We start from the raw sequence: 57671 nt of genomic DNA on the forward strand, positions 1-57671 counted from the left end.
TCCGCGCTCCCCGAGGCGGGTGAGGCGGGGCGCAATCTACATATTCCAGAGCTCCACGCAAGTCCTTTCGACACTTTCCCTGACTTAATTTCAGAAGGAACTCACAAGTCACTTAGACAACTACATTTTCACACCCAAACTTTTCTCGAAACACAATGCGGATTCGAAGAGACATTTAAGAGATCTTAACATTTATCGCCCCATTTCACCCCTAAACTCCAATAATCCTACTCACTTTGCTACTTCAAGCGGTGGATGAGCACTAATAAAATTCAATGCGGAATCAACATCATCGGTACAGTGCAGATACTCTGCATAACTACGCCCCTGCGCCAACTGCTCCAAGCACGGGAATAACATTGTTTCCTTAGTATACCTATCGACTCCCAGAAAAACCATCGGGCTAATTTCATCAAAGGTCACATAGTGGTTCTGTGTTGCATCCATAAAAATCTCCTGAGTTGTCCCCGCGCTTCCTGGCGCAAAAACAACCCCATGTGTCGCGACAGCTAATAGACCATCCTCCCTAATACTATTAGAGAAGTACTTCGCTATGTGTTTACTAAATAGATTGCTCGGCTCATGCCCATAAAACCAAGTCGGTACAGCTAAGCTTGTACCTCCATTGGGATACCTTTCTAGAACCTCTCTAGCAGCGAGCATGTATCCTGGTGATTCAAAGTGTGGAGCTTTCGCTAACACATCCAGCACCCATTCTAGATCCTCGTCTGAAACATCTACCAACCAGGCTCCGAGATTCGCCGCCTCCATAGTCCCAGGCCCACCTCCTGACGCCACAAAGTACCCAGCGCGCGAGAGATCTCGGGCCAGCTTCACTACCTTCTTATAATAGGGATCATCACGCGCTGTGCTATGCCCGCCCATAATACCAACAACTTTCTTTTTCCCTCCGGGCTCATTCCGCCCACCTAGCAAATCCCTCACACCATCATCGATAGCATGATCGTGCAGACGCTGAGCAAGAGACTCTAATATGTCAGCTTTACTTCGACCCCTTTTCACAAAGTGATCATAAATGCGCTTATCGACACTTCGATCTTCTTGCTCACTCCAGCCCTCCATCAGTTCCTCTCTTGAATACAGCCTATTCCTATAGGGGTTGTATGGGATCGACGGGAAATTAGGAAATATAACAGCACCTTTACTCATTAGAAACTCAACAGGCACCTCCTTTGGAAAATGACACCCTAGGAATATTGCTCCGTTGAAATCCAATCGCGTCCAATCGATCTCAACTTCACGAAAATCCAAACCTTGGACAACAGCACAATGTAACTGCCCTTTTTGCCTGATAAATGCCTCTATACTATCTAATTCTCTAACAACTGCGCATCGCATACATCCACTATAGTCTATAGTCTCAGCCTCTCAACGACAATCGCCCTCAACTTGACTAGCTCCCTCCCAGCCATCACACCTCCTTAAATCAAATACCAGCTAAGGCCTCGCCCCCCTCTATAAAAAAAGAAAACGAGGCTCAAGCCCCTACTGGGACCAATGGGTTTACAGCCCTTGTGACATTTACTATCGTGCCTCTTCACGCTCCACTTAGGACTATAGAGATTTACGCTATGAATGTGGCAGCTGCAGCTTCGGATCTTAGAGAATAAGTTCACTCTTGCCGAAGCGGCTTAGCACTGCTTTTATCCGCCTCACAAATCACTTTTTATCATGGCTGAAAGAGAAAACACCGACCCACAGAAGATGGAGAAAATTGTCTCCCTCTGTAAAAGCAAAGGCTTCATCTACCAATCCGCAGAACTCTACGGCGGACTCAATGGTTGCTGGGACTACGGCCCACTCGGAGCCGAACTGAAACGTAATCTAAAAGACTTCTGGTGGCGTAAAAACGTCCAAGAACGCGATGACATCCTCGGCATGGATGGCTCCATACTCAACCACCATGCTGCACTTACAGCATCTGGTCACGTTGGAGGATTTTCCGATCCAATGTGTGACTGCCTTCTATCCAAGGCTCGACTCCGCGCCGACCAGATTGAACCACAGACAGGTACCGCCTTCCACTACACTGGTGCAAGCCATGCCGAATCCGACTGGTCCGTGGAAAAACCGTTTTCTGTGCTTATCGATCCGACTGCGAATCAAGATGAGGCCAAAGCGCGTAAGACAGCTAAACAGTATTACGCCCAATTTCTCAGTGACAAACAAATCGCACCGAAAAAGCTAGAGCTTGTAGGCGAGACAACAACTGAAGAAGTAGACACTACCAGCTACAACCCAGAGAACGGCTCACTCCTTACTGAGCCACGTGAGTTCAACCTCATGTTCCAAACAAAAATGGGTGCATCTTCTGACGATAATGATCCAAACGCCGTTGCCTATCTTCGTCCAGAGACAGCTCAGACTATTTTCGTTCAATACAAAAACGTACTCGATTCATCACGTGTAAAGCTTCCCTTTGGCATCGCCCAGATAGGTAAAGCATTCCGCAACGAAATCAATCCACGTAACTTCACATTCCGTTCCCGTGAATTTGAACAGATGGAAATCGAGTTTTTCTGCCGCCCTGAAGACGGACTTCGCCTCACTGAAGAATGGCTAGAGACTCGCCTTTCTTTCTATGAGGAAATTGGCGTCCCCCGCACAAAGCTTCACGTACTCGACGTCCCAGATGGCGAGCGCGCGCACTATTCTGCGAAGACATATGACATCGAATACGAATTCCCATTCGGCATCCAGGAGCTAGAAGGCGTAGCTTACAGAGGCGCATACGACCTCTCTAAACACCAAGAACACTCAGGTAAAACCATCGAGTACTTCGATGAAGAAACTAAAGAGCGTTTCATTCCGCATGTCGTTGAACCCTCAGCCGGTTGTGACCGCACCATACTCGCGCTCATCTGTGAAGCATACGATGTTGAAGACCTCACTAAAGAGGGCGGCAAGAAAGACGAACGCACAGTCATGCGCTTTAAGCCATGTATAGCACCTATCAAGGCTGCTATTTTACCACTTCTTAAGAATAAACCTGAGCTCGTCGCAAAAGCGAAGGAAGTCCAAAAGCTTCTTCAGCCATTCATGAATGTATTCTATGATGAAGCTGCTGCCATCGGACGCCGCTACCGTCGCCAAGACGAAATCGGCACGCCGTTCTGTATTGCTATCGATTTTGAAACACTCGGTGAAGCTGGACCAAACGGTGAAGACTACACGGACACGATCACCGTTCGCCACCGTGACACCATGGAACAAGAACGCGTCGCTATTACCGACCTTCTCCCATGGTTACTCGAACGCATTCGCTAAACAAACTTACCTACACACTGAAATAAAAAAGCGCAGGGTTTAGGCCCTGCGCTTTTTTTGTGTAAATATTTTCACTAAAAAAAGATTTCCCCACACAAAACAAAGCATCAAAGTTAACTATCATGAATGAGCAAAAAATCATTGTCGGCTGCGCTGAATGGCTATCCCTCCCATCACTCCACGTTCCCGCCATCAAAGCACGTGTCGACTCAGGCGCTAAGACCTCATCACTTCACGCTTTCAATATTCAAGGCTTTAAACGTAATGGGGAAAGCTGGGTTCACTTCGAGGTTCACCCTATTCAGAAAAACCGCAAGACCACGATCCGTTGTGAAGCTAAAGTCGCGGATAGACGCATTGTTAAGTCCTCTAACGGGGAACGTGAGAAACGTCACGTAATCCTCACAACCATGGAGCTTGCTGGAAAAACAAGCACTATTGAAGTCACCCTAACAAATCGCGATAACATGGGTTACCGCATGTTGTTAGGACGCGAGGCTATGCAAGGTCGTATTCTCGTAGACCCCTCTGAAGAGCTCTGCCACGGCGAGCTTAGCAAGGACGACATCACCAACCTTTACGGTGTTCCTGAGAAAAAAAGCGAAGGCCTCAATATTGGAATCTTGGCATCTAATCCAGATTTATACAGTAATCAGCGCATCATGGAAGCAGGTGAAGAACGCGGCCACAACATGCACTTTCTTAACATCAAGCATTGCTACCTAAAAATGGAGGCCGAGCACCCAGAAGTACTTTCTCGCGGTGGCCACAGTCTCAACATGCTCGACGCGGTTATTCCCCGTATCCGACCAAGTATTACCTTCTACGGCTGCGCTCTAACCCGCCACTTTGAAAGCATAGGAAAGTTTGCCTTGAATACTTCTGACTCTATTAGCCAGTCGAGAGACAAGCTCTTCTCAATGCAGCTCATGCTTAAACACGGGCTAGACATCCCCACTTCAGGATTTGCTCACTCCCCCATGGACACAAACGACCTCATTGACATGGTCGGAGGCGCTCCATTGATCGTGAAGCTCCTAGAAGGAACTCAGGGACGAGGCGTGGTCCTTGCCGAGACTAAAAAAGCAGCTGAGTCTGTTATCAATGCCTTTAAAGCCCTTAATGCCAACTTACTAGTTCAAGAGTTCGTTAAAGAAGCACAAGGGAAAGACCTTCGCTGTTTTGTCATCGACGGCAAAATTGTTGCCTCTATCGAGCGCACCGCTGCTGCTGGGGAATTCCGTGCCAATATCCACCAAGGTGGACAGGCTAGTATTGTGAAAATCAGCCCAGAAGAAAGAACCCTAGCCATTAAAGCAGCCAAAGCGTTTGGCCTCCAAGTAGCTGGTGTTGACATCATCCGTTCACGTAAGGGGCCTCTCCTACTAGAGGTCAATTCCTCACCAGGACTCGAAGGTATAGAAACCGCAACAGGAAAAGATATCGCAGGCTTGATGATCTGCGCTATCGAGAAAAAACTTGGCTGGAAACCTCAACCAAAAGAAGAGAGCCCCGAGTAAACAGGCCTACTTGAGCACAGTATCAATCCCCATCGCACTCTTCCGAGCAAACTTGGGAATTCTGTGCTCATAATGTTTATGAAAGAGCCGATAGACATAGCCTAACAGGTGAATCGTCACCAGGTGATCTAACAACCTGTAGCCTCGTTTCTTTCTTAAAAATACCCGCTTCACTAGAGCGATCCTCTGACTACTCACGTCTAGACGTTTAAAGCTCGTCTTCACGCGGTATCGAGCTCGCTCAGAACGCGGGTATTTTGCTTTGTACTCAGCCTTTGCGGCCAGAACACGCGCCTTTACTTCTTCAGTGTAAGGCGCAAAAATGTACTCGCGAGCGAGCGCGATCAAACGATATGAGTCGTGCATAAAGCGCACATCATCGACACTCCAGCCCAGCTTTTCTGCGAGCGTCTCCATCTCGGCAAAATTCTCCAACACGGCATAACCATCTTGGATGGCTTTCTGCTCATCCTCGACAAAATGCTTCATCACCTTCTTGATTGGATGCTGAAAAAAAATACAATCCCAATAGACATGTAAAAGCGGCGGAATACGCACTCTCCGAAAAAACCATTTCTGCCGAGCGAACTCCTCCACATAGAGTCCCTTCATAACCACCTCATTCGATAGTTCGAGGAAACGCCTCACGGAATCGAGCTTAATCGTTCCATAAAATTTCGCGAGCGACGCATCGACTGAACGACCGTACTGCAGCACCTGCACAGCCACTGCGCTATTCAGCTCCACCCAGTACGATCCTTCACCGATATAAGACCTTCTGGAAAAAGCATGCCAGCCCCCCGTCTGCACCCAGACACTCATCCCAACTAGGTTATTCGCCTTTTCCAACTCCTTAGCATAGGCCTCAACATCCCAGCCTATGAAACTCGGGTACTCTCCCGCGCCCTCGTATTCACGCCGCGCCTGAAACTCGATCACCTTCTGTACCGATGTCTCGAAAAAGGCCTGATTCAGAGGAAGGTACCTGAAGAAATCACTTTCACCGTACTTGAGCGATAGAATAAAATGCTCGCTATCTATTCCACTCAACAAGCCCCGCACACGCTTCCTGTGCCAAATCAAATCTCCTACCGGGTACGCACCCACAGTCCAAGTGCGACAAACTAACATTTTTTCATGGTACTCAAAGCATTCTAATAAATCCTTCAACATCACATTCGCCTGTTTCGCAGTTTGAATGAACAGCGAGTTGTTAATATCCCCTTTGACATCTTTTCCATCACCCTCCCCTAGACGTAGCACCACTCCATCGACCTCGGGAAAATCGAGGATAAATTGGACTAACAAGCTTTTGAAATACTTAGCAGTCTCTACGCGGTCACCATGAAGCTTCTCCACAAGAGCCCCAGTCATCGGCACGACATCACTCGTCATCAACACCTTTAAGCCTGCACCTTTGATAATCCGTATGATCTCCCGCATCTCTGCCGAAAGTCGGGCCACGCGCTTACGCAGACTATCAGAATAGCTCTCATGCTGAGTAAGGTGCGCCACATCATCCAGAGTCACAGTATTATACCCATGCGCTCTCACTCGCTGGACAAACTCAGACATTTCACCCCGAACAGCACTCCAGTAAGCATCAGCCTCTTCGCCACCCAAAGGCAACTCAGCTAAAGGAATCTTGGACCAATTGATACGTCGCTTATTATAACCACGAAAAAAAGGACCAATGCCATCCACAATCACCCATTCGTATTTACCTGTTTCACTCATCACACGTTCTAACAAGCAGTATACAACACATACATCCTAAGTGAACCAAGGATGACTGCATGACAGAGTCGACACTTATCTAATATATACTCTCTAACGACTAAAGGCCTCTAGAGCCACACCCACTTTATCCTTTCTCCTCCAGCCTTTTTCCTCTCTACTTTCCTCATGCTCACACCTGCCGAGAAGCAACGATACGCACGCCATTTTAGCCTCCCCGAAGTAGGCGAAGAGGGACAAATCAAGCTCAAACAAAGCTCGGTCCTCTGTATTGGCACCGGAGGGCTAGGCTCACCTGCCGCCATGTATCTAGCTGCGGCGGGTGTCGGCCGAATCGGCCTTATCGATGCGGACCATGTGGAGTCATCAAACCTCCAGCGCCAAATCATCCACGGCGAAAGCTGGATCGGCAAACCTAAGCTTGAAAGCGCCAAAGCGCGCCTGCAGGAGATCAATTCCTTTATAGAAATTGAATGCCACGAAACGCGCTTCTGTGCCGCTAATGCAAAACAGCTGACATCCAACTACGATATCATCATCGACGGCACGGATAACTTCCCCACTCGCTACCTCAGCAACGACGTCGCTTACCTACTCAAGAAACCTAACATCTACGGTTCCATCTTCCGTTTTGAAGGACAGGTTTCCGTCTTCGCGCCACACCTAGGAGGGCCTTGCTACCGTTGCATGCTACCCACGCCACCAGATCCCGGCACCGTTCCTAGCTGTGCTGAAGCGGGTGTACTTGGCGTACTCCCCGGCGTCATTGGCTCCCTCCAGGCGATGGAAGCAATCAAGCTCATCCTCGGAGCCGGAAAGCCTCCACTAGGAAAGCTCGTTCACTACGATGCCCTTAACACCGAGTTTCGCAAATTCACTCTCAGAAAAGACCCAGAGTGCCCACTCTGCGGAGACAACCCCACAGTCACAGACCTCATCGATTATGAGAACTTCTGCGGCATACCCAGCACCTCTACTATGAAAGAAATCACCGTCTTAGAACTTAAAGAAAAACTCGATTCAGGCCTAAATGGAATCCTCGTCGACGTCCGAACTCCAGCAGAAGTAGCCGCCGCTGCACTCAATGGAACACAGCGCATTCCTCTACAAGAGCTAACTGCACGCTTCAGCGAAATACCTACAGATAAAACTATCTACATTCACTGTAAAGCCGGTGGCCGTAGCGCAAAAGCTTGCACATTTCTTGCTGAGCAGGGAATCACGAACACAGTGAACATAAAAGGCGGCATCGATGCTTGGCGTGACCTAATCGATACGACACTACCACCGGCATAATAAATAGTTACGGAAAATAGTATTAACTAGTTGAGTCCCTAATCCCGCCTGGAATTAGGGACTTTTTTTAAATATTAAATAATAGTTAAAAACTACTGTATCTAAGCAAGTCCTTAAACGTCAAAGAATCGAATTTAAGAAGCTGAAATCTTATACTGGAGACCCACTTATTCAAACGACTGCGCAACAAGTATAAGATCAAATTATTTAGCAATCTGCAGACGATCACGAAACCCCTAGTACCTGAGCCACATACAAACTAAATAATTTAATGGCATAATTTCTGCTATACTGAATGGTTTTTTAACTCTATAAGACAGGCAAGGAAGAGCCCAATTCCTAACAAGTATATGCTACATCATGGCAGGAATCGATCTCCATCATAACCTAGGTCAGTCTCAAGTACTCTCACCGCAAATGCGTCAGAGCCTTGAAGTCTTACAAGCAAACTCATTAGAACTGGGGCAAATACTACAGCAGGCGCTTCTTACAAACCCCGTGCTTGAGATCGATCGCAACGATGAACAGCTCGAAGAAATCACCACTCCAGACGCTGAGCACGACATGGAGACTCTCTCCAACCTCGATGACGACTTCCGTGAACTCAGCATTACGGAAAACCGCACGGCATCGACCACCTCAGACGATCAGGCAAAGCGCGACCATCTCTACAACTCGATCGTCTCGCCAGAAACACTCCAGCAGCACCTACTCAGCCAGCTAGCACTCGCGGCACTCCCTGACGAAACCAAGCAAATAGCAACACTACTGATTGGGTACATTAATGATCGTGGCTTCTTTGAGACATCTCTCGAAGACATCGCTATCGCTAACAACATTCCACTGAGAGTTATTGAAAGAGCGCAAGCAGCACTACAGAACTTCGACCCCGCTGGCGTCGCCGCGATAGACTTAACAGAGTCCTTACTCATACAGCTCGCTAAACGCGACCTACTCGGCTCCCTAGAGTATCGCATCGTGTCTGAGCAACTAGATAATCTAGCACGCAAGCGCATTCCAGAGATCGCCCGAAAACTCGGAGTCACCACCGAAGCTATCAATCAAGCTGCCGAGACTATCGCCACCCTCACACCAGATCCGGGAGCGGAGTTTGACCCGACCTCTAATCCGCATATCACAGCCGACCTTGTCGTTGCTAAAAATGCCGCTGACGAATGGGAGGTTCGTCTCACCAATGACAACATCCCCGACATAGGTATCAGCAATGCCTACAAAGATTTAATGGCGAGCACCGATGACAACACCGCTCGTCAATACCTCCGCGACCAAATTCGCGATGGAAAAATCCTTATTCGCTCCGTCTCCCAACGCCAAGAAACACTCTACAAGCTCGCGCTCGAACTAGTGAAGCGCCAGCCTGAATTCTTTGAAAAAGGTCCCAAAGCGCTAAAGCCTCTCACCATGAACGACATTGCGGCGTCGATTGAGGTCCACCCCGCCACCATCTCACGTGCCGTCGCAGGGAAATATATACTCACACCGCATGGACTTTTCGAACTCCGTACTTTTTTCACCACCGGTTTCACTTCCGACAAAGGCAAAGAAGTCTCCAACACGGGAATCCGCGAGACCATTCAGCAACTCATTGCCGAAGAAAACACCCAAAAACCACTTTCAGACTCAGCAATTGAAAAAATATTGAAAGAAAAAGGGCTAACAGTCGCGCGCCGCACTATCGCAAAATACCGGGACCAACTTAATATTCTACCTAGCCACTTACGTAAACAGTTCTAGGGAACCATTCAGAAAAACACCTTACTCTTTAGATCTAAATATTTTACAGAGTATCCGACAGTAAAAACAGTCCCACCAACATCCTGCGACTTCGAAAAACTTAGAAAAAAGCAGCAGAAAGTTCTTGCGCCACCACTCCAATTCCACTACGTCTCTGCCCGCACCGCAAGGAGCACACCAAATAACCAATAAACGCGCAGGTAGCTCAGTTGGTAGAGCAGTTGGCTTTTAACCAATTGGTCCTGGGTTCGAATCCCAGTCTGCGTACTTTTAAAAAGTAAAAAAATCGTCTCAAGCGCCCAATAAGCCTTGAGGCTTTTTTGTGCCAAAAACTAAAGACTGGGATGAGAACGCAGTTTGACTGCTAGCATGGTGAGCGCAGCAAATCATGCGAATCAAAATCACGAGCAGCGCGAGTACATCCCGCAGAGGCTCCCGCCAATCCCAGTCTGCGAACTTTTAAAAGCAAAAATCGTCTCAAGCGCCCAATAAGCCTTGAGGCTTTTTTGTGCCAAAAACCTCGAAGAGGTTCCCTCTCCCACAGCCCAGCATGGCAAAGCCAATGCTTGGTAAAAAAAAACGGAGCATTTAGAAGTCTGTAGGACTTCTGGCTGATTAATACCACTCTGCGATTCAAAGGAGACGAATGCTGGAGTGATTTCCTGGTCAATCAAGGCGTGACGAAGGAGCGGTGCGAGCACCGTAACTGAGGAACAACGCAGATTCAACAGGATAGCGCCCAGCCTTCACTTCTTCCGCAACGCGCTATTCTCCAAGCTTCATTAAAATCACATTTGTCTCTTTTGGAACTCAGTTTAGTATAATCTCCACTAGACTTTTAAGCCACAACACCTCCATCATAGCACACTGTTTCGCACAATAATGAGAACAGAGTGCTTATCCTCAGCAAAGACTGTGAAAACTCAATCTGAGCTAAAACTCCTGACCAAGGTGGACCGAATAAGAATACAAATGGTCTAAGCAACGACCTAAAAACTCATTACGAAAGGATGCCATTTCGATAGGCTTTGCTGATAGCAGCAGGTGCATTCTTAACCTGGATTTTTTCATAAATGTTCCGGATGTGATTGCCTACGGTATGATTACTAATAGCAAGTTGTCCGGCGATCTGCTTCTGAACCAAGCCTTCGCTCATCAGACTTAGAACCTCAATTTCGCGCTCTGATAGCATGAAAACATCGTCAGTCTTTCGCCTCTTATTGCATAGATTTTCCAGAATATAATGTGCCACCTTGGGGTCAAGCGGAGCTCCACCATCAATGACAGCTCGAATGCTCTCTCTTATTTGTTTTCCACTAGAGGACTTCAAGAGGTAACCCGAAGCTCCGGCGGATATTGCAGCCAGCACGTCAGCCTCTCTATCCGATTGTGTAAGAACAACAATAGGCGTATCAGGAAGATATTTCTTAAACTCCGGGATAGCCTCGATACCACTCATGGCTGGTAAGTTCAGGTCAAGCAAGATCACACCGGGATCTTCATTCCCAGTGACACGATGCAGGTAGTAGAGAGCCTCTTCAGCGGCACCAAACTGTGTGGCTAGCTCAACATCCCTAGACTTATTGAATACGAGGCCAAGGCTCTCGCGGTATTCGGGGTGGTCTTCTACCAGCATGATGGGAATTCGAGAAAGCATGATATTGAGTGGGTTATAAAGAGGCCGTATGTTACGTAGACCGTTGAGGCTATCAACCATGAAACTCTATTTTTTGATTTCTGGCTTCAAACTCCTGATTATACTAGCGAAATTGAGCCATGGTCGATAGCGCATCTTCAGGCTAACGGTTGTCCCTCCCTCAGGGGAACTAGCCACTCCAAGGCTCCCCTTGAGTAAGTCCGCTCGCCTCTGAAGAGAGGAAGGGATTTCGTTTTCCGAAAAAGCAATACCAGACCCATTGTCGCTGACTGTCAGCTCAATTTCCTTCTTACCAGCGCTGAGATGAGTCCTCACGCTTGTCGCTCCGGAATGGCGGCAAATGTTGATAAGGCACTCTTTGTAGAACAGGAAAACATCGAAGCGGACGCGCGGTTTAAGCTGCTCCAAATACGACTCGCCTTCGATCACAATCTCATGTTGCTGATTGATCATAATCCGCTGCGAGGCTCGGCGCATGTCGGCTGGCAGCTCGATGGAGAGTCTTGGGACTTCAAGCATGTTTGTGCAGTGGCGCACAGCTGTCCCGGCACGCTCCGTCAGCCGCCGGACGCGTTGGTTGAGCTCCTTCCACTCTTCCACGCTTTCAACTTCCTCAGCAACATCACTGATCAGACCTATGGAATGAAGGTTAGCGCCGAGCTCGTCGTGCAGATCAGCGGCAAACTGTTGCTTAAGACGAGCCACTTCACGCATGCGCAAAATTCGATTGATGAGCACTGTGATGACAATCCCAGCAGCGAAAACCGCAGCCATCCAAGTCATAACCCAGAGTAATTTCTGTTGCCGTTGATAACGCACATCCAGTTCCGCTGAGACAAGCGGCCGCTCGTTTTCTAATTCCTGCCGTAAGGCGAGTTGCTCCATCCAGTCACGAACAGGCAAGACCTTGCCATAGTGATTGCGCCCATCGGTCAGAGCCTCTGGCTCACCTTGGGAAAGTTTGTTCTGGAAGTTGACACGCACCCCTTTTCCCTCAGCTACGTTGCGTCCTCGGGATAATAACTCGATCTCCGCCAAACCGAAGCAGCGCCAGACGTTGTTCGCTTCGGGCGACGCGTAGCCTTCCTCTGAAACTAGGCGTACATAACGACAGGAGGTTTCAGGAAGATTCAGCATGATGACCGGTCCTGTTTCGTAAATATTCCTACGGGTGTAGTTCAGCAGCAAGGCGGCATCGGAAAAATCGGGCAGATTAGCACCTTCGATGACAAGTCGTTTGGGTACTCCGTAGTCAGCATGGTACATTTTTGGAAAGTTTTCCCGTATGTCATTGATGTGCAAATTTACGCCGTCTAAATGTTGCTCATGCTGAAGATCGACACTAAAGGACATTTTTTTAGCACCCTTATAAAAAGCAATATAAGGGTCGCTCATAGCACCATGTGCAGCGTCCATCAGGTAGGGCATAAAACCATCCACCAAGGCCCCCCTAGACATGGATTGCGCCACATTATCCCTTGTACGTGAAGAGACACGGACGAATTGGTGGAGCGCCACATTCTCTAACCCACTGAAAACCATAACCTCGGAAAGCTGGAATAGGTATCTCCCTTCTTTCCAAGCCCATTTCGAGAGCTTCGTAACCTCAATCCGCACCCACCCCGCGGTGGTTGGCTCTATAGGAATGGCCAAGGGGGCGATCCGAGGCAACAACTTATCTGACGCATCAAAAGAGGCGACCACCTTTCCCTCCCTCTCACCATTTTTACCCACGATGACCTTGAACTCCTCTGGGAAGCCATCCGCACGCGGACCTGTGCTAGTATCATTCCAGATGATTGGAGCCATGACGATCAGGTCGATAACTTTGTCTTCACCAAAATCAATTTCAACCCATTCCGGGTGTGAGGGGTCTTCACGGCTTTGGGAAAGCCACCCCAGGTTTCCCACACCAGAGCGCAATGTACATCCAGCCAATTGATCCAGTTGCCCATCAATCTCTGAGGCCCGCTCTTCGAGCTGAGTCAGTGAGAGCTGCTTCAAGCCTGAGTACTCGGCAGCCGTCAACACCTCGCCAGCTGCACAAGCAAATAGCAGCAGAGTGAAGAGGACTTTATTAAAAATGAGTAACATAAGGACAAAAGGAAGTACGATTTAGCATGAAAAACAACCAATCTCCATTACATAAACGTGTCATAGACTCTCACTTTAAAAAAAGGGTATATCTCGTTAGTTGGGAATCACATTTACCCCCTTCAACAAAAACTAAAAAAATAGACATATATGAAAACAACACGAATCAAGCCATTGATCGTTGCCCTCACTACTCTAAGTGTCGCAGCAACTTCACAGGCAGCGGTGATCGCAGATATCGCTGGTGACTACGTCGATGCCACTGCCGAGCCAGCAGGCTGGGATTATCTTAGCTCTTCTGCCGCTACAGGTGGCACTGAAGCGGTTTTGACTCCAGGGACAGTTGTCGGAAATGGCGGCAACTCCGGGTTTGAAGGCACCTCATTAAATAATACCCCAGCAGTTCTGGGAGCCATCGATGGAGGCGCAGAATTCGAAATTTTCAGTGATGGATATGCAGCACATGGCGCGGTCGAAGGTACAGATTTACTGTTACATCCAGGCAACAGTGCTGCCACTAGCTTTACCATCGTGCGCTACACCGTTGATGCGGCGGATATTACCAATGGCACCATCGGCAGCATTTCTGGTAGTTTCAGAGACCTCGCTGGTGGCACCACTGGAGTCTCTGCTGGCTCTATCACGGCTAATATCTACCAGAATACGACCGAGATTTTTGGAGCAACAGGTTCGGCCGGACGTTTGACACAAGTGGACGGCACATTCAACATCACTGGCCTGACTGTTGCCGAGGGTGACACATTCAGTTTTGTAGTCGGCAGAAACGGCCATTATGGAGGCGACGAAACCGCTTTAACAGGTACAATCGATCTAGCCACAGCAGCTGTCCCAGAGCCTTCATCCGCTGCTCTAGCGGGTCTTGGCGCTCTCAGCCTCCTGCTCCGCCGCCGTCGCTAACGGCCATCTTACTCAACTAGAGTAGGCCCCTCACTTCTCCCGAAGTTTGTTTCGCCGTAGTGCTCTTAGTGGCACTACGGCTTTTTTTTCTCGTCACTTCTATGTGGCTTCAGAAACGGCGATCACGTCTAATCCGACGGCAAGCCAAACCCAATAAAAATGAAACCCAATTTCATCTTAAGCATTTCTGCCCTGTGCCTCTTCTCTATGAAGGCAAACGCGGCGTCCATCGACTGGACTACTTCCGATATTTCAAGTGTCAGTGATGTCGTTACCACCGGCACTCTTGTCTCGGCACAAAACTATGCGGGAACTGGCGCCCCCTCCGTGGTGACAGTCTCAGGCATCGACTTTGTGGAAAACAACGGTCTCACAAACAACAACAGTGGCGACTTCTTCGGCCTCGATACCGGCGACACTGATTACGACACCTTTCTCGGAGACATCGACTTTACACCCACCAGTGAAACGTCGGTTACCATACCAATGTCAGTCGTCAGCGGTAAGCGCTATCTTGTTCAGATCTGGTATGCTGAAGACAACGGATTCGCACTAAGCCCCCAAAGGCAGATGGTTCTCACGGGGACTGGCGACAATACTCTCAACGGCGATGACTACGCCTTGGGAACCTTTACAGCGGATTCCACAACCCAAAATGTGATTGTCACTTCAAGTAGAGAAGGTGTCCGCCTCACCGGCTACCAGCTCCGTGAAATTTCCGATCTTCCTGGATTCGTCACCGTGGCCGATGCTGCATCAGATTATTCCAGCTCCACATCCGAGCCAGATGGCTGGGACTACCTTTATTCCAGTGCTGCTACCGGCGGTAACGAAGTCGCATTAACAGCAGACAACAATGTAGGAAACGCTGGGAATGCTGGATTCGAAGGCTCCTCACTCAACAACACACCGGCCATACTTGGGGCTATCGATGGAGGTTCAGAATTTGAAATTTTCAATGATGGTTTTGGATTCAACGCTGGGATTGTCGGCACAGATTTGTTGTTTCACCCGGGCAACGACACAGCCACTTCATTTGTCATCGCACGCTACACAATCAGTGCAGCAGACCTCCTCAACGGCACCTCAGCCACGGTTGAAGGCAGCTTCCGGAGAGGTAGCACATCCGCCAACGGGATCAATGCCTCGGTCTATCATAACACCAGTGCCCTTTTTTCAGTCAATAGCTCCACCACGGGATCAGACGACAGCCTGTCGGAAGCTGACGGCTCCTTCAGCATTTCCGATCTGGCCGTTGCAGAAGGTGATACCATCAGTTTCGTAGTAGATCGGAATAGCGGCTACAGCGGTGACGAAACCGCCCTTCAGGCCAGCATTGCCATCCAAACCTCTTCTGTAGTTACCCAGGACGACGACTTCGACGTGATGATCGGCTCTACCACCGGACTCGATATACTCGCCAATGATGAAGGCTTAGAAGACGCAGATCTCTCCACGCTCCGCATTACCTCTGCTCCATCTTCCGGGGTCGCGACCGTCCTTGGCGACGACACCATCGAATACGAGCACACTGGATCCTTCGGCACTGATTCCTTCAGCTACGCCATCGACAGCATTGACCCCACTATCACCCACACTGCCGTAGTCAATATTTCAGCCAGCAATGGCATAAAAACCGCCAACTCGACCCTCACATTTCCAGAATCAGCTCCTGTGGGTGGCTACCAGTTCGACAACGCGTTCTCAGGTCTGACCTTCTCCCAACCTACTTGTCTGGAAAAAATCCCCGGGAACTCGCAAGTGCTCGCCGTGACTGAACGTGCAGGCAATGTTCAATTGATTTCCGATGTGACCTCCAGCTCCCCAACAAAGAGCCTATTTCTCGATATTCCAAATACCCGCACACAAACATTCTGTGGTCTTCGCGGTCTGGCATTCCACCCGGACTTTGAGACGAACCGCTACTTCTATGTCGGCTACGACTCTACGGCAGACTTTGGTTCGTCCGGAAACTCCACTCGCGTCTCCCGCTTCACCGCAAATGCGGATGATCTCGGCACAGTAGACACTTCCACCGAGATAGTCCTCTTTCAAATGGCCGCCACCGCAAACATTCACCGCATCAACCGAATGCTCTTCGGCCCGGATGGCTATCTCTACATCGCTGTCGGCGACGATGGAAATTCCAGCGGCCCTGGCAATTCCCAACACATTGATGCGGACTTCTACTCATCCGTATTGAGGATTGATGTCGATAAGAACTCCGGGAACTACGAGCCAGTCAATACCACCGGTGTCACATTGGATGGTTCCGGAAACGCCTATTACTCCGTGCCTGCGGACAATCCATTCATTGATCAAAACTTCACAGACGGTCGCGGCGTCACCACTTTGAACGGTGAGACCATCCCAACAAACGATGCGTTCCAGGTGCGGACTGAAATGTTTGCCATCGGCTTCCGGAATCCCTGGAAAATCGGCTTCGTCCCGGGCACTTCCGATCTTTGGGTGGCGGATGCCGGCCACATCGAATATGAGAAATTTTCGATCATGCCGAGCGGTGGTAACGGTGGCTGGGCTCATTTCGAGGGAACGGACCCAGGACCGCTCCAGCTAGGAACTACGAGCTACACCTCACCACTGTCCGATCCACCTGCAGCAGTGACCTATATCCAACCAGTCCTACAGTACAAGAGAATCGGAAACAGCGCCGCTTCCGGAGTGAAGTCCATTGTGGGCGGAACCTATTACGAGGGTTCCAACATTGCGGAACTCACAGGAGCATACCTCTTCTGCGATTATACCAAAGGGGACATCTGGTATCTCACCCGTCCTGACGACGGAGCGTATCAGAGCATGGGCCGCGTCAGCTCGGGTTCGGATTTTGAACTTGATAAAACCGGAATGACCACAGGACTGGAGATCAGCTCTGCGAGCGACTTCACTGCAGACACCTATGGCGTCGATAGCGTCATCAAAATTGGAACCGAACTTGGAATCACCGCCATGGAAATGAGCCCGGCAGAAGATGGCACGGTTTTCATGGCCGACTACGGTGACGGAATCATTCGTAAGATCGTTTATAGTGAAAATGACGGTTCACTCCCAACGAACCTCTCTGATACCGGAGCGTTTAGCGATCTCACTACACTAACACCGAGCGAGGGCATCAACCCCTATGACATCAATTTGCGGTTCTGGTCTGATCACGCAGACAAAAAGCGCTTCTTCTCATTGGCAAACCTGGACGACACGATTACCTATTCCGAAGACGGCTTCTGGGCAGCTCCCACCGGCGGTGTCTGGATCAAACACTTTGAAATGGATCTCAACAGAGACTCACCCGGCGCCGATGTGAAACGCTTGGAGACACGCTTCATCGTCAAGACCGAGGGCGACTTCTACGGGGTTGCCTACAAATGGAACGATGAGGAAACCGAAGCGACTCTAGTCGATACAGACGGGGAAAATATTGACCTCACTATCACGGAAAATGGAACAACGCACACCCAGACATGGCGCATTCCTTCTCGCGGAGAGTGCCGCGCATGCCACACGAACGACAACGGCGTCGTGCTAGGCTTTGACACTCGGCAGTTGAACCTTTTAGGCAACTTGGGAACTGCTTCCGGAAATTTTCTGGAGCTATTGGCAGCTGGCTATCTTTCATCAACTGACCCCCTCCCCACAGATGCTTCGACGCTCCCCAAGCACTACACACCGGGTGATGTCAGTGCCAATCTGGAAAAACGTGTGCGTTCCTATCTAGCAGTCAACTGTACCTACTGCCACTATGAAGGCAGTGATGTCGTCCCTAATTCTTGGTCTGGTGAGAGCGCTCTCACCATTGAGGAAACCAACTTACTCCACGGTGAATCCCTAGGCGGCTTTGGACTGGTGGACGAATCACACCGTATTGTCATCCCCGGTGACACTGCGGCGTCTATTCTTCTAAGTCGTGTGGCTGAAAGCAATGGATACTCGAGGATGCCTCCACTCGCCTCCAATGTCATCGATGAAGAAGGTGTCGCTCTGATTACCGATTGGATCAATAACTACGCCAACGCTAAGCCGACTCTGGATTCCGAGGCCGGCCCTCACACTGTTTTGGAGAACCTTACTGCTAACACCTCAGTTGGCAGCGGCCCGCAAGCCACCGACCCAGATGAGGCAGACGCGGAAAGAGGTACCCTCACATACTCTATTGAGGCCGGAAACAGCGATGGGTATTTTGCCATTGATCCCGACACCGGCCAAATCACGATTAACCAATACGGTCCCGACTACGAAGTCGCCGACTCTTACGACCTTACTGTAAAGATTTCCGATGGTTTCACTGCTAATCCTGGTGAAATCACTTCCGACGTCACAGTAAACGTCACGGACATCCCCAATGACGACAGCCAAGGCGACGGCATCGCAGACGAATGGGCGAAGTCCTGGTTTGGCGCCTCCTCTATCAATCCACTGGCAGACTTTGATCTCGATGGCTTCAACGAGATTCTGGAATACTGGGCGGACAGCGACCCCACCGATCCTAGCAGTCGTGGTCTCGTCATCACACCTACCGCAAAAGACTCCACGGCAGGATCGGAAGGTTACCACTTCGAATGGACCATCCTAAGTTCCTTGGTGATCGGCACCGATTATAAAGTTCAAGGCTCCACAGATCTCAATTTCCAAGACTTGGAATTGGTTACAGACTTTGAAGTGCTCTCGACAGAGCCTGTGAGTAATCCTGGAGGCGAAGAACTTTCACTAATAAAAGTCAAAGTCCCTAGCACAGAAGACAAATACTTCCTCCGCATTCGCAGCCTTTGAATTACTTCTCAAGAAACAGAACTTCTAACTAACCAGCAATAAAGCGCGCTAAAGGCATTAGACCTGAATTTGAGTCCACGCCTGGTTAGCTCTCATACGAAAAGGTCATCCCATTCTGGATGGCCTTTTCTGTGGCCGTAAACCGTGACAACAATACAAACTAAGCTCCTATCTTTCCGCTAGAAGCCCCCAAAACTTTCTGCCATAATCGGCACCTATGAAAAAAATCTGCCTACTCCTTGTCGGAGCTGGAGCACTCGCTCTCGCTAGTTGTGCAAATCCAAATAGCTGTGGCTGCGGCTCAAATTCGCCATGCCAGTGCCCTACAGAGTCATGTGGTTGTAGTCGATAGCTTTACATATTAGGCGAGAAACTAGATGCCGGCCCACAAGGGTCGCGTCTAGCACTCTCCCTATTTCGAACTAAATCACCTCATTCGCTCCAGCCGTCAGGCTCTTTGCGGAAAGTATCAAACTCACCTGAAGATTGATCCCATAAATACACAGCCCAGAGGTAAGATCGGTATTTTAACGCACAGTTCTGACGGATGAAGAGCTCCTCTCGAGCACCAGGATATTCCCAACGAATATTCTTCTTACGTGACCTAAATTTCTCTCTATTGAGGATAATCCACACCCTCTCATCATTCGCGAAGATCTTTTGAAGATCCGCTAATCTGTTAACCACTACCGCCCCACCATTACGGTCTTTTAATATTCCTTCCGAACGGTAAGTGAAATCATAAAGAATAGGGACGACGAGGTCATAGTCGGCACGCCCCAGTTCTAACAATGCAGCGTGGGGATGAGGCTCTGTGATCATCACCTTATCTTCCTCACGGATTTGCGCCCGCACATAGGCGAGGGAAGAAATGGGGTCTCCTAGAATTTTTTCACTATAGGAGCCGGGGATTCGCCAAGGCGACATCGATGCTAAGACAACGAGTAAGATCACCCATTTGAGTGAGCCCGCTGTACTTTGGTAGGACTGGGCCGCCACCCATTTACTCATCACCAAGATTCCATGAGCCCCCAGAATAATCCATAGAGGTATCACACAGTACATGTAGCGAAAGCTCACAGAGGTAATTAGAAGGTTAAAGAAAACCACCGATACGATTAAAAATACATGCAGCGTAATCACCACGCTCGATCCCCGGCGGAGGGAATAGATGAAGCTACCTATGTAGAATAACCCGAGTACAATGTGCAACCTTGAGTACCCAATGAACATAGACCCTAGGTTACCAAGCTCCCAAAAGGTTGGTGCGATGGTGGCTTCAAGGTTAGGTGAAACACCTACCGATTCAGTGATACACTTCACCTTAAACAACAGAATATCTGCAGCTATCAGTACTCCTGCAAAAGCGATGTAGAGCAGTGATTTGATATCCCAGCGAAACGGGACGCCACGCCCGAATAAGAGGTACGCCACTAGAAAAACGGGAACAAAGGTGATACTGATCTCTTGGCTCAGAACGGCACAAGTGAAGAGAATAATAGCCCAAACTCGAAACCACATCCCCTTTCTTAGAATGAAGCCTTCGATAAATAGGTATATCATCAGCAGCACCATGAACTGCTGCTGCTGATAAAACCTAGCTATGTGTCCACTGAAGATCAGAAACGGATGGAGTGCAAAGATGAGAACACTCGCACAGGCCACCCAGCGCTCAGAGAAGTAGCGAATGCAGATCCTCCACATCACCCATGCAGTGAAAACCGCTAAAACTACTGAATAGAGCCTTAGTGACCAGATGTGAGGGCCGAACACCTTAACGACTCCAGCAGCCATGTAGTGATAGAGAGGGCTCCTGCTATACCATATATCCTCGGACAGGTGTGGAGCGCCAGTTTCCGCGATAGCCAACATAGCCTGAATGGAGGCGTATTCATCATCATCAATAGGCTGATAATGCACCATCCATGCCCGACTCATAAAGACTAAGCACAATAAGCCAACAAGCCAGAGAGTGCTATGGGAATCAGCTTTTAGTTGCCCCTTCCACCTCTTGCCACAGGACAAAACCAACACACTTGTTAGAGCACAAATACCGACCAGCAACGGCCCTCTATTTGCTAATAAAAACCAGAGGTATTCACTACGCTCAGCCATACTAAATGCCAAGATTGCCGCGAGCCCTAAGACGGCACTGAAGATCACACTCATCTTTCCTAAGTATGGAAACCTATAAACCAGTGCAGTAGCTAAAAACAAAGCACCAAGAACACTGAGCGCTTTGGTCCACCAAGCTATTCCAACCTCATTGCCCTTATAGAACTCTAACAATGGCAGTTCATCTGGCTGCACTTGGTAGCCAAGCTTAACAGGCTCACCTGCATCGTCGAACCAAGCAAGGTCATTGAATGCATAGAGACTTCCATCCTGCGACTGGCATTCCCCGTCCATACAGAATTTCATAGGCTGGCTCCCTTTATATCCCGGTGAGACATTTTCCACTAGTTTGACCTCGATTGTATTTCTGCCAGAACGCAATAAACCACCTATATCGTACGCATGGAACTGTGCGCTAAAACCCTTCCTTTTAAGAGTGAGAGGCTTTGCTCCATCAGCCTCCTCATAAAATCCATAAGGGTCCTGCTCTCGCCCTTTTTCTTCATCTCCATCCCCAGTTAGATCACCTCCAGTCTGGTTGGGTCTCTCTCTCGTACGGTTCTGAGTGTTCTCGAATCGCTTAAAGTCATTCTTAGTGGGATCACCATGCCGCGGATCCTCGTATCGATACCCAGCGTAAAAAGAACCAACCTCATCTGGATCTAACATTACAGCAGGTGTTGCTAATGGACGGCGACCGGTCCACTGCACCTTCCATTCACCGCCATTGTATGATGACTGCAGACCTTTCCCTTCGAGTCGCTGACCATTCACCCAAATCCAAAAATCTCCAAAGCTGGCGATACGAATGTGACCGCTAGTTGGATCATCTATGTCAATCTCCGCCAGGTAACGCGTATCCCCCACACGGTCATCCTTCACAATCCATTTGCCATAGAACGGTTTTTCATAAATGCCATTGGGAACTGTGCTGGCGAAACTAGTCTTCTGTTGCTGCCCGACAATAGCCTTTTGCCAGTGAGACACCGTGTACAGAGGCATAGTCCAGCTATTCTGGCCAAGCCCAATAGGGATAGGCTCCGCGTACCATTCACTATTCGTTTTGATTGCAGTATTCTTCCCGTCCTTAGTTAAGATAGAACCAAATGCGATCACCTCAGGCCGAATAGTTCGCCCTTCTACCTCAATGCTAATACAGTTCTTCCCTTTCTTTAAATAAGGTCGTAGATCAAATAAAGTGACGAGCTGAGTATTATTATGCCCTGACCATTGGTACTCACGCGGAAAGTTATAGGCGACCATGGGCTCTTGACCGACTACCCGCTGCCCAGGCTCTGTTAGACCGTTCTGAAATACTCGAGTCGGTCTCCAATACGTTTGTGCACCCACAGGGTTTCCATTACAATGAAGCTCAAAACCTCCGTCGCTGACCACTCCGATCCATCCGTTGCGCACTTCAGACTCGAGGTCTAAATCATAACGGAAGCAGCCAGTATACTGACTCTCATCAGAACAGCTAATCCATTCAGCTCCCTCTGTGGCCTCATAAGTAGAAAGTCTAGCTTTGGGGCCATAGTTCCCCGTCAGAAAAATAAGCGTCAACAGTAAGGCTACAAAAGCCCAAACTATTGGCTTTAGCTTCCCTCTCTGCAGATTTGCTAGCGACTTCATTTCCCCTGTGATTGCCTACGCGCCCTCCAAGCTTCATCAACATTCCCGCCATTCAATTCCCCCTGAGCTAACATCCAGGCGGATGAAGCGATTACTCCGCGTTTCGTCTTACTCCTGACTCCCTGAATCACTTCTTCTATCGATTGGTTCATCTTTTGATTCATCGCTAAATCACCTGTCTGAAGTGACATGAGCTGTCGGTGAAACTGCGCTTGCATACAGTTTTGTTCATTGCTGATTACGCTATCTAAATAGTGAATAGCCCTCGTGTATCGGCCTGAATTGATATTATTGATAGCCACTCGTAATTGCTGCCTACTCACCTCCCTCGATTGGTTACGCGGCAGCGTATCTGACTGTGCAGCCAGTGAGTCTAACATCGACCGAGCTCTATCGTAATGACCGTGGCGTTCGAGCCTGTGTATTTGAAAAAAATGAGAGTCCACACTCCCATTCTTATCATCCATGACATCACAATAACCTAACTGCCTGATCACCCCGCTATCACAAAGTAATGTAGGCATAATAACGCTCGCCGTTTCGATCGATTTCCGCGCCCCGGCATAATCACTTTCTGATAATGCAACCTTAGCTGAGCTCAGTTGCCAGTGAACCAGTTTTACTGAGATTACTGTTAGTAGCATGAAACTAACTGATAAAAACGTGGTCCATATAACGCCTGACTTGAATAGACTTCGCGCCTCCACTTCCGATTTACGCCAACTAAACCCCAAGACACTCAGCCCAATTATAACATATCCACTGACAGCAAAAAACCAGCTCCCACCTACAAACTGGGCAAAACTTGGACCATAGCCGAACCACCACATCCAATCATTAATTTGGGTCCAGCCCATCGACCCAACTGGCGGTTTAAAAACAGCAAGTCGATCAGGAGGATCTTGTGCATTCACTCCTGTACCTAGCTCTACGCTGCGCTCAGAATGTGCCCGATACACATCTCCACCAAGCCAAGTCATCGTGTCAAACTGCTGCTGTAGCCACGCGGCATCCCCCATTATTTCCGAATCTCTATGGGCCAATACAGTGGGGTACCACAGGGTACTAACAAACCCACAGATCGCCCATAAAAGAACAGGCTTCATCCACGCCCCTCCACGTTTACAGATAGCAACAGTGATAATCCCGAATAGCAGGAATAACAGTAACTGAGCTAACTTAAACAGAAGCGTAATTTGGGAGTCTACCGTATAAAATGTATGCGTCTCTACTATATACATAGGGAGCTTAAACCACTTCCCAACGAGTGATAATACGATCAAAAGCAGAGCAACTAGCGCCGCAGCGACATTGAAGAGCTTGGGTAGAATATCTACATCACTTTTGATTGACTGAAATTTTATCATCAAGTTTGAGATTCAAATGACCTTCTATCAATACTTGTTCACCAAGCTTGAGTCCATCAAGGATTTCAACCTGTTTGCCACCCACATGACCCACTGTCACCTCTCTAGTTTCCCAACTATCATCCTTGGGTAAGTAAACTAATGCGGACCCGGCAGAAAGAGAAAGTATGGCACTGCGAGGTACCACGACTGATTCACGTTCTATTTCAAGCCGGGTAAACCCAGTCATCCCTGTCACAATTCTGTGTTTCAAGACATCCGTCAAAAGTTTAATCTGCACCTTAAATGTTGCTGCCCACTCTGGAGACCCAGAGCCTCTCGGGCGCAATGGACGAGAAATCTCTGGCCCACCAGAATTAAAACTCACCACTGGTTTGACCATCTCGATCTCAGCTGGCCACTTCCTTCCAGGATAGGACTCAAGTGTCACTGTGCACTTCTGACCTTTCTGAACAAAGGCATAGTCGGCTTGATCAAAATACGCATCAAACCAAAAGCCACTCGACAAAAGAAAACCCGGCTTACCACTGTCTTGGTTATACTCACCAGCCTGTACTAAAACGCGGTCTACTACTCCATCTAAAGGAGCATAAACTATATACTGCCGTAACTCTTCTTCTCTATGCGCTACAGCTTGTTCAGCATCACCCACTGCGTTCATCGCGATTTTGAGACTCTGCTCAACCCCCTGTTCAGCCATTTTCATCGATAACTTAGCCTGCTCAAATCTCTCAGAAACATTAGAAAAATCCTTACGGGCTTCTAACAAAACAACTCTAGAAATGACTCCTTTCTCGAATGCCATTTCATAGCGCTCTAATTTTTCCTTAGAAAAGCTTAGCTGCTGCCCCATGGCAGTAAGGCTGATTTTTTCAACTTCCGGCCTCTCCTGTGCCAGCACATATGCCGAACCTAACCGCACCCGCTCTAACTCAGCAGAAGCGGTGGATTCAGCTAGCTTTGCTGACTCTAATTTAATCTTAGCTTTAGTTTCACTCAATCTTGCTAAAATCTGTCCAGCCTTCACCCACTCACCCTCTTTCACATACACTTCGTCTACCCGATCCATCGGGATTATGGGAACAAGCACCGGCTGGCTGGCACACACACCCTCACCCATCACAAAATACTGAATTTTCTCTGCCACTACCTTTTGGGAAACGACTGGGATGGCTTTGCCTGATTTCCGAAGAAGCTCAGTATAGCCCAATCTTGATGATGCCGTCCCATTCCCTGGGCTTTTATAAGCTGGGATAATCACAAAAAGGGTCAATAGGCCGAAAGCTGCAACCACAGCTCCTAAAACAAACACTTCTTTCCTATTTTCTTTGAAGATTTGCTTAATAATTGAGCCCTTCTTTTTTTGTTGAGTCATCCTCTTTAGTTTTCGTTTGTTTGATAATTCCAGCTCCCACCATAAGCGAGATGGCGCCTACCTCAGCGATCATTTGGCAACCTCTCCAAAGAGCGGCTACTAAGATGGCCTGCTCGAGAGAACTATACTGACAGACCATAGCGACAATAACTGCTTCTCGCACTCCTATACCTCCAGGAATTCCAATTGCCCAAAATCCCGCCAACCACGCTACACCTGCAACGCTAAGTGCCGCGAATAAAGGAATCTCAACATTAGGCACAGCTGTCATTACTCCATAAAATAGTAAACCATTGTAAACACAAAGTACTATATAATGAAAAACTGTAGTTAGACTCTTCTTAAAATTAACCGGACCAATGCTAATGAGTGACCTAAGCTTCTTAATTTTGAGAAAGGCAAAAATTCCAACTGCGCCGAAAAGTAAGAGTCCCACAGCGACAATGACGGCCAAATTAAGGTAACCACTCACCTTGTCTATCCATGTGCTCACAGGAAACGTGAATACAGTGGTCACCGCTAATGCAGCCCACGCAATATTCGTCATGATCAATTCTAACACAATACTCGATCCAGCCTTCTTTTTCGTCACTCCAATTTCACCGGCAAGCACCACTCTAGATCCATAACTCCAAACTGAGCCTGGTAACCACTTCAGTGACTCAGACTCTAACCAAATACGGGCACAGTCCATGCGCTTTTTTCCGGTCTCATAAATCGATGCAAGTACTTCGGACCACACGCTAGCGTTCCATATTTGATAGATCAATAGACCGAATATAATGCCTCCTAACAAACCAAAATTAACATGCTCAATAAGGTTCGGGAGTTCACCGATATGCTCAGATAATGCAAACGCTCCAAATGCCATTGCTGAGAGTATCGCTCCATATTTAATCCAGGATTTCATCGATTAAGCTTTCTGTAGAGAGTTAGATTTTTTCCCCTTAGAGAGAGATAATTTAGAATACAGCGCATAGGTTTCATTCGCGATACGCTCCCAGTCAAAAAATTTCTTCACGTGTAAGTAGCCTGACTCTCCGAGTTCTTCGCACAACTGTGGGTCATTTAGTAAACGAAGAATACTATCGGCAAGCTCTTGCTCGTTTTTCTCTTCTACTAGCACTCCCGTATCACCATTTTTGATCACATCGGGAATCCCCCCTACATTGGAAGCTATTACTGGTTTCTTGTGTGCTAGCGCCTCTATTAATACGACTCCTAACCCCTCAGTATCTCCATTGTCATCATAGATTGCAGGATGTACATAGAGCGTACAGTTAGCATAGAGCCTCCCTAACTCCTCATCACTCACGAATCCAGGGAACTGTACAGTTTCAGATAAACCTAGCTCAATTGAAAGGCTCTCCCACTCCGCTTTTCTGTCTCCCTCTCCGGTGATCACAACATCTACGTCTCTGGATTCCAACACTGCAGGTAAGGATCGAAGTAACACATCGATCCCTTTTCTCTGAACAAGACGACCACAGAAAAGGAGTAGAGGCTTACTCTTAGGCTCTAACTCTTCTACTTTATTACGAACGGTCGCCCCGTATGGCATGATCATGGAATCTTCACAGCCACTCACACTTTTCACTTCATTTGCCGTGTGTGAGCTGTTGGCACAACGCACATCAGCGGAACGTAAAAGCCAACCTAGCACTTTACGCACGGGAGTGCTCCGGCGAGCAATCGCGAGTTCAGCGCCATGGCTCATAGCTATCACTTTCACACCTAATAAATACTTAGGTAATATTCCATAGAATCCATGCGGAAACGGCCAATGTATATGTAACACATCTACTTTATGCTTAACGCACCACCAAAACACAGCAAGGGAACCCATCAAGAGATAAGGTAACACTAATAATTTGTAGAAAACAGAGTTAATCTTGTTAGGAGCTCCTTCATCATGAGTAAGTGTCTCTAAAGATTTTGTGGCATAGCGAAATCTATGAACTTCGGTTCCGTCAATTTGGTGGCTTTTAAGTCCTTTAAACGCTGGTGCCATTACTCTTATATTACAGGGAAGCTCCTTCATCTGCGAAATAAGCTCACGCATCCAGGGCACTTGACAGTCGTCGGAGTGCCGTGCGTATGTCGATGTCACGACTCCTACATTAATCTTGCTTTGACCATCTATTCGGCTTGATCCTTCTATGATTTTTGCTCCTGCATTTGAGTGAATATCGCCATCGTCTACGGAAGTACTAACGGACTGATAGGGCTGATTGAGGGTATTTGTATTCATAGTTTTATTGATTGAGTTACATATCCTTGTGCGTGAACCGTGCCAATCTACAGAAAACACAAGCAACACACTATAGATGAGTGCCTTGCAACAATACAACCAAAAACACACCCTAGTAATTCATTCTAGATAACTGTATTTATTACAGTCCCTCATCATTGCACCCTGTAATTTGTGCATGCTCAAAACCGTGTTGATACATACAGCTCTGTGAAAAATAGATACTCTCATAAAATAAAAGAAAGCCCTGTGAAACTTAGCATGCCACACATTTCAAAACTCAATCAACGAGTAGGAATGCTAAGTTCACAGGGCGGGGGGAGATCGGGGAGAGAGAGGTCGCTGGGGGCTGGAAGGTTCTGAAATCGAAGAAGCTTAGAGCTAAAATAATCTCATCTTAGAATGATCCGTTACCAGCCAGCTATTTTAGTAATCCAGTCTCTTCAATACTTCCGACAGGTCAGCTAAAATAGAGAGTATATGGACCGTTAAACGGCAGACAACATGTCACGCTCTCTCACATTATCTTGCGAGAATTGTTTGGCAGGAACGTATACACTACCGTTTATTGTATCAGCCAAGAGGAACTCTCTCCCCTCTTCCATTCCGCGATAAACATTTTGTTCCGAAATGAGCCCTTGCATACATACGATTAGAGCTGAAAGAGTGCTTAGAGCACCTATGATGACCAAGCTACTTGCTTCACCACCACTCAAGGCGACTACACCAGCAGAGAAGAATAGAGCCACGGCAGTTATCATGAGGTAAGCAGCTATTTTGCCAGTAAAATGCATCGGACAGTTTCTGAAACGTTGTAAGAAACCAACAGTCATTGTGTCTAATGCACCGATAATAAGGCGTTCAACACCGTATTTACTCACGCCATGTTGACGAGCATGATGCTCCACCTCGATCTCTGTGGTTTTGAAACCCTTAAATGAAGCAAGGGAAGGAACCATTCTGTGCATATCTCCATACATAGGGATAGCTTTGACCACCTCTTTTTTGTAGGCCTTAAAGCCACAATTGTGATCATGGAGACTAACACCAGTTACCTTACTAAGAACCGCATTGAAAACACGGCTAGGAAGTACCTTGTGCCAAGGATCATGACGCTTACGCTTCCAGCCAGTGACGATGTCACTACCTTGATTAAGAGCTTCTATGAAGCGCGGAATTTCTTGAGGGTCATCCTGTAAGTCAGCATCCATGGTAAAAACAATGTTTCCAGCTGCTACTTGATACCCAAGCGCTAACGCATCTGCTTTCCCTTTATTAGCAGGGAACCTGTACGCCTTGACGTGTTCACGGTCACGAAATGCGAGTAACTCCATTACTGACCAGGTGCTATCAGATGAACCATCATCGATGAAAAGAATTTCCCAATCGTAGCCGAGAAGCTCTACTTGTTTTTTGATACCGTTATAGAGGGTCTCAAGAGTGGCTTCTTCGTCCATAGCGGGAATGATGAAACTAACGAATTTTTGATTTTTTCTGAAGTTGAATGTGTTCATGGGTAGTTGATTAAGTTGTGCAATCACTCATGCGAGCCATGTGCCAACATGGGGAAAACTCCTCGCAAACCATTACTGCAAAAGGGTTTAAATAATTTACACATCAATCTACCTCCTCACCAAAACTGAGAAACACAGTATTTTTTACATTACTTCTGGAGGCCCACCAGTAAGATGTTCAGTGGGTTCTTACCCCATTCAAAGCGGTACCCCTTTTGAAGAGTTCCTAAGACCCCTCAAAAAAACAGGGAATTAAATACAGCCGAATAGGAAAGAATACTGTAGTAAATTCTTAGTGAATCTATCAGCTCTTAACCTTCTCCTCTGGTTTTCTCTTTTGCTACCCAGCTGTATGGTCGGCCCAGATTACGAGCCACCTGAAATAACTGTCCCCGATGCTTGGACTGAATCTATCGATAAAGACAACAAATCAAAGATGACCGGCTCTCAAAAATGGTGGAAACGCTATAAAGATCCAGTTCTAGACGAGCTCATTAAGCGTTCTCGTGAAGCAAACCCAAACATCCGCATAGCTCGTGCCCGCATCTCTGAGTCCTGGTATCAACGATCCGTGCTCTCGGCAGCTTGGTACCCCAAAGCTGAGATCAATGCCAGAGATGCACATGGTCTCGGCACCTTTGATTCAGGTGGAGTTAAATGGGATATTGATAGTTCACGTGATCAATATGCTAACTTTGATGTCGGCTGGGAGCTCGATATATTCGGACGTGTTTCTAGACAGGTTGAATCCGCAACTGCTGAGTACGAAGCTAAAATAGAAGGCTATAGAGATGCTCTCGTGTTTATTAATAGCGAAGTTGCTCTGCACTACATCGCTTACCGCACACTCGAAAAACGTATCGCTGTCGCCGAAGAAGGCAGAGATAGTTACCGTAACATCAAAGTAATGATCGATGGTCGCTTCGAAGAGGGCCTCTCCACTAAAATGGAACAGCACGAGGCTAATGCTGACCTTCTAGCAAGTGAGGCCGAAATACCTAAACTCAAGCAAGAGAAGAAAGTAATCAGTAATCGATTAGCTGCACTCGTCGCCATGCGACCCGCGGAAATGCCAAATATGTTAAAACCTGGCTATGATATCCCCTCGCCTCCCAAGCGTATCAATGCTGGCTACCCATCTGAAATTTTAAGATCTAGGCCAGACATCCGTCGTGCAGAGCGAAAAATTGAGTCAGAGTCTGCACGTATCGGTGTCGCCACAGCTAACCTCTACCCCCAGTTTTCTCTATCAGGCGCTATCAGCTATGAGTATTTTACTCAGGGCGCCACTATCGAAACACTCACTAGAACACTTGGCCTGGGTCCGAATGTGAGATGGCGCCTCTTTAACGCCTGTGCTGATCGAAACCGTATTCGTGAGCAGGAATCCAAATTAGAACAAGCTATCACCGTCTATGAAGGCACTGTCATCAATGCCGTGACTCAAGTTGAAAACAGTATGACGCGCATCCATCATTCAAAAAAACGGCTACAGTATCTTCAGAAAGCAACCAAGGAATACTATGGCGCAGCAAGCCTTCTCTACGAGGCCTACCAGACAGGGCAAGTCGATTTACGACGTCTGCTCAACTCCCAACAAGACTACATACGTACCAAAGATGAATGCTACGCCACAGAAGGGCGCCACGTTGCTCACTCCGTTCGACTATTTAAAGCACTCGGAGGTGGTGAACTCCCTCAACCTAAAAGCACAGCTCTCGCTAACTGACATGATTCCTCAAGTTGATACTCTAAACATCCAATCTGCGCGTTCACCGACTCAGTATCCTCCACCAGCTCTAGAGCCTTACATAACTCATGGAGAGTTAGCATTCCAAACATGCCAGAAGATCCTTTCAGCTGATGCACATGCTGACGCGAAAGCTCTATATTCCCATCAACTATTGCCTGCTTAACTTCAGAAATTAAGCCCACACTGTTTTCATGAAATTCCTCCAAGATAATCAGAACCGCCTCACTATCATCTCCAGCTAAGGCTAACAAATGTGATTTATCAATTTTAACATTCACGACAATAGTCTAACATTCTTTAATTCTAAGACAATCGAAACCCCATGCCCTCTCTTCCCTATAATTTAATCATCGCCGATGATGATGAAACCATCCGTAGCTTACTCACACTTAAAGCGACACAATATGGTTTACACCCAATTACAGCTTCCAACGGGAAAGAAGCTCTCGAGCTCATGCGCGACCACGTCGATCTAGTTTTATTAGATTTACATATGCCTGAAATGGATGGTTTTACTTGTCTAGAAAAACTCGGCAAGTCCCACCCGAATGTCCCTGTGATCGTGCTCAGCGGCGAAAATGAAGCCAGCGCAGCGATGAAAGCAGTCAAACTCGGCGCACATGACTACATCACCAAGCCCTTTGATTTAAACCACCTCTTTACGACTCTAAGAAATGCGAAGAGGCTCAGTAAGGTTCAAAAAGAGAATCAATCTCTAAAAGACTCAATCAGCGAAGAGTCGACCCCTACTGACATCATCGCACATTCTGACTCCATGAGAGTCCTTCTAAAGAAGGCTAAGAAGATTGCTCAGTTAGATTCTTCAATACTACTTACTGGTGAGAGTGGTACAGGTAAAGGAGTGATGGCTCGATTCATCCATTCTAACAGCCCTCGAGCAAATAAACCCTTTGTGACTGTAAGCTGTCCAGCCTTACCCAGAGAGTTACTTGAGAGTGAATTATTCGGCCATGAGAAAGGGGCATTCACTGGAGCTCTAAAGCAACGAATCGGTAAAATAGAAGCAGCCAAAGGTGGAACCCTATTTCTGGATGAAATCGGTGACCTCCCCATCGACCTTCAGCCTAAACTTCTCAATGTACTTCAAGATAAAAAATTCCACCGAGTGGGTGGAGAAAAAGAGCTCGATTGTGATGTACGCATCATCACCGCGACTAATATTAACTTTAAAGAAAAAATAGCAGCAAAGGAGTTCAGAGAAGACTTATTCTACCGTATCAGCGTGATCCCACTAGAGCTACCCGCTCTGAGATCTAGACCTGCGGAAATCATTCCCCTCGCTAGCCACTTCCTGAGCCGGATAGCAAAGCAACGCAACACCCCTGCTATAAGTATCGATGAGGATGCTTCAAACAAGTTAATCCAATATGACTGGCCCGGTAACGTCAGGCAGTTAGAAAACCTTATGGAAAGAGCCTCGGCATTCTGTGATGATAATGAAGTCACTGCAGAGGACCTCATGGGAAGTATCGACCAGGAATCGTCTTCACCAGCTCAGACAAGTCATCTCGCTGGAATGACTCTAGCAGACGTGGAAAAACTCGCTATCGAGCAAACTCTCGAACTCTGTGGTGGAAATAAAGCTGAATCAGCCCGCAAGCTGGGCATTAGCGAGAAATCCATCTACAATAAAATGAAACGCCTAGAACTCTAACTAACCCAACAACCACACAACTAAAACACCCATATTCATATGAAAGGAGTCATCTTTACAGAATTTCTAAGCATGGTCGAAACTGCGCACGGTCTAGATATGGTCGATACCATTATCGAAAAAAGTGATCTACCATCAGGAGGTGCATACACTGCCGTAGGCACCTACCCTCACACCGAAATCGTGTCGCTCGTATGTAATCTCAGTGAGGAAATAAGTGTGCCTGTACCAGCCTTACTAAAAGCATATGGTCAGCACCTTTTTCACCGATTAGCAGCCTCCTACCCCGCATTTGTTGCGCAGACGGACGACCCTCTAGAATTCCTTGAACTCGTAGAAACCTACATTCACGTGGAAGTTAGAAAACTCTATCCAGATGCTGAGTTACCCTCATTCGAATGCAGCAGACCGAACTCACCCAAAGAACTCCACATGACCTACCACTCAGTCAGACATATGGAAGATGTCTGTGAAGGACTCATTCGCGGGAGTCTTGAGTACTTTAACCGCACAGCCAATATAGAGCGCAAAAGTATCGATGACGACTCAGAGCTATTTATCATAACCCTAAACGAATAATGCCTATGTCGGATGAGGTGGAGAAGTGGAAAAAACGCTATGAACGGGAAAAAAACGCCCGCCTTCAGGCTGAAAATCTATTAGAGGAAAAGAGCTCACAGCTCTTTGAAGCGAATGAACAGCTAGAACAACAAGTCATTCTTAAATCCTCAAAACTAAGTATTGAGGAGAAGAAGTTCACCGCCCTCTTCCACTCATCAGTAGATGGCATCTTACTCTACACTCTTGATGGAGTCATCATAGATGCCAACCCTACAATATGCATGATCCTTAGGCGCAGTGCCGCCAGCCTTATAGGCTGTAAGATCACAGATCTTTATGCACCAGAGTTCACCGAGCTGGCTGACTCTGCCACCGAGGAAATGGATAAGTACGGTCAGGTGCGCTTCAAGGTCGAGCTCGTGCGAAGCAATGGACTTCACATACCTGTAGAAATATCCGCCTCTAAATTCGATGTCGGTGAAAACACCATGATCCAGGGCATCTTCAGAGACATCACCGAAAACCAGAAAATCCAAAAGGAGTTAGAAGAGGCGACTGAGAGTGCGATCAAAGCCAATGAAACCAAATCTCTCTTTCTCGCCACAATGAGTCATGAGATCAGAACTCCGCTCAATGGCATTCTCGGTTTCACTGATATCCTGCTAGATTCAGAAGCGACCGAAGAACAAATTCAGCACCTCCAACTCATTAAAAGAAGTGGAGATATTCTCCTCTCTATCATCAATGACATTCTCGACTTCTCCAGAGTGGAAAGTTTGCAAATTGAGTTAGAGATGGTCGACTACAACCTAACAGACAACATAGAGGAAACACTTGAGATTCACGCCCAGACAGCGGCATCGAAAAACATAGATCTTATCTATCAAACTAATGATGACGTCCCCGTGGACCTCAATGGTGATATTGGCAGAATAAAACAAGTGATCCTTAATCTCGTTTCGAATGCTCTTAAATTCACCAGTGAAGGCAGTGTCATCGTGCATGCTTCTAGAAAAGACGAAGATTTCATCTCAATAGACGTCATTGATACCGGTATTGGTTTTGCTCTTGAGGTCAAAGAGCAGCTCTTTAAACCCTTCATTCAAGCGGATGCTACTACGACGCGAAAGTATGGCGGCACAGGCCTAGGGCTATCGATTTGTACACAGCTTCTCAAAATCATGGGGGGCACTATTTCAGCCACATCCATACCAGGTAAGGGAGCCACCTTCACAGTCAACCTCCCCATCATTCTCGCTAAAAATCCGGTCCCTAGAATGTTCAACCAAGATGACTTGGGTAAGTTAAAAGGTCTCAACATCTTAGTAATTGATGATCATCCTATTAATCTCGAATACATGCAGATTAGACTTACTAAGTGGGACTGTATTGTCACCGCAGTCCAGGATAGCACCGAGGCCTCTAAGCTAGATGAACAAGTACTTGCCAGCTTCGACCTCATCATCTCTGACATGCTGATGCCTGAGATAGACGGCCTCACACTAGCGAAAATTTTCAAAGAACGGCTGGCAGAAAAAAGACCTCCTATGGTTCTAGCCACTTCTTCACGCCACCTCTCTGAGCGAGCCGAAGCTAAGAGCGCCGGCTACGCCAGCGTCATATATAAACCTCTGAAAGAACGCGAGTTAGTCACCCATATCAACGCTGCCATTTCAGGGAAATCAGACTACAGTCAGGGTAACTCCGTTACAAATAACACTGTCGAAGCAAAGCATGCATTTATTCTCATTGTAGAAGATAATCCCATCAACGCAAAGCTTGCTAAAATCATTGTCGAACGGATGGGACTTGTTTCTAATATCGCGCATAATGGCCAGGAAGCTATCGTAGCCCTTGAGAATAACCATAACTATTCCGCTATTCTAATGGATATGCAAATGCCTGTGATGGATGGCTTAGTTGCTAGCGCTAAAATCCGTGGAGGGGAAGCTGGAGGCCATTGTGCTGATATCCCAATCATTGCGATGACAGCAAATGCTTTAGCTGAGGATAAACAGCGATGCCTAGACGCTGGCATGGACTTCTACGTCCCTAAACCCATAAACATAAAAGAACTTACCAAGATCTTGAGTGATTTAGGGATTGTATGAAGTCCCTCGTCCTCAAGTATCATTGGTAAGCCTTTTCCCGCGCCTCAACTCTGACTTAGTTTAATAACAAACTATTCCCTCACGTGGCGTGATGCCGTCTTCACCGGTAAACCCAAGAGTTGGGTCCTCAGTCGGCAAACCATACATGTTATCGAAGAGGTTCACTCCTTCTAAATTGCCTTTGATAACGATAATCGCATCATCGAAACTACTATTACTCACATCACCATCTTCAGGTGCATCTGCATTTTCATAGCGAGTGTGATCCTCGATACATAAAACAGTCATTTCACCATCAGACATAGTAAGGATCTGATCCATGTAACCAGGGTTTGCTCCGACAAGACTGAAGAGTGGTTGGCGCTTAGTTCGCTCACCGTGACCCTTAGCTGTATATCGATGCGGATTTCTTAGGAAAACCTGTCTTACATTGTTAGGGACCAGCATGAACCCGACATTCTTACCAGCTAAACCATAAGCTGACGGATCAAATGTCACTGAATCTCCAGGATTTGTTTTTCGATCATCCAGTATAGACACTGCTGACTGAGCAGCACGCTTACGGAACTCAAGAGAGCTCGGATCCAAATTTACTAATTGATCGTAATCAAATACACAGAGATCAAACTTCATGGAACTACGGTCCTCAATGAATTCCACAGTAATAGGTTCACTAGGGAGTTTAAAAACCTGCCCTAGAGTCTCGAACTCTGCTGTATCCATGTAGAAATTACTAAGATGTCTTTCGACTCCACGGCGACCTCTATCACTGTGCAAACCGTATTGCCCAGTAATCACATCATCATATTGCGCAACTCCACGGTATCTAGGGATTATTTCGATTTGAAAAATCACATCGTTGAAATCTTCGTCACCAGCCACCTGATCTTCAAATGCGAGAACCAGTGGACGGTCAGAGTCACCATCGAATAAACGAGCGGCACACTGTATTGCCCCCTCAGGGTTGTACTCAGCATCCTGAAAAACCATAGTTTCATCACCTCTTGCACCATCGACTACCAAGCCAAACCGAAGTGGTGTCCCTGCAGGTAACACACCTAAACTAGCACGTGACCCTGGCTTTAAAGGAGCCGCTGGCCCCATAACATAGCTATGCCACACAGCTGTCGACTCAGATGGTTCATTCCCATTGTACCAGAATAAAGTATTGCGGTGCGTACCTCCATCATAGATCGCCGTCACAATAACCTCTGAATCTACTTCAAGCACGAAATCCTCTGCATTGAAGCCACGCTTCTCTACCTCAAGAAAAGTACCATTCTTTTTACAATGTAATTGTTCTTTTACCTCACTCCAGAGATTACGTGAGTACTCATAAGCATCCTCCGTCTGTGAATACGTATCGACAGAGCTTACCGCATCATCCGCTACAGTGATGTAGAAGTCTTCAAACACTGTGAGCTCACCATCAGATGCACTACAGCGTGCTACGTATTGGCCGTTTTTTGAGAAATACATCTCCGTTTTTGACTCATTGTCATCGTAGAACTTAATCACATCCGGCCCAGTCTGGTGTGACCATTCCACAGTGAGTCCATCTCCAGTGAGCGGTAACCCTTCATCAGCGATACCTAGATCGACTGTACACCTACGCGTGCCTCCGATCGTCACCCCCCCGTCTTCAATAGTGATAATTGGCTCTTGATTCTCAGGCACTATCAATGGGCTCTCTGCTGCTGGGCAACTAAATCCGTCATTGTTACGAGTCACCACACTATCAAGAAGAAATGCCGCTCGCGGACTATCAGTAGTATGGTTAATTATCTGATAAACCCCTCCAGCGTTACTGCTCACAAAGAGGCTACCATTCAGGTCTGTATATGCAGCACCATATGCCACTCTTCCAGATGGAAGATTTTTCACAGAAACTCGTGTCACTGTCTTATTTTCCACATCCCATGTGTAGAGGTCTTGGTTGCGCGCTCCGAAGAAATAACCTTTCCCATCTATTTCCTGATAGACTAAGTCAGCGACACCTCCTGGATTTATACCACTGAACGAAACCATTTCATACGTAGACGTCTCCACATTAATTTTCATAAGGTCTGGACTGTAAAAACGATCACCTCGGACCCAGAGATGTCCTTCAAAATCCATGTCTCCTGCATAGATATTGTAAGTAGGTACTTTTCTCCCCTCAGTACTTGGAGTGCCCAGTGCTGAAAAGGAACCGTCGCCATGAATACGTATTAGCTGGTCTTTGTAGGGAGCATAGCGTCCCCATGCATACACGTAGTCATCCTGAATATTGTAACCTGCGGCATTATAACTTTCATTATTATCTCCGATTTTAGTGTAAACTCCGTCTCGAGGATTGAGAGCATTGAGCTGACCTGACACCACTTGAAAAAATTCGGGCTGTCGCTCAAATGGCACTTCCTCTGCAAACAACTGCGACTCCCCCGCTAGTAATAAAATACCAGAAGAGAAGGCGCATAGAGCAAACATGTCATTTAGTTTAGATCTATATATCATAGTACCTAAGAATCTTCGCAGACATGGTGCCAACTCACATGAAACGCCTACAACCACCTACCTGTATGCAAACTATAACTAAATATAAGGAAACCGGAAGCTACCAGAAGCTGTAAATTTTACCCATTAAAAAGAGTGCCACGGTAAATTCTACAGAGTTTCGCCCTAGATTACTAAAAATCACTATTGTAGGGCGCCGACACCTATTGCAAAACAACCACATGCCAGCACCACTCTACGGACTCTTACTCGTCGGCGGAAAATCCACACGCATGGGACAAGATAAATCCCAGCTCATTTACCGTGGTGACACCCCTGAGTGGATACGCCTATTCTCCGTACTTGAGTCTACGACCGAACAAGCATTCCTCAGCCATCGCGCCGATCAGGACTTCGGAAAGCTCGCTATCATTGACCCAGCAGAAGGCCCACTTTGCGCCATTCACGCTGCTCAGCAAGCGCACCCAGAAGCGCGCTGGCTCGTCATCGCCTGCGACCTCCCCTTGCTCGAAGCTAACACGCTCGAACTGCTCACTCGCTCAGCGGACATAACCAAGGACGCAACTAGCTTCGCCAGCAATGTAGACCACCGAGCAGAACCTCTCTGTGCGATTTATGAGCCCAGCTCAGCCCCTGTCATCAGTCAAGCAGTCGCCGATGGCAAACGCTGTCCGCGCCACCTTTTAGAAGAAATCGAAACCCAGTTAATTCAGCTAGAGCGCCCTCACGCACTAGACAATGCGAATAGCCCAGCTGACACACTAGAAATCCGCAGCCACCTCACTATGACCCGCGAAGCCAAAACCATTTCCATCCGCTATTTTGCTCAGCTCCGAGAACTCGCAAAGTGCGACAGCGAAGAAGTCAGCACTGAATCAGTGACTCCATCCGGCCTCTATGAAGAACTCAAAAGCCGTCACAGCTTCCCCCACAAACAAAAGCAACTCATGATCGCCATCAATGATGACTTTGCAGACTGGGCCACCCCTCTCAAGGCCGGAGACGAAGTCGTCTTCATTCCACCAGTCGCAGGCGGTTAACCCACTCACACGCAAACCTAGGTAGGGACATCGCTCCGCCGACGTCCAGCGGTGCACACATCTTCAAACCTCAAAGGCAATACCATTGGCTTACACGGCGCCTCACCAGCTCCATTCCATTCAGCCATCAAGACCTTCCCTCAGCTGGACACCGCCGAGCGCCGTCCCTACCTAGCCTAATGGCTCAGCTACCTCCCCCATCGCAACCACGCGATGCACTTTAATACCTTCGACACTAGTCCCCCACCATTCGTGCAATTCGAGTGATTCGCGGTAAAAAAACTACCCCAGAAAATGGGTCAAGGCCTCAACCGTCCCGAGGCTCCCAAACCCCTTGGCGACATACCCCCCATGCCCACGCACATAGTCTATCACCTCTTGCTGGGAGTTACCCACACACGCGATCATACCCGCCACATCCGGATGTAATTTATCGATATCGTTGTGACCATCACCTATCGCAAACACATTCTCCACGGGCACACCAACTCGCTTCGCCAGCTCTTGGAGAGAAGTCCCTTTATTGTAACCACAATGGGTGAAGCGCATATAGATGGAATTATAAAGAACCCCAATGAGGTCTGACATATGCCTATGCTCATTCACAAACTCTAAAATCTGGAGCGTCTCTTCCTCAGAGCTAGCCACGATTCCAGCTGGATCTCCTTCCTCCTCTACCCACTGAGCCGATGTCGCACTCATCACATGCTCTTTTACGAGTTCGATAAAATCCCCAGCATCCTCGAAAAAAAGTGCCGTATCACGCGCATAGCGCTCGTGCCAATCTTCCACTCGCTGCCAGCGACCGAACTGATCACCCGGCGTGTAAATTTCACGTTCACGCGCGACTAGAAAATCCGGAGAAAAGGGAAACGCCCCATCCTTAAAACCCTCTAACATATAGAGCAAGGAGCGCCCGGTATTGATAGCCCACAGCCAGCCATCTGCACGAAGCTCCTCTATTTTCTTATAGAAAAGAGAATCCACTGCAGACTCGTTGTTCGGTAAATACAGGGTGCCATCAAAATCGAAAGACAGAATGCCTCGCACTTCAGTCGGGTAATCGAGCGGTTTCACAGCGCCAAGCTAAACACAGCCACTCAGCTTGGGAACTGATTTCTTAAAGAGTTCTCTACCCACCTTGACGTTTCACCTTCACAAATTTCAACACTACGATTAAACCCTATTCTAACAACGTTTAAACACCCCACTATGCTGCGTAAAAAAGACCCTCTCCGAGGACACAAAATTATAAGAAGCACCATACTCTCTGGACTAAGCCTTATTGCTTTCACCCTCTGTCAGGGTGGCAAAGCATTCTTTTGCTTTGCCATAGTAGTGCTAGGCCTAATCCATTTTATCAAAGCATGGAACGGCAAGCCCGTTCAAGATGTTCTAAGCAAAGTCTTCGAACATCCAGAGCGCACTTATAAAGGTTAAACTTCTACCCCTGCGCACCAGCCATCTTCTCCTCAAACACCTTCCAGCATTCGATAAAACCTGGGGCGAAATCTTCTGGTCGTAGAGCTACCCACTCGCGCACTTGCTCCATAGTGAACCACTCCGTAGTAAATACCTCACTACAGGGAAAACGCAGCGCACCGTCGTAACGCGCAAGATAGAGCCCAATAAATTCCCAGCCAGTATTCTCGCTTGGCGAAAGTCTCGCAACCTCCTGCGTATCACAGTCCTGGATACCCAACTCCTCAGCGAGTTCACGCAAAACGCAGGCATCATAGCCTTCGCCGGCATCTAAATGGCCAGCGGCACTACTATCCCACTTACTTGGAAAATTATCCTTCAAGCTCGAACGCTTCTGCAGCAGAAGCTCCTTGCGTTTATTAAAAACAAACACATGCACCGCGCGATGTAATAAATTCTCAGCATGCACCACTGCACGCTTTTCTTGACGAACTACCTCATCCTTCTCATCCACCACATCGAATAACTCATCAGCATTTTGCGGGATGTCCTTTAGCGGATGATCATCATACATGCGCGTGATCTCGATCCAGTTCTCCAGTGAAATTTCTTCAGCACGTGCCGTTTCTTTTAAGCCGAGCACAGGAGCTACCTCAGCCCATTCACGGGTCTCAGGAAGCTGCTTTTTAATCTGCTTGCGGCGCTGAGAGAATCCACGGCGAATCAGTTCATCGAACAAACGCGCATCGTAGTTTGGTAGTTCACTCTCAGGTTTCGGCACACAGACCATCACAGTGGAATCAATCTTTGGCGGGGGCGTAAATGCCTCGGGCGGAACTAGCATCACCGGCTCACTCACCCACTCACTCTGCATACGAAGAGAAAGCACACCATAATTTTTCGTGAAAGGAACAGCGACAATTCTATCAATAAATTCCTTCTGCAGCATCAGAACCGCACGTGAAACCATTGTCGGTCGCTTCATGAAGTTACGCATGATTGCACCACCAGCGGAATAGGGTAAATTCCCTAGCATCTTAATCGGTCCGTATTTAAAAAGCTGACGAAGATCAAAACGTGCCGCATCATAGTGATGCACCTCCACATCCTCTCGGTCCTTATACGTCTCCTTCTGGTATTCAGCCAGACGAGCATCGTACTCCACCAGAATCACCTTCTTCACTCGTCCAACGAGATGCACTGTGAGCGCACCTGTTCCAGGACCACATTCCACCACGACATCATTCTCGCTAGGGTGGAGTTGATCCACAATTGCACGTGCCACCTTCGGGTCGCAGAGGAAATTTTGTCCAAGCTGGCGCGATGGTATCACACCTGCCGCATTGAGAACTTTTTTGATATCGCCGATCTCCATGCCACACCTTCTAGCGAAGAACCCAATACAAGCAATCTCAATTCTATTCATCACGCCCACACGATGCAGACCACGACCTTCGACCTCTGAGACCTTCGACACACCGCAGCTCTCAAAAAACCGACTTCACACGCAAACCTAGGTAGGGAGGTCGCTCCGCGGTGTCCAGCGGAGCACCCATCTTCGAACCGTAAAGGCAATACCATTGGTTTCCAATACGCCAAACCAACTCCACTCCATTAAGCCTCCAAGACACCCCCTCAGCTGGACACCGCGGAGCGGCGTCCCTACCTAGCCTAATGGTGAAGCCTGCCAAAATCATCTATTACAATCTTCCCTCTTAAACCAATCCGACTAAAACACTCTCAGAAATTCTGTCCCATTCTAAAATTCTGTCTAGCGCAGCAGGCTCTCCCCTCCCACTTATTCAGTTGCCAGTTCCCAACCACCCGTTATTTCTAAATTAAACAACTTCTCACTTCTTCCCAATGTCCGACTCTTTCTTTGAACAAACTTCCAGCGCCCCTGAATCCCCATACGATGTCTCACTACGCCCACCAGAGTTTAGCGAGTTCCATGGACAGGAAAAGATAAAAGAACGCATCATGCTGATGGTCGAAGCCGCAAGACAGCGCGATGACGTGCTCGAGCACGTTCTTCTCTCTGGCCCTCCCGGCCTCGGAAAAACAACACTCGCTAATATTATAGCGGGAGCAGCGGGAACTCAGCTCCACACCACCTCTGGCCCTCAGATCGAAAAAGCGGGTGACCTCGCAGGCGTTCTCACTAACATCCAAAAAGGCGACATCCTTTTTATCGATGAAATCCACCGTCTCCACCCAGCAGTAGAAGAATACCTCTACCCAGCCATGGAAGACTTCCGGCTCGACATCATTATCGACTCTGGCCCCTCCGCACGTTCCATCCAGCTCAACCTCCCTAAGTTCACTCTCGTCGGCGCCACCACCCGCGCCGGCATGCTCACCGCTCCGTTGCGTTCACGCTTCGGATTAGTGAACCGCCTAGACTATTACTCAAGCGATGAACTCGCGGTGATTATTACCCGTTCAGCAGGCCTTCTTAACATCTCTATTAAACCAGATGGAGCCACAGAAATAGCCTCCCGATCCCGTGGCACCCCACGTATAGCCAACAACCTCCTACGCTGGGTACGCGACTTCGCCCAAGTCAGAGGAAATGGAGTGATCGACGCTGACACCGCACACCAAGCCCTCGCTATGATCGAAATCGACAACGACGGCCTCGATGAAATGGACGTGCGTATCCTCGAAGCCATGATCTACAAGTTCAATGGCGGCCCAGTAGGACTTTCCTCAGTCGCGGTAGCCGTAGGAGAAGACGCCTCTACTCTCGAAGAAGTCCACGAACCCTTCCTCATTATGCAAGGCTTCGTCAAACGCACCCCACGTGGACGCGTCGCACTTCCCGCCGCTTACACCAAAATCGGTGCACCACTCCCCAAGCCCGAAAACGAGCTCTTCTAAAACAAACCATCGCTTCCACCCGATACATTCCATACCTTCGCCCCCCGCACATCGTAGAGCCTAATCTCACACGCAAACCTAGGTAGGGACGTCGCTCCGCGGCGTCCAGCGGTGCACCGATCTTCAAACCACAAAGGCTACACTATTGGTTTCCAACATGCCTCACCAACTTCATTCCTTTCAGCCGCCAAGACATCCTCTCAGCTGGACACCGCGGAGCGGCGGCCCTACCTAGGTCAATGGTTTCCTCCACCCCCTCATGCACACAAAACACTGAAAAACAGTAAAAGACTCTTTTTTAGCCAATAAATTCCTTGACCTACTAATCCGTCAGTGTTTATCTCCGCGCCCACAACAAATTTCAAGATTATGGCAAAAGTATGTAGCATCCGCGGATCAAAAGTACGTGTAGGTCGCAAGATCCACCGTTCTGGTCTCGCTAAGAAAAAAGGCGGTATCGGTCGTCACGTGACCAAGACTGTGAAACGCAAAGTATCACCTAACCTTCAGACTAAGCGTATCTTTGTTCCTGAACTCGACCGCTACGTACGCATTAAGCTTACAGCGAAAGCGATCAAGACAATCAACAAGAACGGCGCTTACGTAACACTCAAGAAGGCTGGTATCATCTAATTGATACAGCACTCCCAAGTGCACTCAATTTCTAAACGACGCATTCCGCAAGGTCTGCGTCGTTTTTTTGTACCCAAAAACCTCCCTAAACTATCAAGAGTCATCGACCAGTGATGAGTTTCCCGTCCCAGCTATCAGTTCGCTCTTAAAAAAACTAAGCCACGTTCTGACCACACCTCAAAAATATTCACAGAGCGGAAAGCACTCTCGGACAACACTAAGACCTCATCACTATTTGATAGTAGATGCATTCCATGGAATAGTAACCACTCAGCGACTCCACTTACCTCCATGTAAAAAAAATATAAAATAACTGTCTTAATCTAATCTTAAGCATTTTATGGTATTTATCACTTGTCATCAGATATCCGATTCATGTAGCTTGCGCTAATCCAATTAGTTCTGCCTCCCGAATCCAGAATACAAAACACCACAAACTTTATGAAGAAACAATTTAAACTGGGAGGCATCGCAGCACTCTCGCTCCTAGGTTCCCTTGCGAGCATGAACGCTCAAACTGCGACGACTGACCCTGTGGGTTATGTAACTGTCAACCTTACAGGAAATGGCTATAACCTTGTCGGATTAACCCTACACGAAGCTACAGAAATTTCGGGTTCCTTTGAAACAGTCAATGGCGTACAACTTACAGATGATGACGTAGACTTCAGCACAATCCTTGAAGACGACACCTCTTACATTCTAGAAATCACATCAGGTGACGCATCAGGTCTGATTCAGGAAATCACAACAACTGATGTCAACACGAACGTAATAAGTACACCTGATGACCTCTCAGATCTAGGTGAAGGAAGTATTTCAGCCGGCGCAGAGTACAAAATACGTAAAGCTGCTACGATTTCATCTATTTTTGGAGCCGACAACAGTGCTGGATTACTTGAAGGCACATCAATCGGCGCTTCAGATGTTATATGGGTTCAAAATGGCTCAGGCTCTTTTAATAAGTATTTTTATCACTCTGGCCAAACCGTCCCATTTCCTATTTCTGAAGGCTGGAAGAGCTCTACACTTACAGATGTTTCAACCCTTCCTCTCATCTACACAGATGGGCTTATGATTGAAACAAATGACTCTTCGGATAAATCTTTAACTCTAACCGGCTCAGTTATCTCCCAAGCTAAACAAATGGTTGTCACAGAAGGCTTCAATCTATTAGGCACAGTCTTTCCTATTGGCACAACACTATCGGCAAGTGGATTAGAAAACGACCTGCTAGGTGGAACGTCACTAGGTACAGCTGACGTTCTTTGGCTTTCAAACGAATCAGGTGGTTTTGATAAATACTTTTATCACACAGGCCAAACTGTTCCCTTCCCTATATCTGCGGGCTGGAAAAATTCCACCTTAAGTGATGCATCCACTCAAGAAATCTCAGGAGCTATCTTTATAGAACGTCAAAGTGGTGATACCTCAATAACGTCAACTCCATCATTCTAGAATTTCCATTTATAAATAACTACATGAAAACAAGCATTAAACTTATCATATTCCTTGGTTTTACTCAGATAGCGTCTGCGACCACGGTATCAATTACAGTCGACAACTTTAATGATGGCTTCAATCAAGTAACAAACTCATCCGGAACAGCATTAACGCAATCTACATCATCTTTTTATCTTGGTGTGATGAATGAGTCCGTTATTGGCACTTCAAATTCTGTCACTGATCTATTTGCTGGATTTACAGCATTTGATACACCTATTCAACTGACAGACCCTGGTGATAGTGATATTTTTGTTAGCCCTGGTTTCTTTTCTGGCCTAGCTGTAGACTTCGACACTAGTGCATACGACAATGAAAGTGTATATGTTTTTGCTATGAACGGCACCAGTGCAGGCTCATCAACTGAAGCATTTATCTGGAAGGCGGCTGGCATCACATTTAATAACACTGGAGATCCATTTACATCTGGAGTTGATGGAGGAGCTACAGCTCAGTCCTTCAGCATGACATCAGCTAATGGTTCACTTATTTTCGGAAGTGAAACAACAGCAGGCAACCCATTTGCAACTGCTGATGTTTCAGCAGTTCCAGAACCATCCAGTACCGCACTTCTCGGTCTTGGTTCCGTAGCCCTTCTTCTCCGCCGTCGTCGCTAGACCGACTGCGAACAAGAACGACTCAACACAATTCACCAAAGCTCCACGCGTTCATTCGTGTGGAGCTTTTTCTTTCCACCCATCGAGCACTTAAAACCTCATAGCTAGGCAGGGAGGTCGCTCCGCCGACGTCCAGAGGTGCACAGAACTTTAAACCGCAAACGTCACACCTCTGGCTCCCAACACGCCTCACCCTCCTCCATCTCTTTAAGCCATCAAGACATCCCATCAGCCGGACGCCGGCGGAGCGGCGTCCCTACCTAGGTGAATGGCAACTTCTACCACCCTGCCATTCCATTTATTTCATTCGCGCACCCATCTCCAAAATCAAAAACACGACCATCACACCCCATCGCGACCACGCGATGCCAACATTAACCTTCGACTTTAAGACATCCGACACAACGAATCACAAAAAACCTAATTTCACACGTAAACCTAGGTAGGGACGTCGCTCCGCCGACGTCCAGATGTGCACCGAACTTTAAACAGCAAACGTCACACCTCTGGTTCCCAACACGCCTCACCTTCCTCCATTCCTTTAAGCCATCAAGACATCCCATCAGCCGGACGCCGGCGGAGCGGCGTCCCTACCTAGGTGAATGGTGAGAATACATTTTGAAGGGTTAACCCAAGACCTCGAGCAATTGTTCGAGATGCTTTGCAGGCTTCACTTTTTCAAGAATAGCCTCGAGCTGCCCATCCGCTCCGATCACAAAGGTGCTGCGTTCGGTGCCCATGTATTTCTTACCATACATCTGCTTCTCTACCCACACGCCGTAGGCTTCAACAATCGCTTTATCCTCATCACTGATCAATGGATAAGGAAGTTGCTGTTTCTCAATAAATTTCACGTGACTTTTAATCGGATCAATACTGACTCCAAACACCTGAGCTTTACCCTCTAGCTGAGTCCAATCATCACGCATCGCACAGCTCTGAGTCGTACAACCAGGAGTATTATCTTTTGGATAAAACACTAAAACCACGCGCTGCCCCTTAAACTGCGAGAGCGAGATTTGAGCTTCTTCTGCATATTCACCACCGACCACTGGGGCGCTGAACTCTGGTGCGGCTTTGCCGATTTCTGGTTTCATACATAGGGATCTACCCGATACAGGACTATGCATCAACCATAAGTCACATCGATCAAACGCAAACATCATCCATCGCGACCACGCGATGCTCATTCTGACATTCGACTTTAGAACCTTCGACACAGCGCACATCGTAAAACCTAATCTCACTCGCAAACCTAGGTAGGGACGTCGCTCCGCCGACGTCCAGCGGTGCACCCATCTTCGAACCACAAAGGTGCGACCTCTGGCTTCCAACACGCCTCACCAACTTCATTCCATTAAGCAACCAACACATCCCCTCATCTGGACCCCGCGGAGCAACGTCCCTACCTAGCCAAATGGCGGGGCCATCGATAACCATTCGTTCACCAACGTTACATCAGCAAAATCTGCCTCATTCTGTAATTATGTCCATCGCCGCAAGCATCCCCATTTCGAAACTTTCGTCTATTTCGCGGTACATTTCCTCATTCCTAATTCTCAATTTCTAATTAATAGCCCCCTTGTATTCATTCGTGCAATTCGTGTATTTCGTGGTAAAAAATGAGCGCACTCTCGACCGCTCTTGAACGCCGCCAATGCCATCACCCTATTTCGATTCGCACTGATTCCAGTCTTTGGAGTCTTAGCCGTCATGTATGGACGCAGCGTAGAGATAGGAACCCCAGATGAAACTCTCCGCTTCCTCGCGCTAGGCACATTTATCCTTGCTGCCGCTAGCGATGGTATCGACGGCTACGTAGCCCGAAAATACAACCAAACCAGCAAGCTCGGCGCCGTACTTGACGCCCTCGCTGATAAGGTGCTCATGCTCACTGGCCTCATCACCCTTTCCTTTGTCGCATGGGGAGAGAGCGACTGGATCATTCCTGCGTGGTACATCGTCATGGTAATCGCACGTGATGTCAGCATAGGCCTCGGCTGTGCGATGATCCTTTCCCTGGGAATTAAGATCCAAGTCAAGCCACACTGGACCGGCAAGGCAACTACCATCGCACAGCTATTTACATTAGGCTGGGTCATGCTAAAGGTGGTACCGCTCTCACCGCTATACCCAACAATCGTTGCAGCGGTATTGACACTTTGGTCCTCATGGGCTTACAGCCTCAACTGCATCCGGCAAGTCAACGAGCTAAAAACATAAACATAGCAAAGTTGATCTTCTTAAAAATTGCACAGCATGTGACTCAACTTTCTCCTTCACACTTTTAACTTTATACTTTCACCCGTGAAAATACCAACCATCGCCATCGTCGGCCGACCAAATGTCGGTAAATCAGCGATTTTTAACAGACTCGCCGAACGCCGCATTGCCATCGTACATGATGAACCAGGTGTCACACGTGACCGCATTGCTGCGCCATGTAAAATCACCGACCACCCTTGTGAAGTCATTGATACTGGCGGTATTGGCATGAAGCTTGACGATGGTTTTCACGATCAAGTAACTATCGAGGCTGACATTGCTATGAGCAGCGCCGACATGATTCTCTTTGTCGTGGATGCTCGTGATGGCCTCACTCCTACAGATGAAGCTCTAGCGCAGAAGCTCCGCCGAGCTAAGTCACCAGTTTTCCTCATCCTTAATAAGGCTGACCATCACGCGCAAGAACTCATGGCTGGCGATTTCGCTCGTCTTGGACTCGGTGCAGGTGTCGCCATCTCCGCAGCACACGGCCGTGGCTTTGGCGAACTCGCTGAGCTCATGGACGAAACTCTCGCTAAAATCATTGAGGCACAGAGCGAGGAAGAAGAAGAAATTCAAGAAATAGTCGAGCGAGATGGCCTCAAAATTGCCATCGTTGGCAAACCAAACGCGGGTAAATCCTCACTGATCAATGCCATCCTCAAGGATGATCGCACCATCGTTTCTGAAATAGCGGGCACTACCCGTGACGCCATCGACATCCCCTACTCATGGGGAGAAGAAAAGCACACACTCATCGACACAGCAGGTCTGCGCCAGCGCCAGAAAATGGATACCTCGGTTGAAGTTTTCTCCGCAATGCGTACCGAGAAATCAATCCGTCGTGCAGATATCTGCCTACTCGTGATCGATCTCGACGCTGGTATTTCGTCGATGGATCGCAAGATCGCTAAAATGATCAAAGAAGAGCGCAAGCCATGCCTAATCATTCTCAATAAGTGGGACCTCTTCGAAGCTGGTGGTTCCCGCCAAGCGCGCCTCGACAAAGCTAAAGAACTCATTAACCACGAGCTATTCTTCCTCTCCTGGGCTCCTTACGCCTGTGTCTCAGCGAAAGAAGGCCAACACATTTCCCAGATTTTCAATCAGATTACCCGTATCCGCCAAGCTGCGAGCAGCCCGATCACTACTGGTCGCCTCAATCGCTTGCTCAGCGATGCGATGGAAATCAAACCACCATCTCAGCACAAGAAGTACAAGAAGCGCGTGAAGCTCATGTACGCCACGGCTGTAGTGAATGACAAGTACACTGCCATTCCCGTACCTCAGTTCATCCTATTCGTGAACGACAAGCGCCTCATGCACGAGCATTACGAGCAGTACCTAGCCAACCGTATTCGTGAACAGCACGATGTACTCGGCGTACCTATCGTCTTCTCCATCCGCTCACGCAACGCCTCCAAAGGTGGCGGAGCTAAAGGTGGCCACGGCGATCTAGGCCCTGTCGAATAAGCCACGCGTCACCTTTATCAGGTAGGGACGTCGCTCCGTCGGCGTCCAGCTGCGCACCGAACTTCGAAACAACAGGGTAATACCTACTATTCTAAAATAGGTCACCTCCCATCGCGCAACGATCAGCAGTCAAGCCCCCATCAGCCGGACGCCGTCAGAGCGGCGCCCCTATCTAATGGAAAGATAACCTTTCCAACTTGCCTCATCACACCCACATAAGGCAAGTTCCTATACCTTCCTTGATAGTCTAGGCCGTAGCCGATCACAAATTCGTCTTCAATATCGAAGGCCCGATAATCAGCTTCGCAGGCGACTGCACGCTCTTTTATTTTATTGAGCAGCACACAGCCCCTCACCTCACTCGCGCCTAATTCCGTCAGCGAATCTACCACGGCACGCATCGTCAGACCCGTGTCTAAGATGTCGTCCATCACCAGTACTTTTTTCCCTTGCACATCGGGTAACTTCGCATCAAGAAACTCCACCCTCCCGCTACTCTTAATACCCCCATGATAGCTTGCTACATTGATACATTCCACAGTCATTTTCACTGGTAAACGACGGCACATATCTGCAGCAAAAACCAAGGCTCCTTTGAGTAATATCACTACCACAATCTCATCATCGGCAAACTCAAGCATCATCTTCTGAGCTAACACATCAAGCCGCTGACGAATTTCTTCTTCAGTAATCAAAATCTTCTCCACATCACGGTGCATTTCTCAGTTCTAGGCGTATTTCTGTATTTTCAAACCTCAAATTGAGATAATAGAAAGCTTAGTGCTTATTTAGACTTAGAACTATTCTAAATAAGACTTGATTGGTGGTATTCTCAAGCGTAGGTTGCCGCAGCCATGAAGACAGATATTGAGACACTTAACATTCCCGGCTTACGCATGACCAAACAGCGTAAGGAAGTGTATCGCGTGCTGATGGAAAACCGCGATCACCCGACAGCTACGGAGGTCTACGAGCGCGTGAAACAGAGCACACCTGGCATTTCCCTTGCTACGGTCTATAACTGCTTAGAAACACTAGTCGAACACCACGCAGTGCGGCAGGTCAATTTCGAGCGTGAGTCCTCACGCTACTGTCCGAACCTCAGTGAACACGGCCATTTCCACGACGAAAGCACTGGCAGTATCCACGATATTCAATTCAAAAAAGGCGTCAAACTCAGTGACTTTCTCGATCTTCCAGAAGGAGCTCAGGTTAACAACCTAGACATCACCCTTCGCGGCACCCTAGGAACGCCAAACCACAATTCGGCGAACTAACACACTTTCCGCGGCCAACACCGCGAATCACCTACTTAACACAAATACGTAACATAAAAAACAACGAAGCTATGTCTATCATCATCAAAGACCTTCACGCTAAAATCGGCGACACCGAGATTCTTAAGGGCCTCAACCTCGAAATTCCAACTGGTGAAGTTCACGCAGTCATGGGACCAAACGGTGCCGGCAAGTCCACACTTTCTAAGATTATTGCTGGTCACGAAGACTACGAAGTAACGAGTGGTTCCATCACAATGGATGGTGTTGACGTACTTGAGCTCGACGTAGATGAGCGCTCGCGCGCTGGAATCTTCCTTGCGTTCCAGTACCCAATGGAAATCCCAGGTGTATCGAATGCTAACTTCATCCGCGCAGCTCTTTCAGCACGCCTTCCAGAAGGAGAAGAGCTCGATGCTGTAGCCTACTACAAAGACCTCTACGCGAAGATGGACACACTCGACATGGACCGTAAGTTCACCGCCCGTGCAGTAAACGAAGGTTTCTCCGGTGGTGAGAAAAAGCGCAACGAAATCCTTCAGATGATGATGCTCGACCCACGCTACTGCATCCTCGATGAGACTGACTCAGGTCTCGACATTGATGCTCTCAAGGTCGTTTCTGAAGGTGTGAATCTGCTCCGCAATGAAAACCGCGGATTCCTTGTGATCACTCACTACCAGCGCCTTCTCAACTACATCAAGCCAGACGTAGTGCACGTGCTTGCTGACGGCCAGATCGTCAAGTCAGGTGGACCTGAACTTGCTCTTGAACTTGAGGAAAAAGGGTACGACCACCTCACTAATAAGCCAGCAGCAGTCTAGTCATCCGGCTCGATCGAGCCACTCAAGCAACCAATAACAATTAACTCACAACAGTTAACGATTATGGAAATTTCAGATACAACAATTTCTCCTGAGATCGATCAGGAAACACAGGACGCGATCGATGTAGATCGCGCCACGGGCGACTTCCGTTTCCCGGAGAACCACAAGTACGATGCAGGTTACGGCCTCAACGAAGACACTGTGCGCTACATCTCCAACGTCAAAAAGGAAAAGGACTGGATCCTCGAATTCCGCCTCAAAGCACTCGAGGTTTTCGAATCCAAAGCGATGCCTACCAACTGGGCAACGGACGACCTTAACAACATCGACTTCGACGCAATCCGCTACTACCTCTCAGACGGTCAACAGCCAAAACGTAGCTGGGACGATGTTCCAGACGACATTAAGGAAACATTCGAGCGTCTCGGTATCCCCGAGCAAGAGCGTGCATTCCTCGCAGGTGTGGAAGCTCAGTTCGACTCAGAAGCGGCTTACTCTAATGTTAAAGAAGCACTCAGCAAAGAAGGTGTTATCTTCGTCAACTCTACAGAAGGCCTCCGTGAGCACGAAGAAATCTTCCGCCCATACTTCGGCAAGGTGATCCCTACTGGTGACAACAAGTTCTCAGCACTGAACTCAGCAGTATTCTCTGGTGGCTCATTCATTTACGTACCGAAAGGCGTAAAGCTCAAACAACCACTCCAGGCATACTTCCGCATTAACTCCGAGAACTTCGGTCAGTTCGAGCGCACGCTCATCATCGCTGACGAAGGCTCTGAGATTATGTACATGGAAGGTTGTACTGCACCTAAGTTCGAAACTGCAACTCTCCACTCAGCAGTGGTTGAGCTGGTTGCTCTCAAAGGAGCTAAGATCCAGTACGTGACTGTTCAGAACTGGTCGTCCAACGTGTTCAACCTCGTGACTAAGCGCGGTATAGCACATGAAGATGCAGAGATCCGCTGGATCGACTGTAACATCGGTTCACGCCTCACCATGAAATACCCTGGTGTAGTCATGAAGGGCGAAGGCGCACGCGGAGAGGTTATCTCTATCGCTCTCGCTAACGACGGTCAGCTTCAGGACACTGGCGCTAAAATGATCCACGCAGCGGACAACACCACTTCCAACGTGGTTTCCAAGTCTATCTCCGTAGGTAAAGGTAACTCGACCTACCGTGGTCAAGTTCACATTCCTAAGCACCTCAAAGGTTGTAAAAACAACACTGAGTGTGATGCACTTCTCATCAACAGCCAGTCACGCACTGACACATACCCAGCCATCACGGTTCGCGGTAACCAGCACGTGACGCAGCACGAGGCATCCGTATCGCAGGTTTCTGAAGACATGCTCTTCTACATGCAGCAGCGTGGTCTCAATGAAGGTCAAGCAATGTCGCTCGCAGTCAACGGATTCATCAACGAACTCGTCCGCGAGTTCCCAATGGAATACTCCGTAGAACTTAAGCGCCTCATCGACCTCGAAATGGAAGGCTCAGTTGGGTAACCCCAGCAATTATCAATTTAAAATTAGGAATTAAGAATTACCTATGACTACTTTAGAATTACCAAGCATCACGGCTGAACAGCCATCCACGCTGACTGACGCGCCACAATGGTTTGCTGATGCACAAAATGCGGCTTGGCAGACATACCTCGACACACCAATGCCATCTCGCAAGAACGAGTCATGGCGCTTCGGTGAGCTCAAGCAGCTCGACTTCGATAGCTTCACTCCTGCAGCATTTGCTGACTCGGTAGATATCGACGTCCAGATCTCGGGACTCGACGAAACATCCGCACAGTTCCTCTTCGCAAACGACGCACTCGTCCACGCTGAAGCTGATCTCCCTGAAGGTGTGATCTGTCTTCCACTCGAAGACGCTCTCCAACAGCACGGCGAGCTCGTTGAGAAATACTTCATGAAGGGCGACACAAAACTCGGTTCAGCCAAGTTTGCTGCACTCCATAAAGCGCACCTCTCAAACGGACTTTTCGTATACGTACCGAAAGGTGTCGAAGTTGAGAAGCCAATCGAAGTGTATCACATCGTGGCTGGTGACAAATCTGCAATCTTCCCGCACACTCTCATCATCACTGAAGATAACGCGAAGGTGACAGTCGTTGACTACTTCAAAAACGCTGGCGAAACCACTGGTTTAGTCATCGCTATGAACGATCTCATCGCAGGAAATGGATCTCAACTAAACTACTCTGCTATCCAGGATCTCAACCTCAGCTCCAAGATTATTCAGATCAACAACACCACAGTCGAACGTGATGCGAACGCAAAAGCATTCACGCTCAACGTCGGTGCTGCATGGGCACGTAACGAGTCCCTTTCCATTCTCAATGGCAAAGGCGCAAACTCTGACATGCTTTCCATCAATCTTCCTTCGGGCGAGCAGAAATACGATCAGCGTACTTTCCAGCATCACGCGGCACCACACACCTACAGTGACCTCCTTTACAAGAACACGCTCTTCGGCAAAGCCAAGACCGTCTTCTCTGGACTCATCGCTGTGGACGAAGGCGCGCATTTCACTGATGCCTACCAGACATGCCGTAACCTCCTCATGGATGACACCACTGAGGCGAGCTCCATGCCTGGTCTTCAGATCAATGCCGACCAAGTGAAATGTTCACATGGTTCCACAGCTTCAGCCATTAGCGACGAAGAAATCTTCTACCTCCAGGCACGTGGTGTCCACCCGAAACAAGCACGCTTGCTCATCGCTCGCGGCTTCTCAGTGGAAGTTATCGACCGCCTCAAAAACGAAGCTCTCGAAGCCCTCGTTCTCGGCTACGTCGACGCCAAGTACGCTACCGTAGCGTAAACAGCTCACTACATTTACAATTTATCAAAAGGCAGCCTCCACTCGGAGCGCTGCCTTTTTTCTTACATGACTCTGGATATTAACTTAAAGCCATTTAACTTAACTCTCGTGCCACCCCTCAAACTAACTCTCATCTTATGCCCCACCGTATTTTAGTCATTCTGTTCTTCGCCCTTTCTGTACCCGCTTGGTCTTCCGAATGGGTGGAAATCACACAGAAATCCTCTGGTAAGAGCTTACCTGTAAAAGTGCATTCCATAGTTGACGGTAAAATCACCTTTGAAATTAAAAGCGGCAAAAAGTTCACCTCCCCCACAGCATCGTTCACCAGTGACTCACTTGCCAACGCGGATAAATACCTGAAAGCAAAGAACTCTGAAGTAGATCAGACTCTATCCGCGATCAACACCGCCATCAGCCATCCACTCTTCGACACCAACCTCCCACTGTGGGAACAATCCGCTACAGATGTCGCCAAGAGGCTAAAGTGGCCGAATGAATCTACATCAGCCCAGTCCAGTAGCTATCGTTACTACCCACCAAAGACCTACACATTTTTAGGAACGCACCCCTATTCTGCTGTGCTGTATGGCGATGCAGTAGGCAACCCCAGCCACCTCTCCCTCGTATTTGCCAACAAAGGCGACTACGGCAGTAAACTAGGAATGGGGGAAGACCACTTTAAGAAAATTCACCCAGACGAAGTGCTTCCTGCGTCATTGAATGATGCTATTGAGCTTGATGCTAATATCATTACTCAAACACTCACCAAAGCACTTGGCGAATCAGTAGAGCAATACTACGGCGAAAAAGAGGATAAACGCCGAGTACTCAGATGGGATTATGGTGAGCATTCCTTCATTCTATCAGAAGAAGACCTAGAATACACCAGCTTACTCGTTGTGCCAAAACCTATTGCAGATAACGAAGGTAAGGTCGACTTCGTTAAAGACTCTGATCTAAGAAACGTCGTCGCGGCCAATGTAGTGAATGAAGAAAATGGTGACACGGTAATTAAAAACATCCCAATGGTGAACCAAGGGCCTAAAGGCTACTGTGCGCCAGCTACTTTCGAGCGAGCTATGCGCTATATGCTCGTCCCAGCAGACATGTACCTGCTTGCTACCGCAGCCACCCAGCCAGAAGGAGGAACAAACACGTCATTACTAGCTGATAGCGCAAAGAGAATCATCCGTAGTAAAGCACGCAGAATTAAAGATCTCGACCTTAAAAAAGACCTCAAAATACGTACTGTTAAAAAATACATCGATAAAGGGGTCCCTGTCCTTTGGCAAATGCGCAGCCTTGATGAATACAACAAGATCGCTAATAAACGCACTAAAGAAAGAGAGAGCATTACTGACTTCAGCGCATGGGCTGAAACTACCAGCGAAGAAGCAGAGCAACTAAGAGAAAGCTTTGAGCTCAACTACACTAACCACCACATTTGCCTCATCATCGGCTATAATGAGGCCACCAACGAAATTGCAGTGAGTGACTCCTGGGGTCCGCGCTACGCTCTAAGATGGGTGAATATCGATATCGCCCAAGCGGTAACCAATCCAGGTGGCTTTGTGATCGATCTCTAATCCTCGACTACACAAGGAACTAAAATTCCGTCCTTCATCCCGTGAATTTTCTTCTTATCCGCAGGGACAATCGTTGCCAGCGTACCACCAAGTTTAGTTTCGCCACTTTTATCTGTGAAATAATAAGGACAGAGTCGCACACGTCCCTGCATCAGCTTTTCCTCTCCCGTTTCAGAATCAAAATACGGATGTTCGACAATGCGCCCCGCGTGATACTCCTGCATCACCCACGGCTGGTGGTCAAACTCACTCGTGGCTCGCTCTATTGCAGCCGCCCATTCGTCACGCGGCATGTCATGACCGATTTGCACGCTCTTGGACCCCCAAGCCAACTCACTAAAACCGCTCACCTTCACTACTAACCTACGCTCCTTCTGGCTAAACTCAGCCACATCACTCCAGCTATTCACCCCAAGTCTCGGCAATGCCGCATGCGGTGGTAATTCCTGTGGATCCATCATCCAGCCGAAAGGCACGATTTCCTTTAAGCGCTCAAGATGCTTTCCACGCATCGCCTCTTGCCAAAGCCCTTTGAGAGCCGGCGTCCAGAGCAATGCGAGCCAAAGCTTTTCCTCAAGGTGAGGTTTACACGGCGAAGTCAAACCAGTCTGAGCTGCTAACTCTTTCGCAGCAGAAATATTCTCCCAGTCAAACCACTCGAAAAAACGATACGCATCCTCATCCGTCGCTTCTGCACTCTCTGCTGTTTCCACACGGAATTCCTCCCCCAACTGCCGCGCTAACCATTCCATCTCTGGTCGGTAATCCGCACTTTCTTCAGACACTAAAATGCGCCCGCCCTCGGGCATCAGTTTCTTAAATCCTTCAGGAACACCATCGCGTCCACCTAGAATGTCAAAGCCAGCATCCGCATAGAGATTACTTAGCCATGTAGTGATCCCCATTCCACCTGGAACACTGTCGAGCTCGGTCAGAGCAAAACCATTTTCAGTGAGGATGAGATCTGGTCGAATCACTCTTGGAAGCGCCCCGCGCAATGCAGTCTCACGTTGCTGCTCGACTATCCACTCAGGCTTCCCTGCATCTAACACCTCGGATATCCACCGAGGCACACGGCCCATGGCCGAGCGCTGGTAGAGCACATCACTTGCGCTCTGAAACTTGGCTAACACATGCCCTAGCGACTCAACCTTGCGCGCTTCTTGCTTTGTTAGAACAAAAGGCTTTGGAGAAAACAACCACTGCGTCCCCTCTCGGAGACCCGAGTCAGGTAGTGCTTTTTGGATATCTGTAAGTAAAAGTGACAATGATACTATTCTACCGCGAAATACGCGAAATGTTCGAAAAATTTTACTCTATAAAACTCTCGGTTTCACAGAACAAAACATAAGCCTCTAGCTTCTGCTAGCAAGAAACAACCATCCCTCTCTTTCGCCACTTTCGTGTATTTC

At 48.0% G+C, this 57671-nt stretch carries 42 protein-coding genes and 1 tRNA gene; 26 read left to right on the forward strand and 17 right to left on the reverse strand.

Going from position 1 to position 57671, the window contains the following annotated elements:
• Nucleotides 1-189 (forward strand): hypothetical protein (locus tag ACSHX2_RS10485; RefSeq protein WP_435692898.1); only part of this gene is annotated, 189 nt, incomplete at its 5' end.
• Between the two features lie 42 nt (nt 190-231).
• Here ACSHX2_RS10485 and ACSHX2_RS10490 read toward each other — a convergent pair.
• Nucleotides 232-1359: an LOG family protein gene (locus ACSHX2_RS10490; protein WP_435692899.1), complete on the reverse strand. Its 1128-nt coding sequence runs from the start codon at nt 1357-1359 to the stop codon at nt 232-234.
• Between the two features lie 333 nt (nt 1360-1692).
• On the opposite strand from ACSHX2_RS10490, the gene ACSHX2_RS10495 reads away from it, so the two are divergent.
• Complete coding sequence (locus tag ACSHX2_RS10495) at nt 1693-3288, forward strand: glycine--tRNA ligase (protein ID WP_435692900.1); 1596 nt, start codon at nt 1693-1695, stop codon at nt 3286-3288.
• A 122-nt stretch (nt 3289-3410) separates the two neighbouring features.
• Entirely contained in the window at nt 3411-4808 is a 1398-nt protein-coding gene (rimK, locus tag ACSHX2_RS10500) for a 30S ribosomal protein S6--L-glutamate ligase (RefSeq protein ID WP_435692901.1), read from the forward strand.
• Between the two features lie 6 nt (nt 4809-4814).
• Here rimK and ACSHX2_RS10505 read toward each other — a convergent pair whose 3' ends face one another.
• Nucleotides 4815-6545 carry a hypothetical protein gene (locus tag ACSHX2_RS10505; RefSeq protein ID WP_435692902.1) on the reverse strand — a complete coding sequence of 577 codons (1731 nt, stop codon included), beginning with the start codon at nt 6543-6545 and terminating at the stop codon, nt 4815-4817.
• Nucleotides 6546-6713: 168 nt separating this feature from the next.
• Between ACSHX2_RS10505 and moeB the strand changes: the two genes are divergently transcribed.
• The 3 genes from moeB (at nt 6714) to ACSHX2_RS10520 (ending at nt 9863) form a co-directional block, all read left to right on the forward strand.
• Nucleotides 6714-7841 carry a molybdopterin-synthase adenylyltransferase MoeB gene (moeB, locus tag ACSHX2_RS10510; protein WP_435692903.1) on the forward strand — a complete coding sequence of 376 codons (1128 nt, stop codon included), beginning with the start codon at nt 6714-6716 and terminating at the stop codon, nt 7839-7841.
• 360 nt (nt 7842-8201) lie between these two features.
• Complete coding sequence (rpoN, locus tag ACSHX2_RS10515; RefSeq protein WP_435692904.1) at nt 8202-9596, forward strand: RNA polymerase factor sigma-54; 1395 nt, start codon at nt 8202-8204, stop codon at nt 9594-9596.
• 194 nt (nt 9597-9790) lie between these two features.
• Nucleotides 9791-9863, forward strand: a tRNA-Lys gene (locus ACSHX2_RS10520).
• 733 nt (nt 9864-10596) lie between these two features.
• Here the strand turns inward: ACSHX2_RS10520 and ACSHX2_RS10525 are convergent.
• Complete coding sequence (locus ACSHX2_RS10525) at nt 10597-11253, reverse strand: response regulator (protein ID WP_435692905.1); 657 nt, start codon at nt 11251-11253, stop codon at nt 10597-10599.
• Nucleotides 11254-11319: 66 nt separating this feature from the next.
• Nucleotides 11320-13347, reverse strand: coding sequence for a hypothetical protein (locus tag ACSHX2_RS10530; protein ID WP_435692906.1), 2028 nt, complete (start codon nt 13345-13347; stop codon nt 11320-11322).
• A 150-nt stretch (nt 13348-13497) separates the two neighbouring features.
• Here ACSHX2_RS10530 and ACSHX2_RS10535 point away from each other — a divergent pair, with 150 nt between their 5' ends.
• A complete protein-coding gene (locus ACSHX2_RS10535) occupies nt 13498-14265 on the forward strand; it encodes a PEP-CTERM sorting domain-containing protein (protein ID WP_435692907.1) in 768 nt (255 codons plus the stop codon).
• Nucleotides 14266-14424: 159 nt separating this feature from the next.
• Nucleotides 14425-19047, forward strand: coding sequence for a PQQ-dependent sugar dehydrogenase (locus ACSHX2_RS10540; RefSeq protein ID WP_435692908.1), 4623 nt, complete (start codon nt 14425-14427; stop codon nt 19045-19047).
• 432 nt (nt 19048-19479) lie between these two features.
• Here ACSHX2_RS10540 and ACSHX2_RS10545 read toward each other — a convergent pair whose 3' ends face one another.
• The 6 genes from ACSHX2_RS10545 to ACSHX2_RS10570 form a co-directional block, all read right to left on the reverse strand.
• Entirely contained in the window at nt 19480-22794 is a 3315-nt protein-coding gene (locus ACSHX2_RS10545; protein ID WP_435692909.1) for a glycosyltransferase family 39 protein, read from the reverse strand.
• Complete coding sequence (locus ACSHX2_RS10550) at nt 22791-24161, reverse strand: hypothetical protein (protein ID WP_435692910.1); 1371 nt, start codon at nt 24159-24161, stop codon at nt 22791-22793. Before ACSHX2_RS10550 ends, ACSHX2_RS10545 begins: the two co-directional genes overlap by 4 nt.
• Complete coding sequence (locus ACSHX2_RS10555) at nt 24133-25536, reverse strand: HlyD family secretion protein (RefSeq protein WP_435692911.1); 1404 nt, start codon at nt 25534-25536, stop codon at nt 24133-24135. Before ACSHX2_RS10555 ends, ACSHX2_RS10550 begins: the two co-directional genes overlap by 29 nt.
• Entirely contained in the window at nt 25502-26446 is a 945-nt protein-coding gene (locus ACSHX2_RS10560) for a lysylphosphatidylglycerol synthase domain-containing protein (RefSeq protein ID WP_435692912.1), read from the reverse strand. The genes ACSHX2_RS10555 and ACSHX2_RS10560 overlap by 35 nt, the downstream gene beginning before the upstream one ends.
• Nucleotides 26447-26449: 3 nt before the next feature.
• The gene (locus ACSHX2_RS10565) at nt 26450-27787 is read right to left on the reverse strand and encodes a glycosyltransferase family 4 protein (protein WP_435692913.1); all 1338 of its coding nucleotides are present in this window, start codon (nt 27785-27787) and stop codon (nt 26450-26452) included.
• Nucleotides 27788-28275: 488 nt separating this feature from the next.
• Nucleotides 28276-29301: a glycosyltransferase family 2 protein gene (locus ACSHX2_RS10570; RefSeq protein WP_435692914.1), complete on the reverse strand. Its 1026-nt coding sequence runs from the start codon at nt 29299-29301 to the stop codon at nt 28276-28278.
• Nucleotides 29302-29596: 295 nt separating this feature from the next.
• On the opposite strand from ACSHX2_RS10570, the gene ACSHX2_RS10575 reads away from it, so the two are divergent.
• Entirely contained in the window at nt 29597-31030 is a 1434-nt protein-coding gene (locus ACSHX2_RS10575) for an efflux transporter outer membrane subunit (protein WP_435692915.1), read from the forward strand.
• Here ACSHX2_RS10575 and ACSHX2_RS10580 read toward each other — a convergent pair.
• Entirely contained in the window at nt 31000-31332 is a 333-nt protein-coding gene (locus ACSHX2_RS10580; RefSeq protein ID WP_435692916.1) for an Hpt domain-containing protein, read from the reverse strand. The genes ACSHX2_RS10575 and ACSHX2_RS10580 overlap by 31 nt on opposite strands.
• Nucleotides 31333-31376: 44 nt before the next feature.
• Here ACSHX2_RS10580 and ACSHX2_RS10585 point away from each other — a divergent pair, with 44 nt between their 5' ends.
• From ACSHX2_RS10585 to ACSHX2_RS10595, 3 genes are read left to right on the forward strand one after another with little or no spacing between them, the layout of a single operon-like run.
• A complete protein-coding gene (locus ACSHX2_RS10585; protein WP_435692917.1) occupies nt 31377-32729 on the forward strand; it encodes a sigma-54-dependent transcriptional regulator in 1353 nt (450 codons plus the stop codon).
• A gap of 39 nt (nt 32730-32768) precedes the next feature.
• The gene (locus tag ACSHX2_RS10590) at nt 32769-33308 is read left to right on the forward strand and encodes a heme NO-binding domain-containing protein (protein WP_435692918.1); all 540 of its coding nucleotides are present in this window, start codon (nt 32769-32771) and stop codon (nt 33306-33308) included.
• A gap of 5 nt (nt 33309-33313) precedes the next feature.
• Nucleotides 33314-35401 (forward strand): response regulator, encoded by a 2088-nt coding sequence (locus tag ACSHX2_RS10595; RefSeq protein WP_435692919.1) that lies wholly within the window; start codon nt 33314-33316, stop codon nt 35399-35401.
• 60 nt (nt 35402-35461) lie between these two features.
• Here ACSHX2_RS10595 and ACSHX2_RS10600 read toward each other — a convergent pair whose 3' ends face one another.
• On the reverse strand, nt 35462-37870 hold the full coding sequence (locus tag ACSHX2_RS10600; protein ID WP_435692920.1) for a DUF6923 family protein: 2409 nt from the start codon (nt 37868-37870) through the stop codon (nt 35462-35464).
• Between the two features lie 248 nt (nt 37871-38118).
• Here ACSHX2_RS10600 and ACSHX2_RS10605 point away from each other — a divergent pair, with 248 nt between their 5' ends.
• Together ACSHX2_RS10605 and ACSHX2_RS10610 are read left to right on the forward strand one after the other, a co-directional pair.
• Complete coding sequence (locus ACSHX2_RS10605; RefSeq protein WP_435692921.1) at nt 38119-38937, forward strand: NTP transferase domain-containing protein; 819 nt, start codon at nt 38119-38121, stop codon at nt 38935-38937.
• 51 nt (nt 38938-38988) lie between these two features.
• Nucleotides 38989-39117, forward strand: coding sequence for a hypothetical protein (locus tag ACSHX2_RS10610; protein ID WP_435692922.1), 129 nt, complete (start codon nt 38989-38991; stop codon nt 39115-39117).
• A 102-nt stretch (nt 39118-39219) separates the two neighbouring features.
• Here ACSHX2_RS10610 and ACSHX2_RS10615 read toward each other — a convergent pair whose 3' ends face one another.
• Complete coding sequence (locus tag ACSHX2_RS10615; protein WP_435692923.1) at nt 39220-40014, reverse strand: HAD family hydrolase; 795 nt, start codon at nt 40012-40014, stop codon at nt 39220-39222.
• A 135-nt stretch (nt 40015-40149) separates the two neighbouring features.
• Here ACSHX2_RS10615 and ACSHX2_RS10620 point away from each other — a divergent pair, with 135 nt between their 5' ends.
• Entirely contained in the window at nt 40150-40377 is a 228-nt protein-coding gene (locus ACSHX2_RS10620; RefSeq protein WP_435692924.1) for a hypothetical protein, read from the forward strand.
• 4 nt (nt 40378-40381) lie between these two features.
• Here ACSHX2_RS10620 and rsmA read toward each other — a convergent pair whose 3' ends face one another.
• A complete protein-coding gene (gene rsmA / locus ACSHX2_RS10625; protein ID WP_435692925.1) occupies nt 40382-41836 on the reverse strand; it encodes a 16S rRNA (adenine(1518)-N(6)/adenine(1519)-N(6))-dimethyltransferase RsmA in 1455 nt (484 codons plus the stop codon).
• Nucleotides 41837-42222: 386 nt separating this feature from the next.
• Between rsmA and ruvB the strand changes: the two genes are divergently transcribed.
• The 4 genes from ruvB (at nt 42223) to ACSHX2_RS10645 (ending at nt 45992) form a co-directional block, all read left to right on the forward strand.
• Complete coding sequence (gene ruvB, locus ACSHX2_RS10630; RefSeq protein ID WP_435692926.1) at nt 42223-43239, forward strand: Holliday junction branch migration DNA helicase RuvB; 1017 nt, start codon at nt 42223-42225, stop codon at nt 43237-43239.
• A gap of 369 nt (nt 43240-43608) precedes the next feature.
• Nucleotides 43609-43872: a large ribosomal subunit protein bL28 gene (locus ACSHX2_RS10635; RefSeq protein WP_435692927.1), complete on the forward strand. Its 264-nt coding sequence runs from the start codon at nt 43609-43611 to the stop codon at nt 43870-43872.
• A gap of 441 nt (nt 43873-44313) precedes the next feature.
• A complete protein-coding gene (locus ACSHX2_RS10640; RefSeq protein WP_435692928.1) occupies nt 44314-45330 on the forward strand; it encodes a hypothetical protein in 1017 nt (338 codons plus the stop codon).
• A gap of 23 nt (nt 45331-45353) precedes the next feature.
• The gene (locus ACSHX2_RS10645) at nt 45354-45992 is read left to right on the forward strand and encodes a PEP-CTERM sorting domain-containing protein (protein ID WP_435692929.1); all 639 of its coding nucleotides are present in this window, start codon (nt 45354-45356) and stop codon (nt 45990-45992) included.
• Between the two features lie 626 nt (nt 45993-46618).
• Here the strand turns inward: ACSHX2_RS10645 and ACSHX2_RS10650 are convergent.
• Nucleotides 46619-47089, reverse strand: coding sequence for a peroxiredoxin (locus ACSHX2_RS10650; RefSeq protein WP_435692930.1), 471 nt, complete (start codon nt 47087-47089; stop codon nt 46619-46621).
• 547 nt (nt 47090-47636) lie between these two features.
• Here ACSHX2_RS10650 and ACSHX2_RS10655 point away from each other — a divergent pair.
• On the forward strand, nt 47637-48215 hold the full coding sequence (locus ACSHX2_RS10655; RefSeq protein WP_435692931.1) for a CDP-alcohol phosphatidyltransferase family protein: 579 nt from the start codon (nt 47637-47639) through the stop codon (nt 48213-48215).
• A gap of 84 nt (nt 48216-48299) precedes the next feature.
• A complete protein-coding gene (gene der / locus ACSHX2_RS10660) occupies nt 48300-49730 on the forward strand; it encodes a ribosome biogenesis GTPase Der (protein ID WP_435692932.1) in 1431 nt (476 codons plus the stop codon).
• A gap of 140 nt (nt 49731-49870) precedes the next feature.
• Here the strand turns inward: der and hpt are convergent, their stop codons facing one another.
• The gene (hpt, locus tag ACSHX2_RS10665; RefSeq protein ID WP_435692933.1) at nt 49871-50449 is read right to left on the reverse strand and encodes a hypoxanthine phosphoribosyltransferase; all 579 of its coding nucleotides are present in this window, start codon (nt 50447-50449) and stop codon (nt 49871-49873) included.
• Nucleotides 50450-50584: 135 nt separating this feature from the next.
• Between hpt and ACSHX2_RS10670 the strand changes: the two genes are divergently transcribed.
• From ACSHX2_RS10670 to ACSHX2_RS10690, 5 genes are all read left to right on the forward strand, one after another.
• Nucleotides 50585-51007 (forward strand): Fur family transcriptional regulator, encoded by a 423-nt coding sequence (locus tag ACSHX2_RS10670; RefSeq protein ID WP_435692934.1) that lies wholly within the window; start codon nt 50585-50587, stop codon nt 51005-51007.
• 71 nt (nt 51008-51078) lie between these two features.
• Nucleotides 51079-51831, forward strand: coding sequence for a Fe-S cluster assembly ATPase SufC (gene sufC, locus ACSHX2_RS10675; protein ID WP_435692935.1), 753 nt, complete (start codon nt 51079-51081; stop codon nt 51829-51831).
• Between the two features lie 63 nt (nt 51832-51894).
• Nucleotides 51895-53340 carry a Fe-S cluster assembly protein SufB gene (sufB, locus tag ACSHX2_RS10680; RefSeq protein ID WP_435692936.1) on the forward strand — a complete coding sequence of 482 codons (1446 nt, stop codon included), beginning with the start codon at nt 51895-51897 and terminating at the stop codon, nt 53338-53340.
• Between the two features lie 43 nt (nt 53341-53383).
• Complete coding sequence (gene sufD, locus ACSHX2_RS10685; protein ID WP_435692937.1) at nt 53384-54670, forward strand: Fe-S cluster assembly protein SufD; 1287 nt, start codon at nt 53384-53386, stop codon at nt 54668-54670.
• A gap of 137 nt (nt 54671-54807) precedes the next feature.
• Complete coding sequence (locus tag ACSHX2_RS10690) at nt 54808-56259, forward strand: C39 family peptidase (protein WP_435692938.1); 1452 nt, start codon at nt 54808-54810, stop codon at nt 56257-56259.
• On the opposite strand, the gene ACSHX2_RS10695 is transcribed toward ACSHX2_RS10690, so the two are convergent.
• Nucleotides 56256-57527, reverse strand: a complete 1272-nt coding sequence (locus ACSHX2_RS10695; RefSeq protein ID WP_435692939.1) for a hypothetical protein — start codon at nt 57525-57527, stop codon at nt 56256-56258. The two genes, ACSHX2_RS10690 and ACSHX2_RS10695, sit on opposite strands and share 4 nt — an antisense overlap.
• Nucleotides 57528-57671: the final 144 nt, after the last annotated feature.

This window comes from Rubritalea sp. (assembly GCF_051252225.1).
In the GTDB taxonomy this organism is placed as follows: Bacteria; Verrucomicrobiota; Verrucomicrobiia; order Verrucomicrobiales; family Akkermansiaceae; genus Rubritalea.

What these genes read in the sequence shown, in the direction of transcription:
- ACSHX2_RS10620 (WP_435692924.1), top strand. Translation starts at nt 40,150, where the DNA reads ATGCTGCGTAAAAAAGACCCTCTCCGAGGACACAAAATTATAAGAAGC.
- ACSHX2_RS10505 (WP_435692902.1), bottom strand. Translation starts at nt 6,545, where the DNA reads ATGAGTGAAACAGGTAAATACGAATGGGTGATTGTGGATGGCATTGGT.
- sufB (WP_435692936.1), top strand. Translation starts at nt 51,895, where the DNA reads ATGGAAATTTCAGATACAACAATTTCTCCTGAGATCGATCAGGAAACA.
- hpt (WP_435692933.1), bottom strand. Translation starts at nt 50,449, where the DNA reads ATGCACCGTGATGTGGAGAAGATTTTGATTACTGAAGAAGAAATTCGT.
- ACSHX2_RS10645 (WP_435692929.1), top strand. Translation starts at nt 45,354, where the DNA reads ATGAAAACAAGCATTAAACTTATCATATTCCTTGGTTTTACTCAGATA.
- ACSHX2_RS10545 (WP_435692909.1), bottom strand. Translation starts at nt 22,794, where the DNA reads ATGAAGTCGCTAGCAAATCTGCAGAGAGGGAAGCTAAAGCCAATAGTT.
- ACSHX2_RS10605 (WP_435692921.1), top strand. Translation starts at nt 38,119, where the DNA reads ATGCCAGCACCACTCTACGGACTCTTACTCGTCGGCGGAAAATCCACA.
- rpoN (WP_435692904.1), top strand. Translation starts at nt 8,202, where the DNA reads ATGGCAGGAATCGATCTCCATCATAACCTAGGTCAGTCTCAAGTACTC.
- ACSHX2_RS10555 (WP_435692911.1), bottom strand. Translation starts at nt 25,536, where the DNA reads ATGACTCAACAAAAAAAGAAGGGCTCAATTATTAAGCAAATCTTCAAA.
- sufD (WP_435692937.1), top strand. Translation starts at nt 53,384, where the DNA reads ATGACTACTTTAGAATTACCAAGCATCACGGCTGAACAGCCATCCACG.
- ACSHX2_RS10550 (WP_435692910.1), bottom strand. Translation starts at nt 24,161, where the DNA reads ATGATAAAATTTCAGTCAATCAAAAGTGATGTAGATATTCTACCCAAG.
- ACSHX2_RS10670 (WP_435692934.1), top strand. Translation starts at nt 50,585, where the DNA reads ATGAAGACAGATATTGAGACACTTAACATTCCCGGCTTACGCATGACC.
- ACSHX2_RS10490 (WP_435692899.1), bottom strand. Translation starts at nt 1,359, where the DNA reads ATGCGATGCGCAGTTGTTAGAGAATTAGATAGTATAGAGGCATTTATC.
- rimK (WP_435692901.1), top strand. Translation starts at nt 3,411, where the DNA reads ATGAATGAGCAAAAAATCATTGTCGGCTGCGCTGAATGGCTATCCCTC.
- ACSHX2_RS10595 (WP_435692919.1), top strand. Translation starts at nt 33,314, where the DNA reads ATGTCGGATGAGGTGGAGAAGTGGAAAAAACGCTATGAACGGGAAAAA.
- ACSHX2_RS10635 (WP_435692927.1), top strand. Translation starts at nt 43,609, where the DNA reads ATGGCAAAAGTATGTAGCATCCGCGGATCAAAAGTACGTGTAGGTCGC.
- ACSHX2_RS10600 (WP_435692920.1), bottom strand. Translation starts at nt 37,870, where the DNA reads ATGTTTGCTCTATGCGCCTTCTCTTCTGGTATTTTATTACTAGCGGGG.
- ACSHX2_RS10585 (WP_435692917.1), top strand. Translation starts at nt 31,377, where the DNA reads ATGCCCTCTCTTCCCTATAATTTAATCATCGCCGATGATGATGAAACC.
- ACSHX2_RS10560 (WP_435692912.1), bottom strand. Translation starts at nt 26,446, where the DNA reads ATGAAATCCTGGATTAAATATGGAGCGATACTCTCAGCAATGGCATTT.
- ACSHX2_RS10495 (WP_435692900.1), top strand. Translation starts at nt 1,693, where the DNA reads ATGGCTGAAAGAGAAAACACCGACCCACAGAAGATGGAGAAAATTGTC.
- ACSHX2_RS10590 (WP_435692918.1), top strand. Translation starts at nt 32,769, where the DNA reads ATGAAAGGAGTCATCTTTACAGAATTTCTAAGCATGGTCGAAACTGCG.
- moeB (WP_435692903.1), top strand. Translation starts at nt 6,714, where the DNA reads ATGCTCACACCTGCCGAGAAGCAACGATACGCACGCCATTTTAGCCTC.
- ACSHX2_RS10650 (WP_435692930.1), bottom strand. Translation starts at nt 47,089, where the DNA reads ATGAAACCAGAAATCGGCAAAGCCGCACCAGAGTTCAGCGCCCCAGTG.
- sufC (WP_435692935.1), top strand. Translation starts at nt 51,079, where the DNA reads ATGTCTATCATCATCAAAGACCTTCACGCTAAAATCGGCGACACCGAG.
- ruvB (WP_435692926.1), top strand. Translation starts at nt 42,223, where the DNA reads ATGTCCGACTCTTTCTTTGAACAAACTTCCAGCGCCCCTGAATCCCCA.
- ACSHX2_RS10570 (WP_435692914.1), bottom strand. Translation starts at nt 29,301, where the DNA reads ATGAACACATTCAACTTCAGAAAAAATCAAAAATTCGTTAGTTTCATC.
- ACSHX2_RS10530 (WP_435692906.1), bottom strand. Translation starts at nt 13,347, where the DNA reads ATGTTACTCATTTTTAATAAAGTCCTCTTCACTCTGCTGCTATTTGCT.
- ACSHX2_RS10640 (WP_435692928.1), top strand. Translation starts at nt 44,314, where the DNA reads ATGAAGAAACAATTTAAACTGGGAGGCATCGCAGCACTCTCGCTCCTA.
- ACSHX2_RS10540 (WP_435692908.1), top strand. Translation starts at nt 14,425, where the DNA reads ATGAAACCCAATTTCATCTTAAGCATTTCTGCCCTGTGCCTCTTCTCT.
- ACSHX2_RS10565 (WP_435692913.1), bottom strand. Translation starts at nt 27,787, where the DNA reads ATGAATACAAATACCCTCAATCAGCCCTATCAGTCCGTTAGTACTTCC.
- ACSHX2_RS10690 (WP_435692938.1), top strand. Translation starts at nt 54,808, where the DNA reads ATGCCCCACCGTATTTTAGTCATTCTGTTCTTCGCCCTTTCTGTACCC.
- ACSHX2_RS10535 (WP_435692907.1), top strand. Translation starts at nt 13,498, where the DNA reads ATGAAAACAACACGAATCAAGCCATTGATCGTTGCCCTCACTACTCTA.
- ACSHX2_RS10525 (WP_435692905.1), bottom strand. Translation starts at nt 11,253, where the DNA reads ATGCTTTCTCGAATTCCCATCATGCTGGTAGAAGACCACCCCGAATAC.